Origin of the sequence: Blastopirellula marina, from assembly GCF_002967715.1 — a bacterium.
Taxonomy (GTDB): Bacteria; Planctomycetota; Planctomycetia; order Pirellulales; family Pirellulaceae; genus Bremerella; species Bremerella marina_B.
This window is the reverse complement of sequence record NZ_PUIA01000068.1, coordinates 1-57,671: the sequence shown is the minus strand read 5'-3', so window position 1 is coordinate 57,671 and position 57,671 is coordinate 1. Positions and strand designations below refer to the sequence as shown.

The 57,671-nt window shown below is 52.9% G+C and carries 39 protein-coding genes (1 of these 39 running past the window's edge); 19 read left to right on the top strand and 20 right to left on the bottom strand.

All coding sequences use genetic code 11. The annotated features are described in order from the left end of the window. Positions 1-679, top strand: the end of a protein-coding gene (locus C5Y96_RS20250; protein WP_105357144.1) for a sulfatase. 1,280 nt of this gene lie to the left of the window's left edge; only the last 679 of its 1,959 coding nucleotides appear in the window; its start codon lies beyond the left edge, outside the window; its stop codon occupies positions 677-679. A 200-nt stretch (positions 680-879) separates the two neighbouring features. Here C5Y96_RS20250 and C5Y96_RS20245 read toward each other — a convergent pair whose 3' ends face one another. The 4 genes from C5Y96_RS20245 to C5Y96_RS20230 form a co-directional block, all read right to left on the bottom strand. Continuing rightward, positions 880-2,157: a PQQ-binding-like beta-propeller repeat protein gene (locus C5Y96_RS20245; protein ID WP_105357142.1), complete on the bottom strand. Its 1,278-nt coding sequence runs from the start codon at positions 2,155-2,157 to the stop codon at positions 880-882. 89 nt (positions 2,158-2,246) lie between these two features. Beyond that, positions 2,247-5,288, bottom strand: a complete 3,042-nt coding sequence (locus C5Y96_RS20240; RefSeq protein WP_105357140.1) for a PVC-type heme-binding CxxCH protein — start codon at positions 5,286-5,288, stop codon at positions 2,247-2,249. Between the two features lie 51 nt (positions 5,289-5,339). After that, positions 5,340-6,686, bottom strand: a complete 1,347-nt coding sequence (locus C5Y96_RS20235) for an SGNH/GDSL hydrolase family protein (RefSeq protein ID WP_105357137.1) — start codon at positions 6,684-6,686, stop codon at positions 5,340-5,342. A 659-nt stretch (positions 6,687-7,345) separates the two neighbouring features. Continuing rightward, positions 7,346-8,401, bottom strand: a complete 1,056-nt coding sequence (locus tag C5Y96_RS20230; RefSeq protein WP_105357135.1) for a hypothetical protein — start codon at positions 8,399-8,401, stop codon at positions 7,346-7,348. 509 nt (positions 8,402-8,910) lie between these two features. On the opposite strand from C5Y96_RS20230, the gene C5Y96_RS20225 reads away from it, so the two are divergent. Both C5Y96_RS20225 and C5Y96_RS20220 read left to right on the top strand, forming a co-directional pair. Continuing rightward, positions 8,911-10,956 (top strand): S9 family peptidase, encoded by a 2,046-nt coding sequence (locus tag C5Y96_RS20225; protein WP_105357133.1) that lies wholly within the window; start codon positions 8,911-8,913, stop codon positions 10,954-10,956. A gap of 457 nt (positions 10,957-11,413) precedes the next feature. Next, positions 11,414-12,973, top strand: coding sequence for an arylsulfatase (locus C5Y96_RS20220; protein ID WP_199188751.1), 1,560 nt, complete (start codon positions 11,414-11,416; stop codon positions 12,971-12,973). A gap of 116 nt (positions 12,974-13,089) precedes the next feature. Here the strand turns inward: C5Y96_RS20220 and C5Y96_RS20215 are convergent, their stop codons facing one another. After that, positions 13,090-13,980, bottom strand: coding sequence for a DUF6666 family protein (locus tag C5Y96_RS20215; protein ID WP_315850662.1), 891 nt, complete (start codon positions 13,978-13,980; stop codon positions 13,090-13,092). A gap of 507 nt (positions 13,981-14,487) precedes the next feature. Between C5Y96_RS20215 and C5Y96_RS20210 the strand changes: the two genes are divergently transcribed. Further along, positions 14,488-17,367, top strand: coding sequence for a protein kinase domain-containing protein (locus tag C5Y96_RS20210; protein WP_105357130.1), 2,880 nt, complete (start codon positions 14,488-14,490; stop codon positions 17,365-17,367). Positions 17,368-17,403: 36 nt separating this feature from the next. Then, the gene (locus tag C5Y96_RS20205; RefSeq protein ID WP_105357128.1) at positions 17,404-18,585 is read left to right on the top strand and encodes an EAL domain-containing protein; all 1,182 of its coding nucleotides are present in this window, start codon (positions 17,404-17,406) and stop codon (positions 18,583-18,585) included. Between the two features lie 130 nt (positions 18,586-18,715). Here C5Y96_RS20205 and C5Y96_RS20200 read toward each other — a convergent pair whose 3' ends face one another. Beyond that, positions 18,716-19,879, bottom strand: coding sequence for a substrate-binding domain-containing protein (locus C5Y96_RS20200; RefSeq protein ID WP_105357126.1), 1,164 nt, complete (start codon positions 19,877-19,879; stop codon positions 18,716-18,718). Between the two features lie 779 nt (positions 19,880-20,658). On the opposite strand from C5Y96_RS20200, the gene C5Y96_RS20190 reads away from it, so the two are divergent. After that, positions 20,659-22,554, top strand: a complete 1,896-nt coding sequence (locus C5Y96_RS20190) for a hypothetical protein (protein ID WP_114322195.1) — start codon at positions 20,659-20,661, stop codon at positions 22,552-22,554. 62 nt (positions 22,555-22,616) lie between these two features. Then, positions 22,617-22,889 carry a c-type cytochrome domain-containing protein gene (locus C5Y96_RS28205; protein ID WP_409994433.1) on the top strand — a complete coding sequence of 91 codons (273 nt, stop codon included), beginning with the start codon at positions 22,617-22,619 and terminating at the stop codon, positions 22,887-22,889. Positions 22,890-23,104: 215 nt separating this feature from the next. Here the strand turns inward: C5Y96_RS28205 and C5Y96_RS27140 are convergent, their stop codons facing one another. Further along, positions 23,105-23,437 (bottom strand): hypothetical protein, encoded by a 333-nt coding sequence (locus C5Y96_RS27140; protein WP_146115747.1) that lies wholly within the window; start codon positions 23,435-23,437, stop codon positions 23,105-23,107. 98 nt (positions 23,438-23,535) lie between these two features. On the opposite strand from C5Y96_RS27140, the gene C5Y96_RS20180 reads away from it, so the two are divergent. From C5Y96_RS20180 to C5Y96_RS20170, 3 genes are read left to right on the top strand one after another with little or no spacing between them, the layout of a single operon-like run. Next, complete coding sequence (locus tag C5Y96_RS20180; RefSeq protein ID WP_105357119.1) at positions 23,536-25,188, top strand: DUF1549 domain-containing protein; 1,653 nt, start codon at positions 23,536-23,538, stop codon at positions 25,186-25,188. 59 nt (positions 25,189-25,247) lie between these two features. Then, positions 25,248-26,546, top strand: coding sequence for a DUF1501 domain-containing protein (locus tag C5Y96_RS20175; protein ID WP_105357117.1), 1,299 nt, complete (start codon positions 25,248-25,250; stop codon positions 26,544-26,546). Positions 26,547-26,593: 47 nt separating this feature from the next. Next, positions 26,594-27,586, top strand: a complete 993-nt coding sequence (locus C5Y96_RS20170) for a WD40 repeat domain-containing protein (protein WP_105357115.1) — start codon at positions 26,594-26,596, stop codon at positions 27,584-27,586. 16 nt (positions 27,587-27,602) lie between these two features. On the opposite strand, the gene C5Y96_RS20165 is transcribed toward C5Y96_RS20170, so the two are convergent. From C5Y96_RS20165 to C5Y96_RS27135, 8 genes are all read right to left on the bottom strand, one after another. Further along, on the bottom strand, positions 27,603-29,024 hold the full coding sequence (locus C5Y96_RS20165; protein WP_105357113.1) for a DUF1501 domain-containing protein: 1,422 nt from the start codon (positions 29,022-29,024) through the stop codon (positions 27,603-27,605). Positions 29,025-29,038: 14 nt separating this feature from the next. After that, the gene (locus tag C5Y96_RS20160) at positions 29,039-32,071 is read right to left on the bottom strand and encodes a DUF1553 domain-containing protein (RefSeq protein WP_105357111.1); all 3,033 of its coding nucleotides are present in this window, start codon (positions 32,069-32,071) and stop codon (positions 29,039-29,041) included. A gap of 144 nt (positions 32,072-32,215) precedes the next feature. Then, positions 32,216-33,595, bottom strand: coding sequence for a DUF1552 domain-containing protein (locus C5Y96_RS20155; RefSeq protein WP_105357108.1), 1,380 nt, complete (start codon positions 33,593-33,595; stop codon positions 32,216-32,218). An 89-nt stretch (positions 33,596-33,684) separates the two neighbouring features. Continuing rightward, a complete protein-coding gene (locus C5Y96_RS20150) occupies positions 33,685-35,127 on the bottom strand; it encodes a sulfatase (RefSeq protein ID WP_105357106.1) in 1,443 nt (480 codons plus the stop codon). A gap of 65 nt (positions 35,128-35,192) precedes the next feature. Further along, positions 35,193-36,167 carry an alpha/beta hydrolase gene (locus C5Y96_RS20145; RefSeq protein WP_105357104.1) on the bottom strand — a complete coding sequence of 325 codons (975 nt, stop codon included), beginning with the start codon at positions 36,165-36,167 and terminating at the stop codon, positions 35,193-35,195. 72 nt (positions 36,168-36,239) lie between these two features. Continuing rightward, the gene (locus C5Y96_RS20140) at positions 36,240-37,628 is read right to left on the bottom strand and encodes a sulfatase-like hydrolase/transferase (protein ID WP_105357101.1); all 1,389 of its coding nucleotides are present in this window, start codon (positions 37,626-37,628) and stop codon (positions 36,240-36,242) included. 72 nt (positions 37,629-37,700) lie between these two features. Next, positions 37,701-39,581 (bottom strand): DUF1592 domain-containing protein, encoded by a 1,881-nt coding sequence (locus C5Y96_RS20135; RefSeq protein WP_199188749.1) that lies wholly within the window; start codon positions 39,579-39,581, stop codon positions 37,701-37,703. Positions 39,582-39,885: 304 nt separating this feature from the next. After that, positions 39,886-40,092 (bottom strand): hypothetical protein, encoded by a 207-nt coding sequence (locus tag C5Y96_RS27135; protein WP_146115746.1) that lies wholly within the window; start codon positions 40,090-40,092, stop codon positions 39,886-39,888. A 636-nt stretch (positions 40,093-40,728) separates the two neighbouring features. On the opposite strand from C5Y96_RS27135, the gene C5Y96_RS20130 reads away from it, so the two are divergent. The 4 genes from C5Y96_RS20130 (at position 40,729) to C5Y96_RS20115 (ending at position 45,919) form a co-directional block, all read left to right on the top strand. Continuing rightward, on the top strand, positions 40,729-42,195 hold the full coding sequence (locus C5Y96_RS20130) for a sulfatase (RefSeq protein WP_105357099.1): 1,467 nt from the start codon (positions 40,729-40,731) through the stop codon (positions 42,193-42,195). 14 nt (positions 42,196-42,209) lie between these two features. Beyond that, positions 42,210-43,733 carry a sulfatase-like hydrolase/transferase gene (locus C5Y96_RS20125; protein WP_409994432.1) on the top strand — a complete coding sequence of 508 codons (1,524 nt, stop codon included), beginning with the start codon at positions 42,210-42,212 and terminating at the stop codon, positions 43,731-43,733. A 159-nt stretch (positions 43,734-43,892) separates the two neighbouring features. Further along, the gene (locus C5Y96_RS20120; protein ID WP_233199035.1) at positions 43,893-44,750 is read left to right on the top strand and encodes an alpha/beta hydrolase; all 858 of its coding nucleotides are present in this window, start codon (positions 43,893-43,895) and stop codon (positions 44,748-44,750) included. An 86-nt stretch (positions 44,751-44,836) separates the two neighbouring features. After that, entirely contained in the window at positions 44,837-45,919 is a 1,083-nt protein-coding gene (locus C5Y96_RS20115; RefSeq protein WP_105357097.1) for a serine hydrolase domain-containing protein, read from the top strand. Between the two features lie 21 nt (positions 45,920-45,940). Here C5Y96_RS20115 and C5Y96_RS20110 read toward each other — a convergent pair whose 3' ends face one another. Further along, complete coding sequence (locus C5Y96_RS20110; protein ID WP_158261335.1) at positions 45,941-47,260, bottom strand: Gfo/Idh/MocA family protein; 1,320 nt, start codon at positions 47,258-47,260, stop codon at positions 45,941-45,943. A gap of 160 nt (positions 47,261-47,420) precedes the next feature. Between C5Y96_RS20110 and C5Y96_RS20105 the strand changes: the two genes are divergently transcribed. The 5 genes from C5Y96_RS20105 (at position 47,421) to C5Y96_RS20085 (ending at position 53,022) form a co-directional block, all read left to right on the top strand. After that, the gene (locus C5Y96_RS20105; protein WP_105357094.1) at positions 47,421-48,596 is read left to right on the top strand and encodes an ROK family transcriptional regulator; all 1,176 of its coding nucleotides are present in this window, start codon (positions 47,421-47,423) and stop codon (positions 48,594-48,596) included. 68 nt (positions 48,597-48,664) lie between these two features. Beyond that, positions 48,665-49,675: a TauD/TfdA family dioxygenase gene (locus C5Y96_RS20100; RefSeq protein WP_105357091.1), complete on the top strand. Its 1,011-nt coding sequence runs from the start codon at positions 48,665-48,667 to the stop codon at positions 49,673-49,675. 68 nt (positions 49,676-49,743) lie between these two features. Then, complete coding sequence (locus tag C5Y96_RS20095; RefSeq protein ID WP_105357089.1) at positions 49,744-50,787, top strand: Gfo/Idh/MocA family protein; 1,044 nt, start codon at positions 49,744-49,746, stop codon at positions 50,785-50,787. An 86-nt stretch (positions 50,788-50,873) separates the two neighbouring features. Next, positions 50,874-52,160 (top strand): MFS transporter, encoded by a 1,287-nt coding sequence (locus C5Y96_RS20090; RefSeq protein ID WP_105357086.1) that lies wholly within the window; start codon positions 50,874-50,876, stop codon positions 52,158-52,160. Positions 52,161-52,185: 25 nt separating this feature from the next. Then, positions 52,186-53,022: a sulfite exporter TauE/SafE family protein gene (locus tag C5Y96_RS20085; RefSeq protein ID WP_158261334.1), complete on the top strand. Its 837-nt coding sequence runs from the start codon at positions 52,186-52,188 to the stop codon at positions 53,020-53,022. Between the two features lie 135 nt (positions 53,023-53,157). Here C5Y96_RS20085 and C5Y96_RS20080 read toward each other — a convergent pair whose 3' ends face one another. The 4 genes from C5Y96_RS20080 to C5Y96_RS20065 form a co-directional block, all read right to left on the bottom strand. Next, on the bottom strand, positions 53,158-53,823 hold the full coding sequence (locus C5Y96_RS20080; protein ID WP_105357081.1) for a response regulator transcription factor: 666 nt from the start codon (positions 53,821-53,823) through the stop codon (positions 53,158-53,160). Further along, entirely contained in the window at positions 53,816-56,131 is a 2,316-nt protein-coding gene (locus tag C5Y96_RS20075) for an ATP-binding protein (protein WP_105357078.1), read from the bottom strand. Before C5Y96_RS20075 ends, C5Y96_RS20080 begins: the two co-directional genes overlap by 8 nt. 251 nt (positions 56,132-56,382) lie before the next feature. Next, on the bottom strand, positions 56,383-56,595 hold the full coding sequence (locus tag C5Y96_RS28200) for a sensor histidine kinase (protein ID WP_105357075.1): 213 nt from the start codon (positions 56,593-56,595) through the stop codon (positions 56,383-56,385). A 24-nt stretch (positions 56,596-56,619) separates the two neighbouring features. Then, the gene (locus tag C5Y96_RS20065; protein ID WP_105357072.1) at positions 56,620-57,012 is read right to left on the bottom strand and encodes a hypothetical protein; all 393 of its coding nucleotides are present in this window, start codon (positions 57,010-57,012) and stop codon (positions 56,620-56,622) included. Positions 57,013-57,671 lie beyond the last annotated feature (659 nt).

Here is a 57,671-nt window from a genome sequence, read left to right as displayed (position 1 = left end):
CTTCACCTGGTTCCCACACTTGGTCCCTGCTGTGTCAGTACGACAAGGCGATTATAAGCTCATCCGCCGTTTCGAATCGCATCCGAGCTATCCCGATTTGCACGAGCTTTACAACCTCAGAAAGGATATCGGTGAAACTCAGAATCTTGCGAAGCAGATGCCTGAAAAAGTCAAACAACTCGATTCCCTCATCGACCAGTTTGTGAAAGAGACCGGCGCACGATACCCCAAACCGAACCCGGCTTACACAGCGACGACCAAGACGGTGGATGCCACCGATGGACTTGTTGCACGGAGTTGTAAGCTCGTCAAAGCTGGTGGCGCGATTCAAGTGGTGGGAGATGGTCGGCTGCCGTTCCTTGGCACGGCTCGTGTCAAGCTAAGCGGTCCGCTCAAGTTGACCCTGATCGCTCGAAGTGAGTCGGGCGGCAAGGGACGCATAGATTGGAAAACCAACGGTCAAGATGACTTCCCGGAAACAGGTCAGACCACCATCTACGAACTCCCCGCAGGAGAATCGTGGCAGGAGGTCACCGTCGATCTCCCGATCACTGGTCAAACGCAGGTATTGCGGCTGTACTTGCCAGCGGATAAGTCCCCTGTGCAACTTCGTTCGATACGTTTTCAGGATGCTCAAGGGGGGGAGAAGGCCTGGGATTTTTCGGAGGTATCGCCATGACCATCGTCAGGCTACTTTCCCGAGTTGTGAACTCTTATGAAAAGGTCATCTCTCTTTTATTGCGAACACCGTCAGCCTAAACCCACTTAATCCCTGGTTTAGCAAATAGTGTTGAACCAGGGTTTTTCGTGCGCCCGTTGAGGCTGGGATATAAGTGGGGCGTTAATTGCTAGTGATGAATTTCTCGCTACCGGATTCTGCTAATTTCCGATGCAGAAAAGGGTTTCCGTGCCGCGTAACAGAAGGCGACCCGGAGCAGGCACGGGCGAGGCGATCACCGACTCTCGCATGTCGTTTTCGTGCAGCAGTTTAAAGCCATAGCGAATGTCAGCTACCAAGATGATGCCGTCTTCCCGTGGGGCGTATAGTGTGCCTCCGGCGATCAGCGGTGAACCATAGTAGCGTGCCCGATGTTTGGGAAGGTCTCCTTCCCAAATGGTTTTGCCGGTCTCGGGATCGAAACAGGTGACTTTGCCTTTATCCCCAACAAGATAGATCTGATCTTGATAGACGGCCGGCGAAGGTACAAAGGTACCGATGTCGTCTCGGTCCCACAAACGATTGGTTGCCGTGACATCTCCGGCTCCTGCGAGACGAACTCCATGCAGCCGAGGAATACCTCGATCGTTACGCCCATAGGCGATCACGGCGACATCACCCACCACGACAGGTGTGGCGATCGTGGGCCAAAGCTTGTTGCCTTCGGGGTTGAAGCCGCCACAACTCCAGACCAGATTTCCCGTTTTGGCGTGGTGGATTGTGAGGTGTTCGCCTCCCCAGGTGAGAAGCGACTCTTCGCCTTGAAAATCGATGACGACCGGGGTGGAATACCCGTGATCGCATTCCACCGGAGTTTCGTAGTTGCGCGCAACCTTCCACGCCAATTCGCCCGTGACTTTGTCAAATGCTGCCAGCCACGATTCGCCTTGGTGCATTCGAGCCATGACGACAAAGTTTTTTGTCAGCACCGGCGATGTCCCGTGATCCCAAAACAGCGTGTCCGGTCCATAACGCTCGACCAAGTTGGTTTTCCAGGCGGTCTTTCCTTGGAAATCGACGGCTGCCAGCGTGGCGCTCTTGAAGTAAACGAAAACATGCTCGCCGTCTGTGGTGGGTGAAGCATTGCAACCCGAGCCATTGCGATGCTTGCCGGGGTTTTCGCTGCCGAACTGAACATTCCATAACGGCTTTCCGTTGGCGTCTAGAGCGATCAGCGCGTCTTTGCCGTCGACCGGGGTGGTCGCATAAATCGTGTTTTGCCACACGATCGGGGTCGAACATCCTTTCCCGGAAAGCTCCGTTTTCCACAGCACATTCTCGGCGTTCCATTCAATCGGCAAACCGGCCAGCGACGAACTTCCCGTATCGTCTGGGCCCCGCCATTTCGGCCAATCGGCGAGTTCCTCGGCTGAGGCTATGCTTGCAGCGGGGATAATGACAGCGAGGGCGAACAGGGTAAGCAGGCGAATTGGCGGCATAGGAAGGCTTCTGCGTGGAAAGGGAGAAAAAGGTCGCGACCAACTGTCTGCATTCTGCAGGATGGACGGGGGAAGGTCAAACCGTCGAGTTACTCCGATGGCAAGGGGGCCTGAACGCTTGACATGAGGTAAGCAATCAGGTCACGGGTCTCGTTGTCACTCAGTTTTAGCAATTGACCTTCCGGCATCAGTGAGACTTGGCTCGTTCTCATCTCTTCGATTTCTTGTCGGTCGATCGTGACTGTTTCTTGCGGCGATCGGAGTGTGATCGTCCGCTCGTTCATCTGACTGATGACCCCGTTGAGCACGCGACCATCTTCCATCGCTACCAGGACGGTCCGGAAATCGGCTCCAACGCTCGCACTTGGATCGATGACATTCTCCAGAAGGTAGTCAAGATTCTTGCGATTAGAACCGGTCAGGTCGGGTCCCAACAGGGTACCTTGCCCGAAAAGTACATGGCAACTAGCGCAGGTTTTTTGAAACAACACGCGTCCCGCCGATAGATCGGCTTGCGATAATACGTCGGGCGATAGCTTCTCGCGATAGGCGTCGATCAGAGCTCGTTTCTCGACGGCACTTACACGCAAGTCTCCCCAGAGTCGGGTCAAGTCGAGCGTCAACGTTTCGTCTTCAAGCGAGGCGATCTGCCTGGCTTGAAATGCGGAAATTTCGCTTGCTAAAATTCTCTTCGCCTCCACCGCGTCAAGTAAAGCACGAGCGGAGTTGGGACGTGATACTAATGTTTGAATCATTTCACTTCGGGCAACGGCATCGAACTTGTCTGCCCGCTGTAAGATCTTCGCGGGAATTGTCGGATCGTCGTACTGCGTCAATCCCTTCAGGGCGTCGACAGTCATGCCCGGTTCGTCCAGGAGAGCCACCAACGTTGGGCTATAGTCGGTCGGTGGGCTTACCAACAGAGAACGAAGTGCGGATCGGCGAGCATCGGTCGGCAGCTCTTTGTCGATCACGATCGCGCGGATCTCATCCATTGCGCGGCCATCCCCAAACACGACGCTCAGGTTTTGCACCAGGGTACGTATCTCTTCGCTTGGCGATTGCCCAAACTTCTTGGCCGCTTCTCCCCAATGCGCGGGCGATGCAACTTTCTGCCATCCGCTTAGCCCCAGCGCAATTCCGCGTATGACACTATCTCCGTGGCGGCATTTTCCAGTCGTAGCCAATTGCAGCATGCGATCCACTGCAGCCGGTTCCCGCTCGATCTCTTGTGTCACGCGCCGCGCGATCAGTTCTGATAAGAGCGGCATCTCGGACGTCTCCACAAGCGCGATCGCTTTCGTTGGATCTCGTGGCACGGCTGGCTCAATCCCATACCAGACCATCAGTGGCAATCGCCCATCGGTGGCAAACTCTGGTCGAACGGCCAATTGCTCGGTGATCTCCCATCGTAGATCGACCGGCAATCGTTGCAACGTTGACGCCAAATGTAGCTGCACGATCCCAGACGGATCTTCAGCAGCCAGTTTCTTGAGCGTTTGCAGTGCTTCCGTGGACGGCACTTTGCCAGCCTGCGTTGTCAGATCGACAAAGAATTTGAGCGCAGATGCCCGCTCGTACTCATCTGTGGTGGCCAAGGCCGAAATCCACCACGCTTCGTCCGCCGCACCGGTCGTCGCAATTGTTTCCAGCAAGCGAATTCGTGCTATTGGCTCGCTGGTCTCTCGCAAACGTTCCTGTAGCAGATGATGAATGGCCGGCGATTCTTCCTCTGCTACGGCCCGCTGCGATAACAGACGCCGCGATTGTCGGGCCCACCATGTGTTACGATGCGCCAGAAGCGATACCAACTCGGCACTCGTTTTCTTTTTCAAATCGAACGCGGCGAGTGGTCTCTGTTCTCCGTAGGATAACTTGTAGATACGCCCGCTACCGTAGTGAACGCCATCGTGATCGTGGCATTCGCCGGTATCGCTCCAGTCGGCGATGAAGACGCTGCCGTCTGGTCCGGTGATCAATTCCATCCCTCGGTACCAGGGATCTTCTACAAAGCAAAAGTCAGGGCCGTGCGTCGCGACGTACCCTGCGCCATCTCGCTTGAGCAGATCGGTGTTGATTCGCCGACCATGTAAATTGAGCGTATAGACCCGGTCGCGATACTCGGCTGGCCAATTGTCCCCCTGGTAGATCATCAGCCCGATATGGGCGTGCCCACCTCCCGCTTCGCTCGTGCTGTCGGTTACCCCTTTGCGCACGTCGGACCAGCCTTCCCCTTCGTCCCAGTGAACGTGATCAGCGACCTGCTTAATCAATTGGTACGAATGAGGATTGATGTCGATACCGAACATCCGTTGCGTGTGGGCACCGGGAATCACTTGCCACAAATGCCCAATCACCGTGTTGATGACGAACATTTCTCCATGCGAATCAAAGTCGAATCCCCACGAGTTCGTCATACCGTGCATGACCGGTTCGGCGATCTCTCGCGTCGGATGGTAGCGCCATATTCCGGTGTTGATCGCAAAACACTGAGAGTCACTCGCTCCCGGTTTGCCGACCAGACTTGTACCTAAGATGCCATGCCGTCCGTAAAGCCAACCATCGGGGCCCCACTTCAGTCCATTGGCAGGCGTGTGCGATATGCTGCTTCCGTCGACAAAGCCATCCAGCACAACGACCGGGTCGCTATCGGGTACGTCGTCCCCGTCCTTATCAGGTATGAATAGTAACTGGGGAAGACAGATCGCCCAGATCCCTCCGTCTCCTACTTCGATACTGGTTAATTTGCTCGCCTGATCCCAGAAAATGGTCCGCTTCTCGAACGTCCCATCTCCATCGGCGTCTTCGAAAATCAAGATCCGATCGCGCACACCAGATTTGAACCCGCCGAATCCGCCCCCGGCCCAACTGAAGTTCTCGGCGACCCACAGCCTGCCTCGCTCGTCGAACGTCATCGCGATCGGGTTGCGGACATCCGGTTCCGCCGCAACCAACGAAAGACGAAACCCGGGAGGCAACTTCGTCTTGGAGATCACTTCGCTGGGGTCCATGGGCGTTTCGGCCGCCCGTTCGGTATTGGGAGGAACGGGAAACTCTTCACCGACCGACCAATCACCGAGCATGCTAAGACCTATGACGGCGATCAACGCTTGCATCGCAAATTTTATCATTTCTCTTTTCCGTGCGTATACGAAGTTATCCAAACTGATGCAAGCGAGCCTTTACTTCTGCGGAAAAAGCTCCATGAGCGCATCGGCGAAGATGCTGAGCCCCTCCGGCCCTGGATGATTAATACAGTTCACCATAAGCGTGTTGTATGGGATCCCTTGTCGCCAAAGTCTTCCATAGCGAAGGGACGCATCGGCGAGTGCTACCGGATGTCTGGCCGCGAATTCACGCAGCCCCTTCACGTAGGGACGCGGGTCTTGATCGATGTCATTCTGACGATCCAATCCCATCCAGTCGGGCCTTACATAGTGGGGCGTTAGAATGATCCACTCAGCACCAATTTCTTGAAAGTCGGCCAATAATTTGCCATAGCGATCTTCTACCATCTCGGGGTTCAGACCGGCGTCGTTGACAAACTCGCTAATGATCAGGTCCGGCTTGGCATTTAAAACGGTTTCTTGATAGTTGTGAGGCTGACCCGGTGGAACTGCCAGGTAGGAACCGGTTGTCCGGCCGCCCCAAGCTTCGGTCACCAGTTCAATTTTGGCTTGGGGAAATCGCTGCCGCAGTCGTGCGACAAATTGCTGCTGCCAGTGCTCTCGCTCTGGGTGGGCCAGGTAGGCACCTTCGGTTACGCTGTCTCCCCAAGCCAATATTCGCAGCGGCTCGCCGGATCGCAATTTGGCTAGTGCGCGAGGAATCTTCTGCTCCGCCTGCGAAAGAGTGGTCATTGCCGGCTCGGGATAAGCGGTTTCCATAATGGGAAACAGATTATTCTTGGTCAGCTGTTTGATTTGGCCCGGTATCCACACGTTTGCCAAACGGCGTTCCGACGCAGTAACCTGCGGAGCCATCGGTGTCTCGGCGGCCGGTTTGCCGGCTCGATATTCGAGTGTTCCCGCGCTGGTCAACACAATCGAGTCGATTCGCGAGAGGTAATGTTGGTAACTGATAAATACCGGGCTTCCCTCGGCTATTCGCCCACCGGCGATGCGACCGATCCCTCCCCAACGATCTTCAAATTCATAATCGCGGCCACGGACATATGTCTCGTCTGTCTTATTAGGGCCGCTCCGAACGACTACGCTTGCCGGATCCAATAAGTCTGGTGCCGTTAGCGATTCGGAGATCAGCGCCGTTAAGCGAGCCCCGCGACGATACTGTGGCCCCGCCGGATCGTAGATTGGCAAACTTTCATGACGTTCGGCCGTTACCGTAAATAGTTCTGGCCGATCTACCGCCACCAACGCCGAGACTTTCGGAGCGTTCTCCCCGGCAGCGACGTTGACCTGTACTGCCCAGTCTCCGCTCAATTGAATGTGGGCCGCAGGCTCGGCGGCTGTAGCAACGGACGTCGCCAATCCACTGACTAATAGCGCCAACACATAGGTACGAAGCACGGCGATTCTCCTGAATGAAATGCAAGATTCTGAGCGAATCGGGGTAGGAGCCGGGATTTTCTCGGCTGTGGTGCGAAATGCTAATCTGGCGGGCGATGTCAAATATAGACTAAGTCTGACGAGGGTCTATTAGGTAATTTCGAGAGCCTATCTCCGACAACACGATCCTAGTTAATAGTGCGGACATGTTAAGATAATGCTTAACACACACACGCTTGGAAATCTAGTTGATTGCGTCGGCAAGTTTTTGGTAATAATGTTCCACCGCAGTCCTGCTTGTGCGAGCACTTCGGTATTTGGCGACGGATTCAATTTCTCAAGTCGAGTGCTATGCACTCTGATCGCCCAAGTCTTACGATCGTTGGCCGTAATGCACAAACTATTGGACGTTCGCCTGCGGTACTCGCAGACGCTGCAAGAGTCAGGTTTCGATCTTACGTTTCAGACGGCTAAGCAGGTCTTAGTCTATGAGTTGAAAGATGCATACGAAGTATCGAGACTCACAAGCCCGATTGCCACATAAAGGCCGGGGTTAGAGATGTTGACTCCAACGCCGGGAAGGGGCATGTCAGTCCGCTGCAAGCGTAACGATCGCTGAGTGTGCCCCATAAGGAGAGTGAAAATGAGCGAGAGTCAGGCAGTTTGCGAAAGCATTCTAGTTAGTCGTATGCAAAGCGAAGAACACGGTTGTTGTAGCTGTCGGCGATATAGAGCCAGCCATCTTTCACCCTAACACCGTGGGGCCGCGCCAATTTTGATGTCAATGGATCGTCCGTAAGGACAGTCCCTTGACTCTCAGGAGTTCCCGCCAGAAGTTCAATCAGTCTGGTCTCCGGATCGTAGCGGCGTATCACGTGATTCTCTGTATCCGCGATGATCACGCGAGTCTTCGGGTCAATCGTTAGATGTTTCGGGCCGTTCATCGTCGCCTCGATCGCCTGACCGCCGTCTCCGGAATAACCTTTCTTTCCGGACGCATTCACCACGGTACGGATGCGACCATTCGTATCCACCACTGCAAGTGAGTGCCCGCCGCGCGAGAGGATATAAACATTGCCTTTCTGATCTGCCAGCACTGCTCGTGGATCGTTGAGCGAGGCCTGCGCGGCCAAGGCACCATCCTCTGGTGCGGCGTTTTTACCATTCCCGGCAAAGGTGTCGATTCGGCCTGTTACCATGTCCACGACACGGATCCGACGGTTGGCCAGATCGACCAGATACAAGCGTTTGAAATCTGGACTGAAGGAGATCGAGAAGATGCCGCCCAATTTGGCCCCGACCGCCGGACCTCCGTCTCCGGAATAACCTTTCACGCCAGTTCCCGCGACTGTCGAGAGTTGGCCTGTCGCCATGTCTAGTTTTCGCACGCGGTAGTTGTGGGTATCGGCAATGTACAGGTTCCCTTTCGGTCCGAGCACAATGTCATGCATCTCGGTGAATGTGGCCTTCAGCGGATCGGGCTCTTCCCGCGCACGTTCGGGACCTTTTTTAATGTCTGTACCGGGATCGCCAGCAATGAAGCTTAGTTTCCCGTCCGGAGCAATCTGGAATACGCGGTGAGGAGCCATATACTCGACACCGTAGATCTGCCCGGCATCATCGACGGCCACACTGAAGGGAGCGAACAGGTTCCCTTTGTTCAGAGGTTCAACGGCCTGTAGTGATGCGCCGCAGAAGGGTGTTGCCAGTAAACAAAGCGTGAAGAGGGTTCGCATATATTTCCTTTAACTGATAATTCAAATGACCCTTGCTCAAATAAACTGACAGAAACACGGGAGCTAGGGTCAATCTCGATATAGTAAATCGTAACCGAATTCATTTTCCCAGTCGGCTATCGCAGGGGCGTATACAGAATACGTGAGGGTGGCATCGGTTATCCAACACGTCGCTCAGTCATTACATTGTTCTCTTGGGGCTCACGGATTTATTTTCCTCTGGACGCTTGACCGCAGATCGGTTTGAATCGTATTTGCATAAGCCTTATCCTTAAAACGAGTTAGAGAATGGCTTGTGAGGTAGGCATCGCCAATGGCAAAGTGTGCACATCCATGCCCATGTTGTTCAGCCACCCCGGATTCGCCATAAATACTCGTATGATCGGCTTGGTGATTCAAGCGGTTCAAAACGTCTCTAGTTTCCGCGATTCTCATCGATTGCAACACCGAATTGGTGCTGCTTACATCGAAGCTTTACCGTATCCCTGTTAATACCTTGGATCTCCCTAATGAAGAACACATTCATCGCCACGTTCGCGTTTATTCTGGTGGCCTTCAGCATGCAATCAAACTTTGTCAGCTCTGCGGCGGATGCGGCCGAAACGCCGTTATTGGATCGGGAACTCTTTTTTGGGAACCCGCAGATTTCTGGCGGTCAATTGAGTCCCGACGGTAAGTTCATCTCGTTTATGAAACCTTATCAGGGAATCATGAATGTGTGGGTCAAGGAGTTCGCGGAGCCATTCGAGAAGGCTCGCCCACTGACCGATAGCAAGCGCCCTTTGTACGGGTATACGTGGACCGAAGATGGCAAGTACATCCTGTTCGTGAAAGACTCTGGTGGCGACGAGAATATGAATCTGTTCGCCGTCGATCCTCGTGCGAAACCGGAGGAGGGCAAAGAGACCCCAAGCTCGCGCAATCTGACGCCGATGGAAGATGTCACCGCGCGAATCATGCACGCTAGTCAGAATAATCCCGACCTCCTGTGGGTGGGCTTGAATGACCGAGACAAGGCTTGGCACGATCTTTATCAACTTGAGATTTCAACCGGCAAGTTGACGTTGATCTATCAAAACAAGGAACGCATCACCGGTTACGATTTCGACTGGGACGACAACCTTCGCCTGCTCAGTCGAACTGACCCAGCAGGCAACACGACGTTGCTGCGAAAAGAGGGTGACGACCTGGTACCGATTTACGAGACTCTTGTCACGGAGAATGCAGGCGTAAGTGGTTGGGATGCCAAGAACGAGAACTTTTACCTGGTCACCAACAAAGGTGATCTCGACCTGATGACTTTGTTCAAGATGAATCCTGAAACGAAGGAACAGGAACTGTTGGAAAGCGATCCTGATAAGTCCGTTGACTTCGGCGGATTACAGTTGGACCGCAACACCCGCGAGATCATCTCCACTTCGTACACTGATGAGAAGACTCGCTATTACTGGCGAAACAAAACGTGGGAAGCCAACTACAAGTTTCTGCAGGAGCAATTTCCCGGGCGTGAAATTGCTTTCCAGAGTTCGACCAAAGACTACAGCAAATTCTTGATCGCGGTACATGGCGACAAATATGCTGCTGAAGCTTGGTACTTCGACGCGAAAACGCGTGAACTCATTTATCAATACACACCGCGTCCCGAACTCAAAGAGGTGGAAAAGTACCTCGCACCGATGACTTCGATTCGCTACACCAGCAGCGATGGATTGGAGATCCCGGCCTATCTGACACTTCCCACTGGCGTAGAACCGAAGAATTTACCACTTATTGTGCTGGTACACGGCGGGCCAAAAGGGCCTCGCGATTCCTGGGGATACAACGCGCAGGTTCAGTTTCTCGCCAACCGTGGTTACGCTGTATTGCAGCCGAACTTTCGTGCCAGCGGCGGTTACGGCAAGAAGTTTCTCAATGCGGGTGACATGCAATGGGGGAAACTGATGCAAGATGACATCACCTGGGGTGTGAAACACTTGATCAAGGAAGGCATCGCGGATAAGGACCGCGTGGCCATCATGGGTGGCAGCTACGGCGGGTACGCCACGTTAGCGGGTCTCGCGTTCACGCCTGAGCTTTATGCGTGTGGTGTCGACATCGTAGGACCGAGCAATATCTTCACGTTGCTCGATTCGATTCCTCCCTACTGGGAGGCCGGGCGTGCTTTCCTATATGGCATGGTCGGAGACCCTGCCACCGAAGAGGGAAAACAGCGAATCAGAGAAGCAAGTCCGCTCTTCAGTGCCGATAAGATTTCAAGGCCACTATTAATTGTCCAGGGTGCAAACGATCCGAGAGTGAAACAGGCTGAAGCTGATCAGATTGCCATTGCACTTCGCGATCGAGGCCATGAGGTCAGCTACTTGTTAGCGGATGATGAGGGGCATGGCTTCGCAAATCCTGTTAACCGCATGGCGATGTATGCTGCGATTGAGGCCTTCTTGGCCGATCAAATCGGCGGGCGATTTCAAGCCGAGATGCCGGCTGATGTTGCAAAACGACTCGAAGAACTTCGTGTCGACGTGACGAAGTTGACGTATGAAGCTGGCGAGAAATGACCTTGGTCTAGCCAAGTTGTATTGCCTGAGCTTGAATACTAGCGGCCTTGCGTGAATATAGTTGCGGCTGAAGAAGGCCTGTTCCCACGCAAGAGGGCAGGTCGTCTGTCCGGCAGGAACTCATTGGCGGTTCAGTGGGGGCCTTTCATGAACACCCACTCGACATGCATGTTAGTGTCGAGTGGATCTCGGTTTCCATGAGCCTAGAATTCGCGCAGCATGACTTCCGAGCTAAGAATAGCGGCATCCTTCGAGTCTTGAGATGAATCCTAAAAGCTCACTACGGGAATTCCGATTTATCCACCGTGGGCCATGGCAAGACGGTCAGGTCTGGACTAATACTCACGGATGAAGCTGACAACCTCATCCACAAGTGGAGATTTCAATGAAGCTAGGAATGACTTTCTTAGTGCCTTTGACCACTGTATGGGCACGAACTGCCGTTGTGCTGACGGTTATGTTTTGTGCTCATCAAGCGCTGGCAGGCGATCGCCCTAATTTTCTGGTCATCATTGCGGATGATATGGGATACTCAGATGCTGGTTGCTATGGCGGCGAGATCGAGACTCCGAATTTAGATCAACTTGCCGCGGGCGGGCTTCGCTTCACTCAGTTTTATAACACGGCTCGCTGTTGGCCAACGCGATCAGCATTGGTTACCGGCTACTATCCACAGCAAATCAGACGCGACGGGTTGCCAGGTGCCCCGAAGGATTTTGGCGGGCGAGGTAAGCGTCCGGAGTGGGCTAAGACGATTGCCGATTATCTGAAGTCGGCAGGCTACCGCACTTATCACTCGGGGAAATGGCATATCGACGGTGAACCTACGAAGCATGGGTTTGACCGCTCTGATCAGACAACACGAGGTCCTGGGTTCTTTGAAACGATTAAAAAGAAGACGCGTGACCCAGAGTACTACGAAACCATTCATACGGCAGACTTCGCTATTGATTGCTTAAAGGATCATGCGGCGAACTTCTCTGATAAGCCATTTTTCGCCTACGTGGCTTTTCGTGCTCCTCATTTTCCGCTTCACGCTTTGCCTGAAGACATTGCCCGCTATCGCGACCGATACACACAAGGTTGGGATGTCTTGCGTAAGCAGCGTCACCAGCGACAACAGGAGCTAGGGCTGAATGCCGCCGATTTGTCGGCAACAGAACCCAATGTGGGTCCACCTTATGCGTTTCCTGAACACATCAAGCAACTTGGTTCTGGGGAAGTCAATCGTCCTTTGCCATGGGATGAATTGACTCCTGATCAGCAGCAGTTCCAAGCTGCAAAGATGGCGATTCATGCCGCGATGATCGACCGCATGGACCGTTCCATCGGTCGCATTTGCGACCAATTGAACGCTATGGACGAAATGGACAATACTTTCATTTGCTTTCTCTCCGATAACGGGGCAAGCGCGGAGATTATGGTCCGAGGTGACGGCCATGATCCCGCTGCGGCGATGGGTTCGGCCGAGACATATCTGTGCTTGGGCCCAGGCTTCTCGAGTGCAGCTAACACTCCATTTCGCCGTCATAAGACTTGGGTTCACGAAGGAGGAATCTCGACACCATTCATTGTTCACTGGCCTAAGGGGATCAAGGCAAAGAGTGAATGGCGTTCGACTGTTGGACACGTGATTGACATCGCTCCTACCATCCTCGACCTCGCCGACATCAAGGTCGAACAATCACAAGGTCCCCCGATGAGTGGGAAGAGCCTGAAGCCAGCTTTCAGCTCGGACGGGGTTGTTGTTCATGATGAACTGTGGTTCTACCACGAAGGCAACCGGGCTTTACGGCAGGGGAACTGGAAGATTGTATTCGCCGACGATTCAAATGCGGGAAGGCGGGGAGTCGACAAGGAAGATGCCACCGATGTCACGTGGTGTTTGTATGACCTTTCGACGGATCGGGCCGAGCAACATGACCTGTCAGAAGCGGAGCCTGAGCGAGTCAAAGCGATGGCAACCCGTTGGGACAAGCTGAGAAGCCAGTTCTTAAGTCAGGCAACGCAGAACTAAATCTTGTGAACATCAGCCACGAAATGGGCAGGGTCGAGAGCTCGAACACGGACGAGTCCAACTGTTAGGATATGTCATTCGATACGACCATGCGATCGTTGGTAGCTACAAAGTGCTTACCTGAGGTCTACCGAGAACGAAGGGTTGCCTGCCACCGGCAATAGAGCCGTCGCCTGACGACGCTGCCAACGATAAGCGCCACCCCCTGGGTAGAATGCGATGCCAAGATAGGCATCGACGGTGCCGGTGTCGGCGGGGGTGATGAAGTTGGCCTCGCCATACAGGGCCAGGTAATTGTTTAAGGGGGCTTGAAAGTCAGCACCGTAAACGAAGACTTCTCCGGTAGCAGGACTGCTTCCAAGGGCTGCATTGTTTTGATGGTGCGGTTCCGAACCACCCAGCCAAAACGTTGTTTGAACGCCTGACTCCCACCAATGTCGCCAAAAAAGGCGACCTTGTCCCAACGGCCGCAAGTTAACAGACGTCATCCCCCAGGTCGCGTCAGAACCCATGACCGGCAACATTCCAACAAAGCCAAGCTCGTCATTTGTCCCTAGTTCATAGCTGAGTATCCCACGAACCTGTCCAAGCGTTACTACATCGTAGTCATCTTGGTAGAGATGATCGTAGACCACACCCATGTTCCAACCGGATGGACTTCTTTGAAAGATCCCAGCGGTGATGAAGCTTTGGGTGCGACTCGACGAACCTTCGAGTGCTTCAGTAACCGAAACGGCATGATCGGTCTGGGACACTGCTGTTCCGATTTGGAAGCCGACACCTGAGTCTTCCCATACTGGGATTCCCCAATTGGCATGAATTCGTCCGCCAAACTGCGCATTAACGCCGAAATCTTGTGGCTGCTTAGATCCGTCGAGCCCAGCGAAAATCTCCAATCCGTCATACCATGAAGAGCAATGTGACGATTGGTAAACTTCACAATTCCCGGCCACGAAGAGACAGTCGTCAGGCCATGCATCGGCAAGGTCTTGGCCGGCACTAACCATCGGAACCAATGCGACAAACAGGAGAGAAGTCAAGAGGTTGGAAAGAATGGTTGAAAACATTCGGCCATTAGTTCTATGGAAAGTACATTTTGCGAAAGTCTACTTTGAGCGACAAAGCCGATTTCGAGCATCGCTGAACTAGCAAAATCGTTCAGGAATTTCATCGGACAATGGTGCGATTGTCTCTGCTAACGATCCACTTTCCGCTATAGAGTGCGTGCCTGTTTCAAGCGGCACAATCGACCGAACTCGACCCCTCTTACGACAGGGCGAGGAGGGCTTTTTAAGGCCGTTGTGCCGCTTTGGTGGGGGATGATGATTGCAAGGCAGGGGGCTATAGGACTTTGATTATGCTCGAATCTTTAGGCACTAACGCCTTCATAGGGCTGACTGATCCGGGTTGCCGGCAGGCCGACAAGCGTAATAGGGCAGGTGACCTATAGTTCATGCGACTTACTACAACCCTAATGCCAACGTTTGTCGCTCACAACGGTTAAGAACTAACCCATGGCAGATGATTCGCTCGACAAGACTGGAGTGATTCCAGGTAACGCCATCATTCCCGATCCTTCTTGGGCTACCGGGTTAACAAGGCTGTGCGCTGGCAGCGAGGCTCAACCTACAACTCAGATCGAGCCGAGTCCGGAGGTTATGCCTGATTTGGGACCAAGATATCGCTTGGTTCGAAAATTAGGGCAAGGCGGAATGGGTTCCGTCTACCTCGGGATCAACGTTGAATCGGATGAACAGTTCGCCATTAAGACGCTTCCTGCCGACGCGACAATGGACGAGCAAACACAACAGAGATTCCAAAAGGAGATTCGCCTACTTTCGGAGGTGCACCATCCGAACGTTGCTAACCTGGTCGACATCGGCCAGCAAGGTCGAACGAGTTACTTGGTGATGGAACTCGTGGAAGGGGCAGATCTCAAATACGTTCTAGAAAATCATGGTTGTCTGCCGGAAAGAATGGCCCTGCAAATCATTCGCGAGGTTTGCATAGGCGTGGAAGCGGCACATCAGAATGGAATTATTCATAGAGATCTCAAGCCAGCGAATATCCTGCTTTCGGCTTTACGCATCGGTGACGAATCTCCAGCTCGAGCCGTGTTGGCTGCAATTGAAACTGGAAACCTGCCGTCGATCAAGGTAACGGATTTCGGCCTTGCCCGGCATGTCGATCAAGGGGCGTCGCTTCAGCTAACGCAGACAGCTACCATGCTCGGTACTCCGTATTACATTGCCCCGGAGCAATGTACTGAGCAAGGCAGATTGTCGCCAAGTGCCGACGTCTATTCACTCGGTATTACGCTGTTTGAATTGCTGACCGGAAAGCCACCCTTTGTGGCGGATGATCCGATAAAGCTTATTTCGATGCACTGCTTTGACGAAGCGCCTGAATTGGCCAGGCTGAATCCAGAAATTAGCGATCGTACATCTCGACTGGTTCACAAGACGCTTCAGAAGAGTCCGGATTTCCGCTTTGTCGACGCGACTCACCTGCGTGAAGAGATAGATCAGATTCTCAATGGAGGCGTCGATTCGAACTCGATTCACCCGGTATTGCCGAAGACCAAAGGTCGCCTATTTGAAGCGGAATGGCAATGGGATCTTGATGGCAGTTCGGAAGATCTCTGGCCGCTCGTTTCAAATACGGAACGTGTGAATGCTTCGGTAGGTCTACCGCCGGTCGAGTACGAAACTCGCCGTGATGAGCAAGGTCGAAAACACCGTTTCGGCTCCTTCAAACTTGGCTTCACAAGATTGACGTGGGAGGAGCACCCATTCGAATGGGTCGAAGGTCGGCGTCTTAGTGTTCTCAGGGAATTCGAAAATGGTCCATTCCTTTGGTTTGTCAGCCATGTCGAATTGATGGCAAATGCCCAGGGCGGAAGTCGCCTGACACATCGAGTTAAGATTGCTCCACGCGGTTGGCTGGGGTGGCTATTGGCCTACGTTGAGGTCAATATCAAAGGTCGCAAGCCACTCGACAAAGTTTATCGACGGATAAACGAAATGGTGATGGGGCGGTTGCAAGGAGGTAAGGCGATTGATCCCTATCTCCCTCCTCAACGCATCTCGACCAATTCTCGTAAGCGTTTGGATGCAGTGCGAGCCAAATTGATCTCGGAGCAAATTGATACGAATTGCCTGGAGGCTTTGCTGGATTATGTCATTCTTGCGCCTGCCCAGGAGTTGGCGCGGATTCGCCCCAGGCGACTAGCTGAGCAACTCGATATGGATGCCGATGCCTTTGCGGCGACTTGCCTGGCGGCATGCAGCGCTGGTTTGCTCGAGTTGCATTGGGATATTCTGTGCCCTGTGTGCCGTGTGGCCTCAGAGATTCGGGACACGCTTAAGGAGATAGAACGTCACGCACATTGCGAATCGTGTGAACACGATTTTGACGTCGATCTTGGGAAGACCGTCGAATTAGTGTTTCGCATCCATCCCGAGTTTCGAGTAGCGGATCTTAAGACCTATTGTGTTGGCGGTCCAGAACACGCACCGCACGTTGTGGCGCAGGTCCGAATGGACGCGGGAGAAGTGTTGGAGATCGACTGCCATTTGACGCCCGGCTCGTATATCGTGCGGAGCTCACAGTTAAGTTATACCATTAACATTGTGGCAGACCCGCAGACGGGTTCCAGTCGGACGCTCATCGACTTGAACCACTGTGAAGGGACTCGTCGTCCGATTCGAGTTCTTGCAGGCCGCCAGATCGTTCAGCTCAGCAACCAGCACGCAGAAAGCATCGTGGTTCGTTTGGAGCGATCCGCGTCTCGCCGCGATGCTATTACGGCGGCGGAAGCCCAGAAATTACCCCGTTTTCGCGAGCTGTTTCCAGGCGAGAAAATCAGCCGCGAGCGACTTTCAAACGTTTCCAATTGCGCCTTGATAGCCGTTAGGGTGAATAACATCGTTGAGATGTTTGAAACGCTGGGCGACTTGACGACGTGTGAAACAATCGAAAACGCATTCGACGCAATTCGCTCGACGCTATCAAGCTACGATGCCGAAGTCATCAAAGAGGCGGATGATCGGATCATTGCCCGCTTCCCCACGGTTTCATCTGCCATAAACGCCGCATACGAACTCCATAGTGCATTCGACGTAAATAGTTCCAATCAGCAGGCCAAGATTCAAATCGCGGTACATCGCGGTGTGGCGATGTCCACCAGCTTCAACGGCCGCGTAAGCTATGTTGGCAAATCGATTTCATACTTGAGCCAGCTATTGGACTGCGCATCGGGTAGTCGATGGGTCATCTCCGAAGAAATCGCTCAAGACGAAGACTGTGTTGATGTCTTGAACGGATCACAACTTCGATTGAGAAAGTTGCTTGGTGGCGAGGCAAACGCCGTGTATGAAGTGTCCGCAGAGTAAATCATCGAGTTAGAGACTTTAAGCTGAGAAATCAAAATGCATTCGTCGGCGATTGATCCCAATTCTATTGTTATCGACCCAGGTTACGAGACGCAGCAACTAGTTGCGCAAGGGAATCTCCGCAGCGCTGAACTAGATCGCTCGCTACATGGATGGGCGTTTGAAGGCTGTTTGCCGGGGCACAGCGTGATCGCGACAACTCCCCTTCGGAGTAGTCTTGTGTCTATCGGGCGTGACCCTCAAGCGGACATTTGTGTGGCTTCACCAAATGTTTCCAAACGACATGGACAAATTGAAATTAGGAATGACCAGGTTCGGCTATCCGATCTGGGAAGTACGAATGGGACATTCGTAAACGGCCACCGGATTCAGGGAACCATCGCACTCAAGGAACTGGACCTTGTCCAGTTCGCGGACGTTGAGTTGCGGCTAATCAAAACAAAAGCCGCCGTTGTGGACCGAACGGCCGTCGAGACGCGTCCTGAACATCGCTGGTCCTTGTCGAGCATGCACAAAGTCATTGCTGGAAACTGCATGGCTACCTGTTTTCAGCCAATCGTCGATGCCAACTCGCAGCATTCGATTGGCTACGAAGCTCTCGTGCGTGCAACGGTCGATGGCCTTGAATCCCCAATGGTATTGTTTGATCAGGCCGAGAAGCTAGGCGTGGAAAGGAAGCTTAGTGAAGTCTGTCGGTTAAGGGCATTAGAGACGATCGACGAGGCATCCGCCAAGGGAACCTTGTTTTTGAACACGCATCCGAACGAGACCTTAGAAGCAGATCTACTGAGTTCAATCAAGAATCTCCGCGAAAGATCACCTGGTCGGCAAATCGTCATTGAAATCCATGAAAAAGCGATCACTCACCTGAGCTTGTTGCGGGAGTTTGCCGCAGCGCTTCGTGATATGGAGGTTCAACTGGCTTTTGACGATTTCGGTGCGGGGCAATCCCGGTTGGTCGAACTCTGTGAGGTCTCGCCGGACATCCTTAAATTCGATCGCTCATTGATTCGCGGACTCGCTCAAGATGCTCGCAATTTCAAACTTGTCGCGAGTCTGCATGAGTCGGCACGACAGTTGAATATCCGAACGCTTGCCGAGGGAGTCGAGACTCCGGAAGAAGTTGCAGCGTGCATGGAGATTGGATTCGACCTGTATCAGGGCTATGCGTTTGGAAAACCCCAGTCGATCGTGGAAGTCGTGAACAAAGATGCGTAAGGAATGTCTTCCGGAGTACGGCCTCAATTGGCAGAAAGATTGTTTTGCTGGCAGATGTCAATCGTTTGAGACATCAGATGAGGTTTGGTCGCGTTGAGATTGGTCAAGACGGACTCATAGTTCGCAGTGTCTAGAGACGACGTTGCTTTCTAAATTGGGTTGGGGTCATTCCTAACTCCCGTTTGAAAAGATCATACATTCGCATGGCGGAACCGAACCCTGTGTCTCGGGCGATGTTTTTCAGCGAACGATTGCTCTGAACGAGTTCTCGCTTGGCACGCTCTAGGCGGACTCTGCGTATGGTAGCTGCGATGGGTTGATTCAAGATCTTTCGAAATCGATTTTGCAAGGTCCGTGTTTCCACGCTTAGTGCCCTGGCAACGTCGTCTTGTCCAATTCGACGATGGCTATTCGATGCAATAAAAGACAAAGCGGCAGCGATCAAATCATCTTCGGTAATATGGAAGTCCGTCGACTCTCGGACGACCAGTCCTTGAGGCGGTATATATACCGTGTTTCGAGGCAACTGCTCACCGTTCATCAAACGATGCAAATGCCTGGCTGCTTCATATCCCACGCGTTCGTATCCCATCTCCATGCTCGTGATGGAAGGACTGGGGCTTTCGCAGAGCGTCTCCTCATTGCGACCGGCAATCATCGCGACATCCTCAGGAACTCGCCAGCCTCGTTCCTTGCATTTCTGAACGACGATTCGCCCAACGCTATCAGCCCCGACAAAAGTACCGATTGGTAGTTCCCACTGATCCATCCAGGCCGTAATTATTTGATTGAAGGTCCGCCATTGGGGCAACGAGTCTGAGAATAGACGCGACATCCAGGCAACCTCGCAGGCATAGCCTTTGGCACGGATCGTTTCGGCGAACGAATGCAATTCAAGATAGTCCGCGGAGTCTCGGCGGGTACCGAGAACAGCAAAGTTGCGTAGTCCACGGGCAAGCAGATGCTCGGCTCGTAATCTTCCGGACGCTTGATAATCAGGGTAGACGCTGGGAAGCTCATCACGCAGCGGCGAACTACTCCACACGTTCACTAAGGGGACTTGCAGTTTCTCGCATCGCAGGGCAAGCGACTTAGTTGCCCTGGCAATTACGCCATCGTACGGACTCGCCGTCCTGCGACGTGGCGGCAGCGAAGCGAGTGCGTACTCATCAATGACAGACTCCCAGCCTTGTTCGTCGAAGTATTGCTGTGTTCCAGCATATACGCTGGCATGACGTTTATATGCCCAGTTGAGCTCTAGAACGAGGGCCACCCGACGAGTCGTGCCAGCCATAGGTATTCCTAAAAACGAGGATGTTTTTCCTGAAAACAAGGTTAAGAGCTATTAATATTAGCCTAGGGATGGTCTTCGGTGCCGCGGAATCCGTTGGTTTGTTCACGATCACTCCAAATTTGTCCATACGCTTCGATCTGACAACTTTCGATCCCTGCCGGCCGGTCTTCTCGATTCGATGCCCGGTGGAGGGGAATGCAGAGCTCGGTTGGTACGTTCTCTTATTCCACTTTATTGAATTGAGAAACGAATACGAAAGTGATTGAGGGGATAAGTACAAACGCTATGAGATTGTGAAATGGCTGGGTTCGCTATTGGTCCGAAAAAAGCCTGGTACAAGCGTTCACCCTTCCTGTATCGCAAGCACGATCAAGGATTCACACAACTTTGGCTTGAGCAACCCGAATACAAAACGTTGTGGTTCTAGAGGCTTTCAATTCAGTGGGCTCAATTCGTGTGTGTAAATACTTCGGTTCAAAATATTTGTGGACAGCATTTGCTACTGGACCTGTGGCAGACGCCTGGGGTCCTACCGAATGTTGGGAGATCGATAAGACGGTCGAGCGGCGGGAGAGTTTTGAGCGAGAAGAGAATGATCCTTGCTCAAAATATGCCGCTTAGGACTGCGTTGCATGATTGGCGAGGTTTGGGGCAGACCTCGCCGATCACTGCATCGCTCGTTTCATTTAATGGAAACAGCAGGTCTACCGTTTCTTCGCAGTGTTTTGTCGCCCTACAACATCCCTCCTAATTGCTTTGCCTACCAATAGACCGTTCCTATGAAGACAAAAATACGGCAATGGATGGTTTGTATCATCCTAGGGATCAGCATGATCTTCACGCAGCAGTTACTTGCCCAGAAGATGCCGCGCGAAGACGTCATCGATGTCCCTGCGATAGGCGATGGACTTTGCGTGAGTAATCTATTCCAGACCAATATGGTTCTGCAACGCGATAAGCCGATCCATATCTGGGGATGGGCGAAGCCTGGCGAAAAAGTCACTGTCAGCTTCGCAGGTCAGACGGCGACAGCATCAGCAGGCAAGGATCGTGCCTGGAAAGTATCCCTTACAGCAATGGCAGCCAACCATACGCCACAAGAGATGACGATCCGCGGTGAAAACGAGACACTAGTGCTCGACAATCTACTGATCGGTGATGTTTGGGTTCTCGGTGGCCAAAGCAATATGGAGTTTGAGTTGTCCAAGGTCGAAAATGGGCAACTGGAAATAGTGTCGGCCAACTTTCCCTCGATTCGGATTCTGTCGATTCCACACGACCAGGGCCCGGAAGAAAAGCAGAGTTTTGCCCGGTTGCATCAGTGGAGCGACTGGTCTAGTCGTCACTTTCGCAAGGGAGACTGGGATGTCTGCACGCCGGAGATTGTAAGGGAGCTATCAGCCATCGGATATGTGTTTGCCCGTCGCATTCATATGGCAAGCAACGTTCCAATCGGGGTGATTGATGCCAGTCGAGGTGGAACTACGGTCGAGACTTGGACTCCATTGAGTATTCTTCGCTCACTTGACAGCAAACCAACCCAGGCCAAGCTGCTGCAGTTCGATACCAAGGTTGCGGAATGGAATGCCCAAGATGACCTGAACAAACGCATCGAGCAGCACAATCAGTGGCTCAAGAAGCAGCGTGAAGAAGGGAAGCCAATCCCTGCCGATCGCCTGAAATCTCCTGATGATTTGCGGATTGGTCCGCTGGGCGATGCCAACTATCCTGGCAATTGTTACTCGGGAATGGTCGCTCCGTTAGCCGGCCTGTCTATCAAGGGAGCGATCTTCCATCAAGGTTTCAACAATGCTTTTGATGGCTCACCTGGTGCAGAAATGTACCGTGATGTTTTTCCCGAAATGATCATGGCATGGCGAAGAGCTTTCAGTACGCCTGACATGCCGTTTGGCATTCTTTCACTCTGCACGGCGGGCGATCCACAAACGCATGATAACTATTGCGAAATGATGTTTGACGCGGGAATCGAGATACGTGCCGCGCAGTACGAAACGTTTTTGGAACTCTACCGTGCGGATGATAGGCAAATCGGTTTTGTAAGCACGTATGACCTCCGCCGCCGATGGTACCATCCGCAGGTCAAGCTGCCGGCTGGCGAACGCATTGCACGTTGGGCCCTGGCAACCCAGTACGGATTCGATCAGCAGCTTCAATGGAAGCCACCCATGCTGGACGGTATCGAGACAGTTGGTAACGAGATGCGTCTTGCATTTAATACTGAGGTCGGAGACCCGGAAGAAGGAAGTATCGAGGGCTTTGCGATTGCGGGAGAAGACCGCAAGTTTCATCCCGCAAACGTTACCTACGCGGTAAAAGGCCAGGATGACCGAGGGCGAACGCAGTACGATCGACGTCAGCTTGTACTGACCAGCCCCATGGTCCCTGAGCCGACTCAATTTCGCTACGCCTGGGGTCGAAATCCATTGGCTAATCTGCAGGCAATCGGCAATTTGGATCTGCCATTCGCTACGCAGCGGAGTGACAATTGGGCGTTGGAGTTTGTTCCCAAGGGTGTGGTCAGTGAGGAAACCGAGCTACCGATTTCTCGCGCAGATCGGGGGAAGATCCTTCAAGCTCTCCGCAAGCAAGATGAGATGCGGCGAATTGAAGAGGCAAAAGCGGTCTTGGAAACGGCTCAAAGCACCTCGCGGTAATTCGCTCGAAACAGAAGATTAGGCAACCAGCGAAAACACTTTGGCTGACGGCGCTTATTGTTTTGCTGGCTGGGTCGCAACTGGTCGAAGCGGAACCCAAGGCGTCGATTCCTGTACCCCTGGAAGTTCAGGGTGCATTGAAAAAGTATTGCAATGATTGCCATGGCGAGGACGCTAGCGAAGGGGGAGTGCGCCTCGATAACCTTCATCAACTCGACGTCGAATCGGAACTCAGTTTAATGAACCGTGTCCAGGACCAGCTCTTTTTTGGGCTGATGCCCCCTGAGGATTCAGGTCAGCTGCCACAGAGAACGCCTAAACTACTGGCCGGTTGATTGCGTGACGATCTGTGGCGCAATAGCATCCCAGAAGGCAGCGGGGGCATGTTCGACAACACGATGGTGTTTTACTTTCCAGGCTCTGGCGAAACGCATAACACTCGCACGGGACCAAATACCCTTTCATCTTGATGGCCGGAGATAACTGCCGGCTCGACCTGGGGAGACGTTACATCCAACTGCCAAACTACGGGCAAGATGGGCATATGATACTAGGCAACTGGTACACAACGCTTCTCAACGCCTATGGCAGCGGGGTCGATCATTTTGGGTCGCTTGATGTTGGGCTCGCCAAATGAAGTCGGCTTGCTCAAGCACTGGCTGGCTCGGATCGGCAGACTGTGGAATCGATTCAACATCAAGCAGACTGTCAACAAACTGTAGAGCGGATTTAATAGTCGAGTTCGATGACAAGCGGCGAAGGCCTGCATCCTTTGTAAACGTTCTATCTTTCCATTGGCAACATTGAAGCGGATGGTTTCGCCGACATATTCTTGTGTCATATTTTTATGGAAACTTTTGACGGAATTCGCTATCATTGCCATCAGGCGTTCGCCTTTCTCCGCATCTACTCCCCTCCAACTTCCCTCGCACTACTCCGATCGGCGCACCGTCGATCTCCTCGTTTTCCGGGTATTGAATCATGGCACTGGCTCGTCAATGCGCGCTGCTGATGCGCTTAGGATGTTTCATCCTCGCGATTGCCTTCCTGGTATCGAATGTCCCGTCGGCCATTTTCGGAGATGAGCTTCTACCAGAGGATCGGTCGATCGCCGAAGTAGTCGACCATTACGTTTCTGCACGTTTGAAGCAGGAGAAGATACAACCGGCTCCGACTGCCGATGACGCGAATGTGCTCCGGCGTACGACGCTCGATCTGGCAGGACGCATTCCGACCAGCAGCGAGACGGCCAATTATCTTGCCGACACCGACGAATACAAGCGGCAGAATTTAATTAATCGGCTTATCGGGTCACCTGCATTCGTTCGCCATCAAGTAAACGAGTTCGACGCCTTGTTGATGCCAGATAGCAAGACCAGTCTGCGCGAGTACCTGTTGCCGGCATTTGCTGAGAATCGTCCCTGGGACCAAATGTACCGAGAGATCATGCTGGGGCAAGAGGATGATCCAGAGCAAAAAGGTGCTCTGCAATTTGTGAAAACAAGGGTCAGCGATCTCGATCGTTTGACGAATGATGTCAGCGTCACTTTCTTCGGCGTTAATGTTAGCTGTGCTCAGTGTCACGATCACCCGGATGTCTTCGAATGGAGCCAGGATCGCTTCTTCGGAATGAAATCGTTCTTCAACCGCACTTTTGATAACGGCGGTTTGCTTGGCGAACGTGAATACGGGTTGGTGTCCTATCAGACGACCAAGGGCGAAACTCGAGAAGCCAGATTGATGTTCTTGACCGGTACCGTACTGGAAGAGCCAGAGTTTTCCGAGCCAGATGATGAGGCTAAGAAGGAAGAGAAGAAGATGTTGGAGGAGTTGAAGAAGCAGAAGCAAGCTCCCCCTGCGCCCAGATTCAGTCGCCGTGAACAGTTAGTCGAAGTCGCCTTGAGATCGGGCGAGAACAATTATTTCGCCAAGGCAATTGTCAACAAGGTATGGAATCGTTTCTTTGGTTGTGGGCTGGTGATGCCTCTGGACCAGATGCATCCAGAGAATCCAGCGAGTCATCCAGAGCTACTGGAGTGGCTTGCCCGCGATCTTGTAAACCACAATTTCAACTTGACCCGGTTGGTCCGTGGCATTGTTTCCAGCGAGGCATATTGCCGCTCTAGTATTTGGACAGGGGATTCCAGACCGGACCCAGACATGTTCGCTGTTGGCAGCGTGCGCCCCTTGACCCCTTACCAATATGCCACGCTCTTGCGCGTGGCCACCGCGAATCCCGACCTGCTGGGTACCGATCAAAAGGCTGATGACGTGGAAACTCGCTTAGGCAACTTGGAGATCGCGGCGCGTGGGCTTGCGCAGAAGATAGAACATCCTGGGACCGACTTTCAGATTGGTGTCGCTGAGGCCCTATTATTTTCCAACAACGAACGAATCCGCAACGAGCTTCTTAGGGATTCCAATGACATGCTCATTGGCAAACTGAAGAAGATCGGTGACACGAGCGAATTGGTACGCATGGCCACGATGTCGATCTGGAATCGCTTGCCTGATCCCGACGAACAGGCGGCACTGGTTGGATACCTGGAAGGTCGTGCGGACCATCGGGACGAGGCCATTGGTCAGATGGTTTGGGCCATGTTGACTGGCAGCGAGTGTCGATTCAATTATTAGCCGCCCATAAACCGGACCCCGGATTGGGTTTCCAGCCCATTTGAGTCAGGAGAATAACAATGTCGAAACGACGCAATTGGTTCTGCGGTTCAGAAGAACATCGAATCAGCCGACGCGGCTTTCTTGGTACGGCTGCCGCAACCGCTGGATCTATGTCCGCGTTGAACCTGTTGCGCGAGCCGGCCTTAGCAGCCGAGTTGAAGAAACAAGATAAACGGGTCATCTTGCTCTGGTTGGCCGGTGGTGCCAGCCAACTCGAAACATGGGATCCCAAACCGAGACGTCCCACCGGCGGACCTTTTGCCGCGATCCCCACTTCCGTGCCAGGCATTCACATTTCGGAACTAATGCCTAAGATGGCCCGGTGTATGGATGACACGGCGATTATTCGTTCGTTGAACACCAAAGACGGATCGCATGGTGGTGCAGCCCGCATGATGCATCTGGGAAGACGCGATGAGGCAACAGTCCAGTTTCCTGACTTGGGTGCGGTATTGGCCCGCGAACTAGGAAGCAGGGATAGTAAAGTGCCCGACAATGTGTCGTTCTATACCGCGACCGAAGGGCGAGGGAATGCGGTCGGACAAGCAGGCTTCCTGGGCGCGCGTTACTTACCCATGTCGCTGACGACCAATTCCAGGCCTGAAGACCTGGCGCGTCTCGAATCGATCTCGGATCTGGAGCACAAGCAAAGACATGAATTGCGAGAATTACTGAGTAACCGATTCATCGAGTATCGGCATTCGAACAGTCTACGTAGCCACAACGAAGCATATTCCCGAGTGCGTGGCTTGATGTCCAGCGACAAGCTGTTCGACATCTCAGAGGAACCGCAATCGATACGGGAACGCTACGGTCCCTCGCTGTTTGCCGAGCAATGCTTGATCGCTCGACGGTTGGTCGAAGCGGGGACACCGTTTGTAAAGGTGTCACGTGCGTGGTGGGATAGCCATGGACAGAATTTCGAAACCCATCTGGAACTAGTTTCCGAGTTGGATCACGTTATGTCGGTGTTGCTGGACGACCTCAAGCAGCGGGGCCTGCTTGAGAATACGATGGTCGTCACACTGTCGGAATTCGGAAGGACTCCTCAAATTAATGCCAGCCTAGGACGTGATCACTTTGCGAGCGCTTGGAGTTGCACACTTTCGGGTTGCGGTATCAAGGGAGGCATGGTCTACGGAGCTACGGATGAAGATGGTCAAACGGTGAAAGATGGCGAGATCGATGCTGGTGATTTGTTTGCCACAATCTATATGGCGCTCGGAATCGATCCCCACAGCGAGTACTACGTCGGCTCTCGCCCGATTCCCCTGGTTCATGAAGAAGCTTCTGCCGTAACGGAAGTGCTCGCATGACGCAGGCATAGGACGATTTTCAAAGAAACCTCCTTTAGGCGATACGCATGACGGCCGATCCCAATAACCTGAAAGTGATCAAAGAAATTTCGCGACGCGATATTCTGTTTAGCGTTGCTACGTTGAATGAATCGGAAGTCCTTGTAGGAAGCTCGGATAGTAATGTCCATCGAATGAACGCCCAGGATGAAAAGGCCGAGGTTAGCGAACTGTCTGGGCATACAAGCTATGTCACGGGACTGGAACTAGTTGGGGATCAACTTGTGTCCGGAGCTTACGACGGCAAACTGAAATGGTGGGATCTGGAGAAAAAGGCCGAGATCCGAAGCATTGATGCTCATTCCAAGTGGATTCGCCGTATAGAGCTATCCCACAATGGCAAGTTTCTCGCCACCGTTTCCGATGATATGGTCTGCCGCGTGTGGGATGCTACCAATGGAAACGTTGTGCATGAACTCAAGGGGCATCAAACAACCACCCCCAACAACTTTCCATCGATGCTGTACTGCTGTGCGTTCAGCCAGGATGATCGCTTTTTGGCCACGTCTGACAGGGTTGGTCACGTTGTTATCTGGGATCTACATTCTGGCAAAGAAGTGAGAACGATTGAAACCCCTGATATGTATACGTGGGACCCCAAGGCCCGCATTCACTCGATCGGTGGAGTGCGAAGCCTGGCCTTTTCTCCGGACAGCAAGCAGTTGGTTGTTGGCGGCATGGGGCATGTCGGAAATATCGATCACCTCGGTGGGAAGTCGTTGGTTGAAATCTTTAACTGGGAAAAAGGTGAACGATTACACCAATTGGCTGACGATTCGTACAAAGGTCTTGTCGAGCGGTTAGTATTCCATCCCAGTGGAAAGTGGTTCATTGCCGCAGGTGGCGACCATGCGGGGTTCGTAAAGTGCATCAATGCAGACACGGGCGAGACGATCAGAGATAGCAAAACGTCGACACACATCCATGATATTCGACTGAAAGACCAGCAGGGGAAGTTGATCACAGTTGGCCATGGCAAGATCGTACTGTGGCAGCTTTAGAATACCAGCACAAGCATTAGGCAAGCGCTTCGGTCACTACCTTTCCGTGGACATTGGTCAAACGGCGTTGGATGCCATTATGATAGAAGGTGAGTGCTTCGTGGTCGATTCCAAACAGATGCAGGATCGTGGCATGAAAGTCGTGCCAAGGAATCGGGCGTTCGACCGCTTTCCAGCCGATGTCGTCGGTGCTGCCAACTGCTATGCCTGGCTTCAGGCCAGCGCCAGCCATCCAACAACTGAATCCATAGCGATTGTGATCACGGCCTGGTCCAACCTGATCTGCGGCTGACTGTGCAAATGGCGTGCGACCGAATTCGGTTGTAAATAGAACAAGCGTATCCTGAAGCATGCCCCGCTGCTTGAGATCCTTGAGAAGCGCTGCCACAGGTTGATCGATTCGACCTGCTTCGATTGTATGATTATCTTTGACGTTCTCGTGGGCATCCCAGCTTGCACGGGGACTTCCGGCGACAGGGCCGCCGGAAAACAACTGTACGAAACGCACGCCTTGTTCGAGTAGTCGGCGACCGAGCAGGCAGCGGCGGCCCATGTCTGCCGTTTCCTTCTGATGAATGCCGTATAGCTGTTGAGTTGCTGGCGATTCATCCGCAAAACTGCTGACTGTCGGAATGGAACTCTGCATCTGTGCGGCAAGTTCGTAACTTTTCAGGCGAGCAGCCAATGCCTCGTTGAGTCCACTACGGTGCAAATGTTGCTGGTTGACTGCTTGAATGAAATGCCGGGTGTCAGCATCGGCATCCCTAGTAATCGATGCAGGCGGAAACAAGTCCCGTACTGGTTTCTCGCCGCTACCCAATACGACTCCTTGATGACTTGACGGAAGGAAAGCGCTGCTCCAAGTTGAAGCCCCGGTATTGGGCGCTCCTCGTTCGTCGTTCAGTACGACGTAGGCAGGTAGCGATTCATTCTCGACCCCCATGCCGTAAGATATCCAGCTTCCCATGGAAGGAAAACCGTTGAACTCGAATCCGCTGTTTGCCAGGAACAACGCCGGCGTATGGTTCGCCGACTTCGACTCCATGCTGCGCAGCACGGTCAAATCGTCAGCCATCTCGGCGATGTGCGGAAACATCTCCGAGATCATTAAGCCGCTCTTTCCACGTGGTAGGAATTTCCAGTCCTCGCCACGCAGCAATCCGATCTGGCCGAAGAAAACGTCAGGCTGTTCATCCGTGTGAAGGGACTTCCCATGCATCTTCCTTAATTCTGGCTTGTAATCAAAGGAGTCGACGTGACTTAAGCCACCGACTAAGCAGATGTGAATCGCTCGTTTGGCTTTGGGGATGAATTTTGGTGAAGCGTCTGCAGCGGAGGCTGTGTCTTGGGACAGTAAAACGGCAAGGGCGGTCGCTCCGAGACCGTTGACACCCCAGTGTAAGAGATTGCGGCGATCAAGAGTTCGTGTGTTATCCATGGATCGTCCTGCCGTTACTCAATGACGACAAATTCGTTGATGTTGAATAGGCCACGACATAGTGCCGACAGTCCATGCTTGCGAACCAGTTGCTCGGAAAGTGTTCGTTCCGATACAGTTGGGTCACGGGCAATGGCCAGTTGCCAGGCACGCGTGATTTGCAACGCGGTATCTTCGCCGGCGTCTTCACGAACGCGATCTGCGAAGTAGTCTGACATTCGTGCTACCAGTGGATTATTCATTAAGCTCAGAGACTGTAGCGGCGTAGTGGTTACCGAGCGCCGCGGTGCCGTTGAAGCAGGATCGGGACAATCGAAAGTATCGAGCAGGGCGCTGCGGCCACCACGAGGGTTAAAGCGGTAGACGGTTCGTCGGAAGAAATCAGGACCATCAATGTCGAGTGGTTCGTAATAGGTGGTCCCACTATTGAGCGTGACTGAGACATCTTTGAAGCTGGGCCCACCTGCCTTTTCGTTCAGTTGGCCCGACACGTGGAGCATCGCATCGCGTAAAGATTCGGCTTCAATTCGCCGTATATTTGCTCGCCACAATAGGCGGTTGGTGGCGTCTGTATCAGCCGCTTTTGTCCCGTGTGTCTCTAAGGGGCCGGGTACTGCCTGCTGATACGTGCTTGAATTGACAATCAGGCGATGCAGCCATTTCAGTCGGGAACCATTTTGCTGAAACTGTTGCGCAAGATAGTCGAGTAGTTCCGGATGACTCGGCTGGCCGCCATTGAAGCCGAAGTCGTTGGGTGTGTCGACGATACCTGTTCCAAAGTGATAGTGCCAGATGCGATTGACGATTACCCGAGTGAATAGTGGGTTATTTTCATGCGTGATCCACTCTGCCAGCTTGCGGCGGCGCTGAGCCTCGGGAGCATCCGGAGCCAGCCCGAATTCTGGAGAAAGTCCGTGAATGGCCGCCGTTGTTGCGGGAGAAACAACCTCGCCTTCATTGTCGGGATCTCCTCGAAGCAGCACGTTGGTGATCTCACCTTTGCTGGCTGCAAGCGTGTAGATCTTAAAAGTGGCCTTCGATGCTTGCCTGTTTCGCTGGTTCACTAATTCACTAATGCTTACTTTCAAGGCTGCGCGGTGGTCGCGTTCTCCCTTAGTCAATGCGGCGACAAGTTGCTCTTCGGAAACATAGGCTGCGGAATTGCCAGCCGACACGGCGATCTCTTCCTGGGAAAGGGCTCGATCGTACAGCGCTGCTCGGTGTATCCTGCCGGTCAGGTATCGATTTCCCCCGCCGGGCTTGTGGCGTAGCCCGAATAGTATCTCGGTGTCTTCCCCCTTAAACGGTTGAAACGGTGACTTGCGAACCGAATGACCGTATGGAAGCCCGTCTCGATAGCCGATGATCGTTCCATCGTGTTGGTAAACCAGTGCAATGTGAACTGGACGTTGGGTGGCGTCTTTCTCCTGAGGTGCTTCGAACGAATCGGTGCGAACGAATCCATTGCTTCCGGCCATCCAACGCCCGGGTTCGCGTTCGCCGAAGACGATCGCATCAAAAAACTCACCATTTCGACTCTCTATTGAAATGGCCGCTCCACCCCGCTGTTCGAGATCATCCAGTTGCACCCACGCCTCAAGCGTCTTTTCTGCAAGGTTCGTTACGAGTGGTTGAGTTTCGACGAAGCTCTTGCCATCGAGGAGCAAAGCACCATCTTCGATGCGTGCTCCACCGTGCGCTATGCCGTGCAGCCCTCCGATCGAGTCGTTCAGGTCGTTGTCGAATTCCCAGCGAGCCAGTGCTGCTGGTGGCGTTGCAGGGACAGCCTCTTGATTTCGCGCTGCAATTACTTTAACGCGAGCGGATCTGTCAATTTCAGCAAGTTCGCGGCGGAGTTCTGCGAGGCGTAGACCGAGCTGTGCCAACTTGGCCTGTTCTTCGGGAACGGGTATGTCGCGGTCACCGAATCCTAGTCCAGAAATGGCGGAGGCGAGTTGGTAATACTCTGTCTGGCTGATCGGATCGAACTTATGGTCATGGCATCGTGCGCAATTGAAGGTCAATCCTACGAACGTTTGCCCGACTGTGCCAAGTACTTCTTCAATCTCATCCTGTCTGGCTAACTGCTTCATGCGTTTGCTACCACCGACAGTCGTGTTGTGTACGCCAGCAACCCAAAATCCCGTAGCTGCCGCGCCTTGAACTCCGCCAACTTCCTGATCGCCGATCAGTTGCATGCGAACGAACTGATCGTAAGGCATGTCACTATTAAGCGAGTCGATAACCCAGTCGCGGTAATGCCACGCGTTCTCTCGCTGAAAGTTGCGTTCAAAGCCATCGCTTTCACCGAAGCGAACGACATCAAGCCAATGGCGTCCCCATCGCTCGCCGTAGTGCTTCGATTGGAGTAGTTCGTCCACTATTTTCTGGTAAGCGGCATTCGACGGATTGCTCACATACGCGGCTACCTGATCTGGTGTGGGAGGCAAGCCGACTAGATCGAAATAGACTCGCCGAATGAGTGTGCGTGGATCGGCTTGAGATGATGGTTGTAAGCCTTCTATCTGTAAACGGCGCAGCACGAACGCGTCAATCTCGTTACGAACCCAGGGTGACTTGATTGCCGGTGGCGAAACATCACTCAGCGGCAATAGCGACCACCAGTCGCGACCAGCCCGGCGGTCAGTTGTGAAGGAGAACAGATCTAGCGGACCAGTGCCCCAGTTCGCTCCTTCTTCGATCCACCGTTTCAGAGCCGATTTGTCTTGCGTGCTAAGCGGATGTTTGGGAGGCATTTCGTCGGCACTAACGCGTTCCCATAGCAGACTATCTGTCGCTTTTCCCGGGACGACCGCCGCTCCGCTGTCGCCCCCCTTAGTGACCAACGCCATTTCGGTCAGATTCAGGCCCCCTTCAGATTCTGTGCCCTGATGGCATTCCAGACAACGCGATACAAGAATCGGAGCGATCTGTTTGTCGAAGTCGATCGATTGGGCCTGAAGGGGCACTAGCCTCGAGCTTGCGATGACGAACACAACAACATAGAGCAAAGCAGGCTGCACCATGTTCAGGGAGTGATTCGTCATCTTAAAAGCTCCATGCGGACAGGTGCCGCTGCCTGATCACGACCATCGCGTCATTCACTGATCGCGCGGGTAAGTCTCGGCTCAGTTCCCTTGCCGACTGACGAACGGGAAGGGACATCATGAACTGCTTGACTCGAACGTGTTTCAGGCCTTTATATCGTCTATCTGTTTGGTCGCGATGCCAACTGGGCGGTCAAGCGGCACTCCAGCGCACGAGAGCAGCGTCGTAAGGAGATCGCCTTGGTTGCCCTGCACGTCGGGTAGGAAGCGGCCGGTATTGATGGAACCGCCACCCTTGCCAGCGATAATGAAAGGAAGGTTTGCGCGAGTGTGTCTGTCACCGTCTTCCAGGCCTGAACCCCACATCATGATGCAGTTGTCCAACAGCGTTCCGTCACCCTCCTTGAGGCTGTGCATCTTTGTCACCATGTAAGCAAACTGCTGGATGTTGAACGCCGTGATAGCGGCCACCTTGCTAACCTTTTCTGCCTGATTGTTGTGATGCGTTGTCGAATGGTGTTTATCGGTGAAGCCCAGTTCAGGGTAGGAGACACCATTCGGTGTTGAACCGATGTATGTGCAGACTCGGGTCGTGTCGGTCTGAAATGCCAGTACGTTCAGGTCACACATCACCTGCATGTACTCGCTCCGTTTGTCCCCCTCGGGAATCTTGACTTCGATCGGTGGCGAGTCCGCGTCGTTGCGTCGGCTTGATCGGACGCCAGCTTTTTCCAGAGCGGCTTCTTTCTGGCGGATCTCGATCGCGGCGATGCGGCGTTCTACTGAGCGCACGCTATCCAGGTATTCGTCGAGTTTTCGTTGGTCGTTGGTTGGCAACGTGCGTCGGAAATCGCGAGCCCCACCGATGACCAGATCCAACATGCTACGGTCGAGTGGGCTGGCACCGGTCGACGCTTGCCCGTTTTGTTCTTTCTTGTTGAACAGACGATTGAGCACGTTTCGTGGATTGATCTCGGCAGGGACTGCCTGGGTGGGGGAACTAAAGCTGCAGTGCGAGTAGTAGGCTTCGTTCAGACCGGCTTGATTCTCTTTCCAGGTCTGCGGCATCGTAGCGAGTTCTAGCGACGGTAGCGTGGTAAATGCCCCCAGGGCATTAGCGGCGATCTGATCAGCAGAGATCGAGATACTGATCTCCCCCCGGCGGTTCGGGTCTGGCAATGCCGCTGTAAGCCAGGTCGATAATTCTAGTGCGTGAGGTGCCCCTTTGAATGGCCCGTTGGCGACTCCAGCGATTCCCTTCATCATCAGGCACTGATCAAGCACGGGACGCAGCGACTCAAGTGCAGGTGGCGGCGATGTCAGGAAACTCTCCGCGTCGGCAGGCCAGAACTGATCCATGATCACACCATGCGGCATGTACATGAAACCCATGCGAACTGGTGGTTTAAACGCTTGCTTCTCGCTCGCTTCCGCCCACCCCATGGCATCCAATAGCGGCAGGCCGAGAGCCATTCCCATGCCTTTCAGGCAGGTGCGACGGTTGATGAATCGATAGTTGCTCATGAGCAGGCCTTCTTGGGTGGGCTGGATCCGTTAACAGACAGTTATCGGATGGAGGGAAAGTCCTTTGGACTGTTGGGCATTATCACTAATTAAGGGGAGGAGGTCGAATACTTCTTTTCAATCTTCTTGCGGAACACTGGATCGGAGAACGGGTCCTCGGTTTGCTCCTGCCAAGCGGATAGCGCCTGTTTCAGACGTTTCTTTTGATCGGAAAACACGGGATCGTTTGACAGATTGACAAACTCGATGGGGTCCTCATTAAGGTCGTATAGTTCCCATTCGGGCGGATTCTCGAGACGCTCCATGGCTTGCCTGGCTGGATGATCGGCACCGAGTCGCTTGGCAAAAGCGGGTGCCTGGTCTCCATCAACAGATGCGGATGCGGACAACTTACCCGCATGTAGGTTGTGAATCAACTTGAATCGCCCATCGGTGATGGCCCGCCGCGGGAAAAACGGGGATGCTCCGTGATAGTGAAACTCTGCGGCCAGAGTGTCGCGCCAATCCGCCGAGTCCGAGGGAGTCAGAACTGTTCGCAACGAGCAACCATGGAGTTGTTCTGGTAAGTTAACGCCAGCGGCGTCGAGAATTGTTGGATAGATATCGATGCTTCCCACAAGCCTCTGTGAGGCGTGGGGCTGAGAGACTCCCGGCCAGCGAGCCAGAAACGGCACACGCAGGCCAGCTTCATAGCAACTGGTCTTGCCACGCGCGAATGGAGGTCCGTGGTCACCCAGGAAGATAATCAGCGTGTTGTCCCAGTGATTCGTTTCGTGCAGCATTGTCGTCAGCATTCCAACAGCTTCGTCGATACGATGCACGCAGTTGTAATAGCCTGCGATCTTGGTGCGCTGCTCTGGAGTATCGATCTGCTGCCAGGGCCAGGCAGGAACGTCTTCCGTTTTCAGGACCGACTTGGGCAATCCTTCGACTAGATCAGGAAAGTACTGCGGCCCTTGGCCACCGCCCGGCTTGCGATCACGGGCAACGTGCGGATCAAACATGTTGAACATCAGGAACCAAGGCTGTTCCTGCGATTGGCTGATGAACTCCCGCGCGTATTGAACTTGCCTTTTTACCTGTCTGCTTCCGAATCCATTGCCTTGCCGCATGTCGAATTGGAATTGCTTTTCCGGGTTCACGTGTAGCTTGCCGATGATGCCGGTGCGATAGCCGGCCTGCTTCAGCATATTGGGTAGTAAGTATTCGTAAAGTTCCGGATGGACCTGAAATCCAACATTCGCATTTGCCAGCCCATAGTGGCCATTTCCGTGCGGGTACAGACCGGTGAACAGCGTGGAACGTGACGGACTGCACGATGCCTGACTCACGTATGCCGTTTGAAACTGAACCGATTGCTGAGCCAGTTGGTCCATGTTTGGCGTTTGCGCAACGGGATCACCATAGCACGAGAGTTGAAGCCCCAGGTCATCGGCAGTGATCAACAAAATGTTAAGTTGGTCTGCGGCAATGCTGACGCTGGGGAACAGCAGTAGGGTGACAATCGCAAGTCGAGCAAACAAGTGAGACATAGGGAAAGCCTTGTTGATAAGCGATGAGAAAAGATTTCAGCCGGGGTGGGGCACTTTCACGGGACCTATTGGGTGTTTCGTTTCAACTTTGGTGCGTTCTCGGGTAGGGAAACAGTCGGCTCACCACTCAGGTATCCGAGTTGGGTTAAATATTGGTCAACGCTTTGGGTCGTGACTTCGAGCCAAGGAGAGTCATTGAAGAAGCCATGTCCCTTGCCAGCAGCCCACCACAGATCGACATCGAGTCCAAGGTCTTTGGCCTTAGCTACGTACTCGACTCCGTGCTTGGAGAGGGGATCGTCTGTGCCAAAGAAGATGATCGTAGGGGGAGCTTTCTTATGGAGGAATCGTGTCGCAGAGATGGCTTCGTTGATGGAGTGACCTTCGCCGTCGACAATCTCTCGATCGACCAATGTAAGATCGAGCGCTGGATTGAAGAGGACCAAGGCATCGGGGATCGCCGAAATGGAAAGATTGTCACTCTTGGCGTTGAAGCCGTGCACCAGCGCGGTAGCTGCCGCGAGATGACCACCCGCGGAACCGCCTCCAGCAATCACCCTCTCAGGATCAATGCCTAGCTGATCGGCATGTTCACGAACCCAACGGATCGCGCTTTTGGCATCCTCGACGCAAACATCGGGAGTTGTCTTGTGAGTTCCACTTACGCGGTATTCTGCACTGACCGCAACCATACCCCGGCTGGCAAGGTATTCGGATTGCCGAGCAAACTGCTGAGGGCTTCCGCTTTTCCAGCCACCGCCAAAGAAGAAGACGATGCAGGGGCTGTCTTTACTGTGCTTCTCCGGCAACCAGATATGGAGTTTCAGATCTCCCTGAGGGGTCGATTTAAAAACCCGTTGTTCAGAGCGAACGGCTGCGTCGGTAAGTTGAGGTTGTCGGTCCCATCGACTAAGTCGTTTCTGCCCTTGTGGGGGGCTTTGCTCCTGGGAGAAGGCAGAGCTCAAGAGCAGGAGGTAAAACAACCCAAAGGTCAGCAAGGCAGACGTCGCTCTGTGAAGTAACCGTACTTGATAAGGCATGGGTTGTTACTCCTTCTAGTGTGCTCTTGTGTTACTGCTTTGCGTGTGTGATTGATACATCGGTGCTGACTATTACTGCCAGCCTCCGAGTTGCTCTGTTGCGTTACGCTGCGTATCGGCGTACCAGGTCTTAAGCCGCTTCAGTAAAGCGGCAGCCTGCGCCGGTTCCTCAATCGCGAGATCGGTCGTCTCGGCTGGGTCTTGGTCGAGACGATAGAGTTCTACCTTCTCGTTTTCAAAGCTTCCCGGTCGCGCTTTGGGATGATGAACAACCAGCTTCCATGGTCCGTCGCGCATGGCTTCAGCTCGATTACCGCTATTGCTAAGCGAAGCCCAAAACAACGGACGTTCGTCGATAGGTTGCTTCTGAAGAAGTAAGTTCGAGAGGTCGACCCCGTCGAACGGATGATCAACCGGAGGTTTTACCCCCGCGAGCGTTAGCAGCGTGGGCATGATATCCAGTGTGATGGCAGGAGCATTGCTTTGGCTACCTGCTTCGATCTTATCGGGCCACCATGCGATAAATGGGACCTTGTGCCCCCCCTCATAGACGCTCCCCTTATTTCCGCGTAACTGCTTGCTACCACTAGGAAAGTCGTTCGCTGCTCCGTTATCGGAGAAGAAGAGCACCAGCGTTTTGCGATCCAGTCCGAGGCGGACGAGTTTCTCGCGAATCAGTCCTACTCCTTCGTCAATGGGCAGCGTCATGCCTTGGTATTTCTCAATGCGTTCTTCGAGGTTCGCGGGTTTCCAACGTTTCCAGCCTTCTTCTTCGGTCCTGCGTATCGGGTCGCCTCTTACCTGGATCGGGTTATGGATGGCCAGATGTGGTATGTAGAGACAGAACGGGTGGTCTTGATTTCGCTCGATGAAATCGAGTGCATACCGATTGATTAGGTCCGTGACATATCCTTCGTCGCTCGTCTCTTTACGCCCGTGCCACCAATCGTGCTCGTTGTTGTCGCCAACGTGACTAACGAAATCAATATTTCCGCTGTGGTAGCCGATGAATTCGTCAAATCCGTGATTCTGAGGATGGTAATCTTCGGAGTTATGTACGTAGCCCTGATGCCATTTGCCAATCAAGGCTGTTTTATAGCCGGCAGACTGCAACATCTCAGCAAAGGTCACTTCAGACTTCTGTAACCCTTTCCGGTGTTCGGGGTGCTCTCGCACGGGATGGATCACCGCCTCAATCCCTGCACGCTGTTGATAACGCCCAGTTAGCAGACCGGCCCGCGTTGGCGAACAGACCGTACCGGAAGAATGGAAATCGGTGAGGCTCATGCCTTCGGCCGCGAGTCGATCGATTTCCGGCGTCTTGAAATATGGATTTCCAAAACAACCCACGCCGGCATAGCCCATATCGTCCACCATGATGATGACAAAGTTCGGGCGTTCCTCGGCCGTCGTCAGCGATACTGGCAGCAAGGTGAGAAGAAAGCAGAGTAGTTGTTTCATGCCTGGATTATGATTGAAAAGTGTGGTTCATGCCTGTTAAACCATACTCGCGATTGACAACAGAAGAGGCAATCATGGCGCTGATTCATGAACTCGGCGGTGTGTAAACAGGTAGCTGGTAATGACTTCCTTGATGATCGTCCGCATTCTGTAGTCGTCCTGGGCAATCTTGACCATCAGTTGATCGATCACAACTTCGTCATAGCCTTCCAACGTTCGTCCAAGGGAGTATGCCATGAACCTTTCGGTGAGATTGCGAGCCAGGTCTTCCTTTCGATTGGCCACCAGGCTCTTCAGCTCTGCTGGATTGGAGAAGCTTTCGCCACTGGGAAGTGTGCCCGCCGAGTCAATCGCAAGGTCACCGTTGTCCTTTTCGCGCCACCGTCCGATCGCATCGAAGTTCTCTAGACCGAAGCCAATCGGATCGAGAACTTTGTGACAGTTGGCGCACGTGGCTTCGGATTGGTGCAGCTCTGTCCTTTGGCGGAGGGTTAGCCCCTCGAAGCTTTTGGGCGATTGCTCTTCGAGTTCAGGAACGTTGGGCGGTGGTGGTGGAACACGTTCTCCCAGAACCTGCTCGAGTACCCAAACACCTCTCCGAACAGGGCTGGTGCGGTTAGGGAAGGATGTGCTTGCCAGCGTGGCTGGCATGCCGAGGATACCACCTCGGTTGGGGTTTTCCAACTTGACGCGTCGCATCTTCGGACCTGTTATGGATTGCTCAAGACCGTACAACTCGGCGAGTGGCTCGTTTACGAATGTATAGTCGCTATCGACGAACCGTAACACGCTTTGATTTTCATGAAGGATGCTTTGAAAGAATAGACGTGCTTCGTCTAGCATGGCTTCTCGTAGCACGGGGGTCATTTGCGGGTACAGAGCTGGATCAAATGTCTGGGTTTTCAAATCTCCTATTCTCAGCCATTGGGCACCGAAGCCGTCGAACAGAGCCCGCGAACGTTCGTGCTGTAGCAATCGTTCGACCTGAGCGCGTAGCACTTCCGGTTTGTGTAGTTCGCCCTTGTCTGCAATTGCAGAGAGCTCGGCGTCGGGTGGCGAAGACCACAGCAAATAAGACAGACGGGAAGCCAACTGGAAGTCATCCAGAGGCACGATCTTGGCATTCGAGTCGACTTCCACAGCAGGGGTAATAAAGAGGAACTGCGGCGAGACGAGGATCGCCTTCCACATGAGGCAGAGCGACTCCACGTATCCCAATTGGTTCTCGCGACCGAGGTCGAAGATACTTACCAGGACATCCAGTTCCATCTCGGTAGGTGGCCGACGGTAGGCATCGCGAGCTAGCGACCGCGCTACATCACGAGCCGCTGCGCGGAGATCAGTACCTTCCGAGGGCACCTCGCCGAAAAGGCGTTTCTGCACCTCGGTCGGCGGATCACCCTCAGGTACCACGATCTGAGTTACAACCTTGTTCGCAATATCAAGAAACATTTCTGATTGCAGTGGTGAGATCGAGTTGAGATAACCCTCACCCACCACTTCTTCCGGCAGGCTGTCTGCAATCAATGGCGAAACGCCATAGAGATCGTGTAAAGTGTTGCTGTATTCGACTTTGCTCAGGCGACGAAGTACAAATTGGCCTGGGTCGCGTGGGGCCAGGTACTTAAGCTTGCCGATCCATTCAATGAATTGACGGCGTTCTTCATCGGAGGGGATCTCATCCGCATACTCGGGCGGCATGTCATTCACTTTGACGTTGGCGACCGATTTCTTCCAATGCAGGAATGATGACGTAGCACCCGGGGTTCTGAGGGCAGATTCAAGATTAATGCCTGCCTCGGGACGAGTATTGTGGCAACTGATGCAGTATTTTTTGACAAAGGGGCCAACCTGTTCCTTGAAGGTCTTTTGGGCATCGGCCCGTAACGCCTCCTCGCTCTCGGGTTCTGCTCGGCAGAGCGAAACCAGAGACAAGATGAGTGCAACGCTCAATACCGTAGGTCTCGTCTTGCGAGGCACTGAAATTCTTGTGCTGTGCGATGGAGAAAGAAGTGTGCCGTGAGAGTCGTTTGTTCTCACGCCTTGTATGCTTCGGCATCTCGTAACGTCAGATTCTCTATGTGCCACAGGCGTCCTGCTTATTATTCGTACTAGCTTAGGTGGGAAGTGTTAGCTAATGTCCCTGGTCAGATCGCCCAGGGTTTAAGGTGGGGGAGCTCGTCATAAACGCAGCACCAAGCTTCTATCTTCCTCTTTGACCTGGGTTGTGGCAAGAACAAATACCTGCTAATCGCAGTTATGCGATCATGACCGTGTTGTTGAATGAAGAAACTGGCCAAGGCCAGCGCACGAAAATAGCGGCATCGCTCGAGCATATGCCTCTTATTGGTTGGGGATTATTGAATTCTAGATTCGACTGACGTAAACGCGTCCTGACTTGAACATTGGTGCCAAGTGAGGCGAACGTGACGGCGGCGATCAGTAGCAAGGTGATATTGCTCATGGTCAGGGTCTCCAAAGGACGGGAGTTCAATTTGGTATTGTCCGATTGATTCTGATGGCCAGTATGTGTCTCGTTACCAAGCTCAGCGGTTGCCAGCAGAAATATCAGCCAACAAACTCCCTACTTTTTTAAGCTCGTATGTGCTTAGGGAGGAGAGAGAGTCCAAGTTCGCTTCCCAAACGGGATATCGCCCATGGCTTGGGAGAATGGATGCCCGCAAAGAATCTTCGTGGAATGCTCAGGGCCAGCACTCATGGGTGGGGGGCGGGGCCGTTGAATGTTATCAGTAGGGCAGGAGGAATGCCGACCTCGAAGTGTATCCGGTTATCCCAGGTACACGCAAACGTGCTCAGATATGTGTGTTTTCATGGTTGCGGTAGTAGCACTACCGCCGGACTAATTTAAGGTTAGGCTCGGAGCTGATCTAGCCTCACGAATGAAGCCAGCCTTGTCCAGATGTAATTGAAGGACGACCGGTTTCGCATCTTCTGCACCTGCGTCGGTGGCCGCTAGGATTCGTAATTCAAAGTTGCCGTAGCATCGCTGGGGCTCGATTCGGAGAGTGAGATTGAGTTACTATGGAAGTCGTTCTCCTGGGGATTTACTTTTCGCCGCAACGTTTCAATAAGCACTATCATGAAACCCGTCCGCTTTGCTTTGTTGCTTCTCTTCGCGCTGGGTGTGCTGCAATTGCATGGCCCGCAGGCCCAGGCCGGTAAGCCAAATGTGTTGTTCATAGCCGTGGACGACTTGGCTTGCACGCTGGGATGTTACGGGGACGTTGTCGCGAAAACGCCGAACATCGATCGCCTGGCAGCTGTGGGAACTTGCTTTCGGCGGGCCTATAATCAATTGCCGCTGTGCAATCCGACGAGGGCATCGGTAATGACAGGGCTAAGACCTGATCAAATAAAAGTATACGATCTCGACCGTCATTTTCGCGACGAAGTGCCCGATGTGGTGACGTTGTCACAGGCCTTCCAAAAGGCAGGCTATTTTACCGCGCGTGTTGGGAAAATCTACCACTACAACGTGCCGGCCGCGATTGGAACCGATGGCTTCGATGATCCTCCTTCGTGGGACCGGACCGTCAATCCGAAGGGACGAGACAAGGCAGACGAGGCATTGATTTTCAATGCCGAACCGCATCGGAAGATTAGCGCATCCCTTAGTTGGTTAGCCGCCGATGGTACTGCTGAACAACAGACCGACGGCATGATCGCCACCGAAGCGATCAAGATCATGCGCGAAAAGAAGGATGAGCCATTCTTCTTAGGCGTAGGTTTCTTTCGACCTCACACCCCCTATGTTGCACCCAAAGAGTTCTTCGAGATGTACCCACTCGAATCGTTTCGGTTGCCGTACGCTCCAGAGAACGACCGCGACGATATCCCGGCGGCCGCCTTCGCTCACAATTGCCCCGTGCCGAATTATGGCCTTGATGAACCTACTTTATTGAAAGCGACGCAGGCCTACTATGCCTGCGTCTCGATGGTAGATGCCCAAATAGGGCGTCTGCTTTCGGCATTGGATGAGATCGGAATCGCAGAGAACACAATCGTCGTTTTCTGGAGCGATCATGGTTACCACCTGGGCGAACACGATGGCATCTGGCAGAAGCGAACATTGTTCGAGCAAGCGTCTCGCGCTCCATTGGTCATTTATGCCCCAGGCATGAAAGGACAGGGGGCCTGCGATCGGATCGTGGAATTCGTCGATATTTATCCGACGGTAACCGATCTTGCGGGTGTGGATACGCCAGACCATTTGGCTGGTCGTAGTTTGCGTAGGTTGATCGAGAATCCTCATGCCCCGTGGGAAGGCCAGGCTATCACGCAAGTGCTTAGACCGGCCGACGACCGTTTGGCAGAGATGGTCATGGGGTGCAGCATTCGTACCGATCGATACCGGTATACCGAATGGGGCGACGGCAAGTATGGCGTCGAGCTATATGACCATCACTCTGATCCGAACGAGTTCAATAACCTGGCTCAAGACCCTGATGAGCGAGCTCAAGCGGTCATGGCAACTCTTCGTAGTCAACTGAAAATGAAGGTGTCTGGCAAAACGCCCACGGTACCAGTGAATCCCGATCGATTGTAAGAATGGAATGCGAAATGCTTGACTCCGTGAAATGGTTCCTCATGCTGATACGTTCCTGCGCTGCGTGTGGAATGGTCATTGGTTTACTTGCTGGAAGTGTTGTTACTGACATGCCGGCCACTTCTACTTCATTGCCAAACATCGTAGTGATCCTTGCCGATGATCTCGGTTGGAATTCTGTTGGATACCACAACAGGGAATTTCAAACCCCACATATCGATTCTCTTGTTGCTAGTGGCCTTAACCTGAATCGGTTTTACGTTGCTCCGATGTGTTCTCCGACGCGAGCAGGGATGATGACCGGACGCTACCCGATTCGATTTGGCTGTGCACGATCTGTGATTCCCCCTTACCGAGACTTCGGGTTGCCAACCTCGGAAGTCACGCTTCCCGAGATGTTGGCTACGCTTGGCTATGAGAATCGGGGTGTCTTCGGCAAGCGGCATCTGGGGCATCGTCGCGCAAAATGGCATCCGCTAGCCCGAGGATTTACGCACTTCCATGGGCACTATAACGGTGCCATCGATTACTTCGATCTCACAAGAGATGGCGAGCGCGACTGGCATGTTGGATATGACTCGTCCAACGAAACGGGTTACGCGACAGATCTGATCGCGAACGCAGCGGCGGATTGGATCAAGCAGTCTGCAGCATCAGACGCACCTTTTTTCTGCTACGTGCCGTTCAACGCACCACACTCTCCATTTCAGGCACCCTCTGATGCCGTCGAGCGGTATGGCAATTTGCCGGAAGTAAGAGGACGAGATGGTAAGAATCGAGAGATCTATAAGGCGATGATCGGTCGAATGGATGAAGGTATTGGGCGGATCTTACAGGCCATCGATTCCACTGGAGAAGCAGACAACACCATCGTTTGGTTCTTCAGCGACAACGGCGGTGTGGGAAACTTGCGAGACATTAACAAACCGCTGAAAGGAGCAAAGCTGACGGTATTTGAAGGGGGGATACGAGTGCCAGCGTGTGTTCGTTGGCCTGCGAAGATTACAGCAGGTCAATCAACGGATACCGTCTGCGGCTATATCGATCTCTTGCCGACATTGGTATCAACAGCCGGTGGAGAAGCTGCCAGGCTCAGCGACATGTCCATCGATGGTGTCGATCTGACATCGGTGTTTGCCGAGCCAGAATCGTTGATCGAGAGTAGGCCGTGGTTTTCGTACCACGGACAATCGGGACCAGCGAACGAGCATATGGCAGTCATCGACGGTGGATGGAAGTTAGTGGTAAATGGACCACGGCTCACGGATGTGAAGCAGTTGAATGACGACACGTATCAGGTTCGACTATTTCATCTCAAGCGAGATTTGAATGAAACGAATGACCTCTCCAAGCACAATCTAGAGATTGTCAAACAGCTTGCCGGAAAACTTGTTGACCACCGTTCGCTGCAGCCCGAAGATGCGGTCCCGCCGTACGGGGTCGGTCAGGCAGGTTTCATTCCGCCGCCACAGTGGAGACTAGATCCGTCCGCTCCGGACAAGCTGGTAGGTAGATACGAAGCGGTTGATTCAAAATAGCAGTAGGACAGCCTTCAGCTTGCAAACGCGGGTGCCTTCAAGTTACCGTTAAACAAACAGAAGTTATCTAGATCCGTATTGGGAAAGATGAAAATGCTGCGTCGAATCATAGTACTCTGTATCGCAACCCTGTTGCTCACTTTTCCTGGCACAGATCTTGTGGCACAGAATACCCAGAAGAAGACGCCACCACTATTTAAGTGGGTCAATCTTCCCCGCATGATGCCGACAGGCGTTCAGCATGGTGTGTTCCAGAGCCCGTCTATGAAGCAGGAAGTGGGGTACTGCATCTACCTGCCACCATCGTATGAGATGGATATCGATCGACGTTATCCGGCCGTTTACTACTTGCATGGTGGCCGGCCTGGAAGTGAAGCGAAGAGTATCGGATTGGCGAACTATATTCACCGCTACATGACTGAATCTAAATCACCGGACATGATTTATGTTTTTGTTAACGGTGGCCCGGTCAGCCATTACAATCTTGCCGATCGTGAGAATGCGATGGGCGAAGATGTCTTCGTGAACGAGTTGATCCCATTTATCGACAAGACATATCGGACCATCGCCAATCGTAAGGGGCGGGGCCTGGAAGGGTTTTCGCAGGGAGGCCGCGGAACAACGCGTATTATGTTCAAGCACCCCGATCTGTTTTGTTCGGCGGCACCTGGCGGCTCTGGATATGCGACGGAGAAGCGAATTTCTGAGGAAAATGGGCGCGAGAGTGAAAACCTAGTCTTTGCTGCAGGCGACAATACTTGGGATCTGGCACGTAAATATGCCGAGAGCAAGGAGCCACCTTTACGCATTATGCTGCATGTTGGTACCGAAGGCTTCAACTACGAGAACAACTTAGAGTATATGAAGTTCCTCGAATCGTTGAAGATTCCGTTCGAGCGAATTATTGTCGAAGGGGCACCCCATAGTGCGCAAAAGATTTACGACAAACGTGGATTGGAACTTGTGAATTTTCATGCCGAGAACTTCCGACGTTCCGGTGCCATGGCTTCCGAATAGGCATTTTTCAGTCGCATAAGCTCTTACCGTTCGCGGAAGTCTTCTCTTTCCCAGTGGAAAACCTGACCTGAACCTGAAAAACAACTATGAAGCCAATAATCCGTGTCGTCATCGCCGTCTTGGTTCTGGGTATCGGTACACTTCGTGCGGAAGAGAGCCATTTGCCTCGAGCCACGCCAGAATCTCAGGGAGTGTCATCGAAAGCAATCCTGGATTACATCGAGACCGCTAATCGCGAAGTCAACTCGATGCATAGTTTTATGCTCGTGCGTCATGGCAAAGTCGTGGCTGAAGCCTGGTGGGAACCCGAGTCGGCCGACAAGCCACATATTCTCTGGTCACTTAGCAAAAGCTTTACCTCCACTGCCGTTGGGTTTGCCGTTACCGAAGGGAAGCTCAGCATCGACGATCCGGTGCTTAAATTCTTTCCGATGGATGCTCCCGAGAAGCCATCGGACAACCTTCGAGCGATGCGAGTCCGTGATTTGTTAACGATGAATGCCGGACATCAGGACGAACTGAACTGGCGTGAACAGTCCGATTGGGCCAAGGCATTCTTGGCCCATCCAGTTCCCCATAAGCCGGGAACTCACTTTCGATACAATACGCCTGCAACGTACATGCTTTCAGCGATCGTGCAGAAAGTAACCGGGCAAACCGTTCTTGACTATCTGACTCCACGACTCTTTGACCCACTGGGCATTGAAACGCCCGTCTGGGAGACCAGCCCCCAAGGGATTTCAATTGGCGGTTATGGACTCTACCTGCGAACCGAGGATATTGCTAATTTTGGCCAGCTTTATCTGCAAAAGGGAAAGTGGAACGGCAAACAATTGATTCCCCTGTCGTGGATTGAGATGGCCACTTCCAAACAAGTTTCTAACGGAAGTAATCCCGATAGTGACTGGGATCAGGGTTACGGTTTCCAGTTTTGGCGTTGCCGGCATGGGGCCTTTCGTGGAGATGGAAAGGATGGCCAGTTCTGTATCGTTCTGCCGGAACAGGACGCTGTGGTTGCTATCACCGCCCATACTGGGAACATGCAAGCGGAGTTGAACGTGGTGTGGGATAAGCTACTTCCAGCGTTTCAGGATAGTCCTTTGCCGGAAGATCCCACGGCAGGAGAGGCTTTAGAGGCGACGATTGCCAAACTGAAATCGTCGCGCTAATTTTTCCTGTTGTGAACCCTACTAGCCCCACGGCTGACGGTAGTGCTGCCGTTGTAGCAGATCATTGGCCGATTGATCGCCGACAACCGTCTCAGTCTTCGGATCCCATCGCAGAGCCCGCCCAAGGGACTGTGAAACATAGGCTAGATGTCCCGGGGTAATCGAGCGATGCCCGGTCTCGGCTGGGCAAATGCATGGACGGCGGGAACGAACGCCATTCAGGAAATTCTGCATATGGTTGTCTGAGGCGTAAACCTTTTCGTGACCTGGATTGAATTTGGCATCGGTCCAGGCGGGCTGGGAAGCCACTATGCTGCCGCGGGTAACGAAAACCCACCCACTGTCGCCGACCAATCGCGCACCTAGTTTGTTACGACTCGAGATGGAACTCTTCGTACCCCCTTCGTATTCGCATTGAATTTCATAATGGTAGGGCGTGTTATAGATATTGGTTTCTGGAAAAGTCCAGCCGACGGCCTCGACTTTCACGGGGCCAGAGCGATCCAAATCAAGTGCCCAGTGAGCAATGTCGTTGTGATGGCCAATCCAATCCATGAGCACGCCACCACCATAAGCCCGATGTCCGCGCCACCAGCGATGGTGCCGGGCACGCATGTATGGAAGCATGGGAGCTGGTCCGCACCAGAAGTCGTAGTCGACGTGTTCTGGCGGCATGGTTACCGTTGGGTCCCCTTGTGGCTTGTCATACCCAGGAGGTAAGCCAACTTCGATCGTGTGAATCTTGCCCAGATGCCCGTTGCGCACCAATTCAACCGCGCGACGAAATTGCCAATCACTTCGCTGTTGGCTTCCGGTCTGAAAAATCGCGTTTTGCTTAGCAACTTCACGATAAACGGTTTGTCCTTCACGAAATGTATGGGTGATGGGCTTCTCGCAGTAGACGTCCTTGCCAGAACGTAGGGCCTCTAATGTACATAACGCATGCCAATGATCAGGAGTAGCAACAACTACGGCATCGATGTCATCGCGTGTGCAGATATCGTGGAAATCGCGCGTGGTGGAAACGCCAGGCTTAGAACCCGACTTCTGATCGATGTATTCCTGACCGGCTTGTAGTCCAAACCTTCTTCCTTTTCCCCATTCCTGATCACGGTAGTGAAGGGTGTCGACATCGCAAACGGCGACAATCTGGGCGTCAGGCGAAGTCAATAAGTCATCCAGCAAGTTAAAGCCCCGTGATCCTAAGCCTATCACTCCGACAGTAATCCTTTCGCTAGGTGCAGCCTTTGCCGTAGAGGTAAAGATCGAAGGCGCTGCCGCCACGGCGGCGCTGGTCGATATAAACTTGCGACGGGTTAGTTCGATGGATGACTTAGGCATGAGCTTTTCCTTGAGTTGGGCGACAAGGGAGGTGGGCGAGAAGGAGCATGGGAGGCGTTTGTCGGGATCATTTGGAGAATTCATCCGACGAACGATTGACTTTTTTTGAAATCGAAATAACATCTTAGGCAATCCACTTGGTGCCCGCAAGGAAATTTGGATGCAGGCCGTCAAAACAAAACAACGCGCGATCGCGGAAACCGAATCCAAGCTGATTCGTTTAGTGCGGCAGATCGAATCGGTCTCACGCGTTGAGCTAGCAAGGCAATTGAGCCTGGCCCCATCGACGGTAGGTCTCTACGTGGATCGCCTCGTGAGTGAGGGAGTTCTACAGGAAGGGCGTAAGGACACCAGCGGGGCTGGGCGTCCCGGGACAATACTCGAACTCAACCCCGAGGCGGGACACTTCATTGGTGTCGACTTCGAAGCCTCGCAAATCGCTATCACGTCGGTCGATTTCTCGCAGCAAGTCCTGCAGCAAGAGGTCGTCCGAATTCTTGCATCGGACTCGGCTGCCCAGGTGGTCAAGAAGATCGAAACTGGTATCGATTCGATCGACCATTCGAGTCAGTTGCTCGGAATCGGTATTGGTGTGCCGGGCGTGGTCGACCACCAGCGAGGTGAGGCCGTTCACTACGAGCATATCACGGGTTGGCAGAATATTCCCCTGGTCGAGCACTTCACACAAAGGTTCGACGTGCCAGTTTATATCGAAAATAACATCCGCGCGATGGCCTTAGCCGAACAGTGGTTTGGTGCCGCTCGTGGTGTGAGTGACTTTGTGTGCCTGGGAATTCGTAGCGGCATTGGCGCGGGAGTCGTGATCGACGGACACCTACATACTGGTCTGAATGGGTTGGCCGGTGAAATTGGCAATTGGCCATGCGAATGGTCTGTTGATGGCTCGCCTGCGTTTGTTCCGCTGGAACGCATCGCGTCCGTGCGGGCAATTCTCGATCGATTAGCACGACAGATAACATCGGGCGCGAAGTGTGCTGTGCCCCTTAAGCGGAATCGTGTTGCCCTGGAAGACATGGTAACCGCGGCAGAGAACGAGGAAGCATTGGTGCTTGATGTATTGCAGTTAGCTGCCAGTGTCGTGGGCCGCGTGATCGCGCAGATCAGCCTCTTGTTGAATCCCGAAATGGTCATAGTCGCTGGTCCATTGGCTAGATTAACGGCCGCGTTTCTCGAACCAATTCGCCAGGTTGTGTATCCCTTGTCCAATACGAAACATGCCAGGGCACCCCGGATCGTGGCTTCCGAATTCGATATGCACGGGGGCGCGCTTGGAGCTGCCGCGCTCGCGGTTCATCAGTGGAAACCATTGCGTTAACACATTGCCAACACTTTCATTCATCTATTCCCGCAAGACAAGCGGAACCTATTTTCAGGAATTTCCCCATGACCGATCAACGGTTGAACGTCTCGCCCGTCAGTGTGCCAAGTCAACAGTCGTATGATGGAGAGGTATTTCCATTAATTCTGAAATGTGAATCTGAATTGGCAACACTGGACGAGGCCGTGGCTTGGGCCAAGGAGAACCGTGAGGATCTTCTGCGACAATGTCAGACGCATGGAGCCATCCTGTTTCGAGGCTTTCCCCTGGGCGAACCGTCAGAGTTTGACCAGTTTATTGCTGCGTTCGAGATTGAGAATTTTCCGTACGAAGTGTCCCTTTCCAATGCTGTTCGCACGAACTTTACCCCACGAGTGTTCTCGGCCAACGAGGCCCCTTCGACGGTGACCATCTATCTGCATCACGAGATGGCTCAAACTCCGATTTTTCCGAGTAAGTTGTTCTTCTGCTGTTGGCAAGCAGCCGATGAAGGGGGAGCAACGCCGCTGTGCCGTTCGGATATTCTGTTCGAGCAAATGCAAGAGCGTTTTCCCCAGTTCGCTTTCGACTGTGAAACAAAAGGGTTGAAATACACCAACGTTATGCCTGCCGCTAACGATGCTTCCTCTGGGATGGGCCGCAGTTGGCAAAGCACATTTAGAGTGGAGACGCAGGAACAGGCCCAGGCTCGCATGGCGGAATACGGATATACCTGGGGGTGGCAGGAAGACGGCAGCCTTCGCGCAACAACGCCGGTTCTGCCAGCGGTACGAGAAGTATCACCTGGCCGCAAAGTCTTTTTTAATCAGTTGATCGCGGCCTTCTGTGGTTGGAAGGACAGTCGAAATGATCCTTCCAAGTCTATCACGTTCGGCGACGGACAGCCGCTTGACCGGGATACCGTCATGGAAGTTGCTAAAATGGCGGAGCAGTTGACATTCGACCTTCCTTGGCAGAACGGTGATATTGCTTTGGTCGATAACTTCCTCGTCATGCACGGTCGACGAACATTCCAAGGCCCACGCAAGATTCTGGCATCGCTGCTAGAGATGGGACAACACGCTCACGCGACCTAATCCATATTCCGTCAAAGTTTAACTAATTGCATTGCGGCCGCTGGTCGATTGAAAAGACAGGATAACTCATGACAACATCCCCCGTACGTTTTGGCGTGATTGGATTCGGTGCCTGGGGCAAATGCCACGCTGGGGCGATCAATAAGACCGAAGGTGCTGAAGTAGCCGCCATTGCTGCGAAATCGGAAGGCACCTGCAGCGAAGCTCGCGAACTATATCCGAGTGCTTCGGTATATAGCGACTATCACCAACTTCTGGCACAGGACGATATCGAAGTCGTCCATGTGGTGATACCCAGCTATTTGCACTTCGAGGTTGCCAAGGCGGTATTGGAGTCGGGCAAGCACCTGCTGTTGGAAAAGCCAATGTGTCTGACAATTGCCGACTGTCAGGCCCTCAATCAACTGGCCCAGGAGAAAAATCTTCTTTTGGCTGTTGGTCACGAACTGCGGCTTTCTTCACTCTGGTCGCGAGTCAAGCAAGAGATCGACGCAGGTGCGATTGGCGAACCACAATACGCATTAGTGGAACTCTCCCGTAAACCATATCGCCTAGGTGCCGACGGCTGGCGATACGATATCGACCGCGTGGGGAACTGGATATTGGAAGAGCCAATTCACTTCTTCGACCTGGCCCGTTGGTACCTGAGCTCAGCTGGAAAGCCGACTTCACTGTTTGCCACAGCCAATTCTCGCCAGGTGGGGCATCCAGAACTGCAGGATAACTTCAGCGCGATCGTTAACTTCGAAGATGGGAAGTACGCTGTCGTATCGCAGTCGCTTTCTATGTTCGAGCATCATCAGACCGCGAAAGTTGCTGGAACGGAAGGCTCGCTATGGGCAAGTTGGAGTGGTGCCATGGATCGCACACGTCACCCCAGCTTCTTTCTCAAGGCTTCCAATGGTGAAACTGTCCGTGAGATTCCGATCGAGAAGATCACCGGCGAGATCTTTGAGCTTGAGGACCAGGTAGCTATGTTGCTGGAAGCCATTCGTGGTGGTAAACCATTAGCAACGTCGGCTGAAGACGGAATGTGGTCTGTCGCAATGTGTCTGGCCGCGCAAAAGTCGGTTGAATCGGGCCAGCCGGTTGCTATGAGCGATATCCTGTAAATGCCCCAAAGTTAGTTTGTTTCTCTTCCTGCCAACCTGCCTGTCCTTCCTGTTTCTCATCTCTTCTTGACAAGTGAAATGAAGCCATGGACACTCCCTCACAATCGTCGCGACCATGGTATCACGATGTAACGCGTTACCAATGGTTGGTACTGATTATTGCCTCCGCTGGTTGGGTTTTTGATGTATATGAAGGACAGATCTTCAACATCACCCGCAATCAGATGTTGAATGATATCGTCCCTCAGGCCGAGGCAAACGTGAAGTGGTACGGTGACTTCTTCCTGGCAATCTTCCTATTCGGAGGAACCGTTGGAGGGCTGCTCGCCGGTACGCTGGCCGATCGTTACGGTCGGCGTCCTATCATGATTGCGACCATTCTAGCGTACTCGGTGTTTTCTGGTTTGACGTTTTTTGCCACAGAACTGTGGCACGTTGCCGTACTGCGATTCCTGGTTGCAGTTGGCGTGGGGGGGGAATGGGCCGTTGCAGCCAGCCTGGTCGCGGAAGTCTTTCCTCCCAAGGCCAGAGCCCAGGCCTCGGGTATCTTCCATGCGACAAGTATCCTGGGGACGTGGCTGGCGGCTCTTGCTGGTTTGGCCGTTGGGGCGAACTGGCAATACGCTTACCTGGTGGGCATTTTGCCTGCTGTACTGATCGTGTGGGTGCGGTCATCGGTGAAGGAACCCGAACGTTGGCAAGAGAAAAAGGATGCCGCCAAGACATCTACTCGGCCTGAGAAACTGGGCAGCTTCCGACAATTGCTGTTGGCCAGTCCTTGGAGCTTTCGAGCGTTTATGGGAATGGGCCTTGCTGCAGTCGGACTGGGGACGTTCTGGGCGGTGACTGTATCTGGGCAAGACCTTATGCGCGAGCTATTGCTTCGTAACGACGTCTCGCCCGAGGGGGCGGCGCAACAGGCAAAGTTCGCTTACGGCATTGTTCAAGCAGCGGGAGGAGGTATCGGACTGCTTTCCTTCGGGCCACTCGCTGCGCGATTCGGTCGCAAACCGACTTTTATCGTCTTTCAACTTATGGCCGTGGCTATTGTGCCGGTGGTTTGTTTTTTGCCGCAGACCTATTGGCAATTATTGTTCCTCTTGCCGCTGTTTGGATTCTTTACGCTGGGGATTCATGCGGGCTACGCAATTTACTTTCCAGAACTATTCCCGACTCATCTTCGCGCAACGGGAACTAGCTTTTGTTTTAACGGTGGGAGAGTCGTAGCCGTTCCGGTCCTTCTCGCCGCCGGTGCCCTTAAATCGGAAATCGATTTGCGACTCGCGGTTAGTTTACTTGCCCTGCTTTTTCTGGTGGGGGTGGTGATCATGCTATTTTTGCCAGAAACTAAGGGGCAAGAGTTGCCTGAGTAGATTCGCTTCCAGGAAAGAATTCAAGTTGATACTGCTGCTGATCTCTCTGGTAATCTTTCTGGCTGCTACAGTTCAGGGAACGATCGGCTTTGGCTACGCTATCGTTTGTTTGGCAATCTTCTCCTACTTTCTTGACTTTCGTGAAGCGAACGTGATCGTCGCCGTCAGTGTTTTGGCACCTTTGATTGCGGCAGTATGGATGTACCGAGGTGAAATCAAGCGTCGGACCCTATTGATCTGTTTGGCTGGAGCTATCGCAGGCCTGCCAGTCGGGCTCTATTTCTTTAGCGTAGTGAACGAGACTCTGCTGATTCGAGTCACTGGTGTTTTGATCTTTTTACTCTCAGCCGAAGGACTGTGGTCAATGCGGCGGGAAATCAAGATTGAAACAGAACGAGAAACTTCATGGCTGTGGGCCTCGATTACCGGGGTTGCCAGTGGGCTTCTCACTGGGGCTGTCGGAATGGGTGGGCCGCCGGTAGCAGCGTTCGCGTCGCGTCAGCCTTGGTCTCCAACACAGATCAAAGTGTTTCTATTAGCCTTCAGTTTTCTTACGGCGATTCTCCGAATTGGTGGTTTGACTGCTGCTGGTTGGATGAATCTCTCAGTACTCAGTTATTGTGTTCTAGCCATTCCGTTTGCGCTTCTGGGGATCTATGTCGGGCTCAAGGTGTCGCATAATATCGATGCCCGTGTATTCCGCGGCCTGACCATGGGGACACTTCTCCTGTTGTCGCTGGGGATGATCTTCCGTTCGCCAACGAATGGATCGAATGAGGCTTCAGAGCCAACCGTTGGCGAGTCGTCGATCGCCACGAGAATGGAGATTGTAGGTAAGAAGCCCAAGCTCTTGACGGATTGAAGTGAAAGCCTCTGGATTCATATGCTCGACTTGGAGACGCACCCCGTTACTGCTTATCTTTTTGATTGATGACAAACAATCGTGTCATTCTGCAAAGTAAATTTCGCGGTCTAATTATCCAGTGAGGCTTTGTAGTCAGTTGGCTGGAAACGGGAGATTATTCCGTAGCTTTCGATCTCGTTGCCGTTTATGGATAGAAATAAAGTGCGCCATTTGCGTAGGGGAATCTAACTCCAGCTTTTGGGTGATTTTCGATCGGTGAACATCAACGGTTCTCGGGCTGATTGTGAGGACAGTAGCAATCTGTTTGGTCACCATCCCGTCGGCCATGCAGTCGAAAACCTCTCGCTCGCGAGGAGAAAGTGTTGCTAAACCATCTGCAATTCTCGCTTCTTCCTGTGATTCGCGATATTGGCGTCTGGCGCGAGTTGAGGCGTCATGGACCGAGTTTAACAATTGTTCTCGGCCAAATGGCTTCTCCAGGAAGTCGACGACACCTTGTTTCATTGCTTCGACTGCAGATTTGATGTCGCCGTGGCCACTGATCATGACAACCGCGCTACTGACGACGCGTTTATTGAGTTCTTGACAAAGTGACAGTCCTGTCATGCCTGGCAACAGAAGATCGACCACGACACAGCACGGAGCGGTTGCGTCGAGTCGGTCGAGAAATGATCTTGCTTCAGCAAAGACCTCGACGGAATACCCGACCGATGCGAGCGTCCATTCAATGGATCGACGCGTGTCATCGTTGTCTTCCACGATGTAGACGGTGCCTAGTGAGGAATCGTCGTCATTCATTTGTTACGTTGCTTGCCATGGGTAATTGAATGGTGAAGGTCGTTCCAATTTGTGGCTCCGAGTTGCAGTGAATCGTGCCACCGTGGGCTCGCACAATCGTCTGGCTGATTTTTAACCCCATGCCTAGGCCCGAGGGTTTGGTTGTGAAGAAAGGATCAAATAAGTGAGACATGGTTTCCGAGGACATGCCGGGGCCGTTATCGTAAACAGAGATGGTGATATTTCTGTCATCTTCTGTTGATTGGGAACAAATCTCGATTCGTCCTAACCGAGTATGATCAGCTAAGGCCTCGATCGCGTTTCGGATAAGATTGACGAGAACTTGTTGCAGTTGAATTGGATTTGCGCTGACCAATTGCGTGTTGCTACCGAGATCTAAGCTGTAATTGACTCCGGAGCACTTACATTCATGCCCCATGAATTGCAAAACTTCGTGGATCATGTCACGTACATCAATGATGACGTGTCTTGGCTCTTCACGCATCGCAAACTCGCGTAGTCCGCGGATGACTTGGCCACAGCGGGTGGCCAGTCCCGCGATTTTGTCAAGCATTGCCGATAACTCTGGGCCGTTTAGCGTACCTTTGGATATCCCTTCAACACCACCTTCAGAATAGAGCCTAATGGCAGCAAGGGGCTGATTGAGTTCATGAGCGATGCCGGCGGCCATTTCCCCCATCGTGGCAACTCGCGACGCGTGTACCAATTGGTTGCGGAGTTCCTCCATTTGCAATTCTGCCAGTTTAACACTGGTTATGTCCGCATGGACGATAACGACGCGCCGCCCGCCTGGGTATCGCGTTCCTCGACTGAGAAACCACTGTTGGCCGTTTGCCGTCTGGCAGCAGTGTTCGACCGAAAACTCGGTACAGCGCCCTTCCAGGATGTCATCGATTCCTTGGGCCAGCCGAGATGCAGCTTTGATGCCGATAGCACCTGCTTTCCGGCATAGTTCGAGGTAATTGGCACCTTTCGGGGCCGTATGCCAATAAGTGCAACAGGCAATCGTGAACTCCGTCCAGGCACGATTGGCGTGAGAAATGATTCCCGTTTCGTCTAGTACTGCGATTTCTGCAGAAAGGGCATCCAGAGTTGAACGCGTGAAGCACTCGCTTTCTCGGAGCAGTACTTCCGCTTGTTTACGTTGAGAGATATCAACCGCATATGTGGCGATATTGATGATATTCCCTTCGATATCCAACAACGGTTCAAAGGAAATATCGTGCGTTACTAGTTCATTAGCTTGATTGCAGATGGTTGTCTCGAATCGCAGCGAACGACCTCCCAAAACTTGTTGGATAGCAGATTTGATCTTCCGCTGATTGGAATCGTGATGGGAAAACCACTGCGTTTCCCATAATGCTCTGCCCAGCACTTCGCTTCGATTCGCAATATTCGATTTGAATGGAGAAGCATTAATTTCGATCAATCGACCTTCGAGGTCCAATAGCCCCACGAATCCATTGTGTGAATCAATAATGGACCGCAGTTGTGAGTTGGCAATCTGGAGTGCCCTCTGAGTTTCAACCTGTGCGGTTACATCTCGAACCGTCCCGAGGCAGCGAATTGGTTGTCCGTCACAGTCGATAAAGACTTTGCATCGTTCGTTGACCCACTTAAGCTTCCCGGTGGGAGTGTGAATTCGATGTGTGACCTCGTAATACCTGGTCTTGTCGAGAGAATCGAGAAAACTGCTGTTAACCAGATCTCGATCCTCGGGAAATACAAGATCGAGAAAGTATTCGTAGGTCCCGCCGAATTGGACAGGTGTGACTTCGAAGATATCGAAGACCCTATCTGACCATGTCAGAATGTTTTGTTGTAGGTCGAGTTCCCAGTTGCCTATCTTGGCGATCTCCTGTGATTCCTCCAGGCGACGTTTGCTTTCGCTTAATTCCTGTTGGAGTTGGGAAATCTCGGGCGTAACACAGGTCACAAAGAACGCTATTTGGACGGAGCCGTTTTGCCAACTCTTAAGTCGGCGGGCGATAATTTCGACTGGAAAGGTCGTACCTAAGCTATGGCAAGCATCGAGCACATTTGTTGCTAAACCAGACGTCATCGCCGATTCCAGCAAGCGATCGACGGTGTCGGTTTGCTTCCATAATCTGTGGACATCGCCTCCTACGAGGTGGGAGGCGTCGTGAAGCCCCCACGTCCTGATCAGCGCAGTGTTTGCGTACTCGATATTCCCGCGGCCATCCACAATTAGCATGGGGTGAGGAGAGCAATCAAGAACAGGTGACCTAATGTCCTCTGGCAAGAGCCTGGAAGTCCGAGTTCCTGCTGGAATCGTCTCGCGTGACATAGGCAATATGGAGGTCGTTAATGAGGTCCAACTAAAGGAACTTACGCTGGAATTGAAAAGAAGGAGGGCAAGAGGAGGGGGAATGTGTAGCAGTTATGTGTAACAATTATAGGGTCTGGGGAAAGCGATGAAACTCCGTAGTTTCTTTAGGAGGGAAAATCGTTGGTCTAAATTCATCGTATAGATGAGCCGGAATTAGTATCGCGCGATAGTTATAATAGTTGCGCTCTTTGTGTAATTGACTAGCTGGTTTAAGTCGCCGGAGGAAACGTCAACATAAAAGTCGTTCCTTCGCCAAGCTCACTCGTGACATTAATGGTTCCGTTCAGGTCCCTCACGATTCCATGGATCACGGCTAATCCGAGACCTGTTCCTTTACCAATTCCCTTTGTTGTAAAGAAAGGATCGAAGATTTTGCCTTTCGATTCTTGCGAGATTCCACACCCTGAATCCCCCACAGCAATGGTTACCGCTTGGCAGGGTGCCTTCTATGAAGTTTCGTTTTCCTTGGGGGCCGATACGAGGTGCCTACTGGATGTGATATCGATTTGTCCAGCCCCTTGAATCGCATCCTGGGCGTTCAAGCATAAGTTGAAAAGAACTTGCTGTAACTCGCCAATGTCTTCCAAGAGGGGAGGAATTGCCGCATCACAGCTTATGATGAGTTCTATGTTGGCTTTGACGAGGGGAGGCAGTTTGGAAACGACGTCGAGAGTAACCTGGTTCAAGTCAACAAGCGCCTTTTCTAGTTTTTGCCGACGACCAAAGGTTAATAATTGCCCAGTCAAACGGCCAGCATCTTCGGTGGCTATCACAACTTTGGCAGAGGTACACTCAGTGGTCAGAGGGGCACGATTTACCTGGGGATTCTCCGTCGTCATCGCTTGCACCGTCGAACAGCATAGACACGAAACACTTGAAAGGTCTGATACCTGCATCAGCGGCAAGTCACAGAAGGATTTCAACGAATGGGTTGCGAGTAAGCACAATAAAGGAAGTGCGTACCCCCAACAGGTGCATTATCAATTGACGAACAGCAAACCGTACGGCATCTATCACAAGCCACATTTTTCAGTCGATTGTCTCTACTGATCTCCCTTTAAGAAAGTGACTTGAAATTATGAAGTCGTGTTGTTCAAACAAGGAAACGCCTCCCGCGAAGATCTTAGTAGTGGATGACCACGAGCATATTCGCCGAATTGGGATCTTGAGTGCCATTTTTGCAGAGACGTGTGGATGATCCTTTACCGACGTCGATTTGTTACGTCTTGCATCGCCGATGCATGGCATCGCAAAGGTTGGAATCTTCGATGCGATACTGCGGAAGCCTGGCCCGCTTTCTGAAGAGGATCGCGAGGTCATGAAGACGCATACGACAATATGCGAAACATCGTTGTTCCGTCTCAGCCGGAATTGGCATGCTCCCCAAAAACTGGTCCATGTGTTATGAGAGTCTAGAGGCCAATTTCGGCCAAGGAGACTCCCATGACCAAGAAGCGTAAACGACGTAGTCCCGAACAGATCGTTAAAGCCCTGCAAG

Excerpts from the sequence above, each read along its gene's own strand:
- C5Y96_RS20215 (WP_315850662.1), bottom strand. The coding sequence starts at position 13,980 with ATGGTTAGTGCCGGCCAAGACCTTGCCGATGCATGGCCTGACGACTGT.
- C5Y96_RS27135 (WP_146115746.1), bottom strand. The coding sequence starts at position 40,092 with ATGAGCAATATCACCTTGCTACTGATCGCCGCCGTCACGTTCGCCTCA.
- C5Y96_RS20245 (WP_105357142.1), bottom strand. The coding sequence starts at position 2,157 with ATGCCGCCAATTCGCCTGCTTACCCTGTTCGCCCTCGCTGTCATTATC.
- C5Y96_RS20210 (WP_105357130.1), top strand. The coding sequence starts at position 14,488 with ATGGCAGATGATTCGCTCGACAAGACTGGAGTGATTCCAGGTAACGCC.
- C5Y96_RS27140 (WP_146115747.1), bottom strand. The coding sequence starts at position 23,437 with ATGGCAATGATAGCGAATTCCGTCAAAAGTTTCCATAAAAATATGACA.
- C5Y96_RS20100 (WP_105357091.1), top strand. The coding sequence starts at position 48,665 with ATGACCGATCAACGGTTGAACGTCTCGCCCGTCAGTGTGCCAAGTCAA.
- C5Y96_RS20165 (WP_105357113.1), bottom strand. The coding sequence starts at position 29,024 with ATGGATAACACACGAACTCTTGATCGCCGCAATCTCTTACACTGGGGT.
- C5Y96_RS20160 (WP_105357111.1), bottom strand. The coding sequence starts at position 32,071 with ATGACGAATCACTCCCTGAACATGGTGCAGCCTGCTTTGCTCTATGTT.
- C5Y96_RS20110 (WP_158261335.1), bottom strand. The coding sequence starts at position 47,260 with ATGCCTAAGTCATCCATCGAACTAACCCGTCGCAAGTTTATATCGACC.
- C5Y96_RS20115 (WP_105357097.1), top strand. The coding sequence starts at position 44,837 with ATGAAGCCAATAATCCGTGTCGTCATCGCCGTCTTGGTTCTGGGTATC.
- C5Y96_RS20225 (WP_105357133.1), top strand. The coding sequence starts at position 8,911 with ATGAAGAACACATTCATCGCCACGTTCGCGTTTATTCTGGTGGCCTTC.
- C5Y96_RS20150 (WP_105357106.1), bottom strand. The coding sequence starts at position 35,127 with ATGTCTCACTTGTTTGCTCGACTTGCGATTGTCACCCTACTGCTGTTC.
- C5Y96_RS20180 (WP_105357119.1), top strand. The coding sequence starts at position 23,536 with ATGGCACTGGCTCGTCAATGCGCGCTGCTGATGCGCTTAGGATGTTTC.
- C5Y96_RS20125 (WP_409994432.1), top strand. The coding sequence starts at position 42,210 with ATGCTTGACTCCGTGAAATGGTTCCTCATGCTGATACGTTCCTGCGCT.
- C5Y96_RS20065 (WP_105357072.1), bottom strand. The coding sequence starts at position 57,012 with ATGACGACGGAGAATCCCCAGGTAAATCGTGCCCCTCTGACCACTGAG.
- C5Y96_RS20200 (WP_105357126.1), bottom strand. The coding sequence starts at position 19,879 with ATGGCTGGCACGACTCGTCGGGTGGCCCTCGTTCTAGAGCTCAACTGG.
- C5Y96_RS20140 (WP_105357101.1), bottom strand. The coding sequence starts at position 37,628 with ATGAAACAACTACTCTGCTTTCTTCTCACCTTGCTGCCAGTATCGCTG.
- C5Y96_RS20170 (WP_105357115.1), top strand. The coding sequence starts at position 26,594 with ATGACGGCCGATCCCAATAACCTGAAAGTGATCAAAGAAATTTCGCGA.
- C5Y96_RS20190 (WP_114322195.1), top strand. The coding sequence starts at position 20,659 with ATGAAGACAAAAATACGGCAATGGATGGTTTGTATCATCCTAGGGATC.
- C5Y96_RS20105 (WP_105357094.1), top strand. The coding sequence starts at position 47,421 with ATGCAGGCCGTCAAAACAAAACAACGCGCGATCGCGGAAACCGAATCC.
- C5Y96_RS20130 (WP_105357099.1), top strand. The coding sequence starts at position 40,729 with ATGAAACCCGTCCGCTTTGCTTTGTTGCTTCTCTTCGCGCTGGGTGTG.
- C5Y96_RS20205 (WP_105357128.1), top strand. The coding sequence starts at position 17,404 with ATGCATTCGTCGGCGATTGATCCCAATTCTATTGTTATCGACCCAGGT.
- C5Y96_RS20090 (WP_105357086.1), top strand. The coding sequence starts at position 50,874 with ATGGACACTCCCTCACAATCGTCGCGACCATGGTATCACGATGTAACG.
- C5Y96_RS20175 (WP_105357117.1), top strand. The coding sequence starts at position 25,248 with ATGTCGAAACGACGCAATTGGTTCTGCGGTTCAGAAGAACATCGAATC.
- C5Y96_RS20145 (WP_105357104.1), bottom strand. The coding sequence starts at position 36,167 with ATGCCTTATCAAGTACGGTTACTTCACAGAGCGACGTCTGCCTTGCTG.
- C5Y96_RS20240 (WP_105357140.1), bottom strand. The coding sequence starts at position 5,288 with ATGATAAAATTTGCGATGCAAGCGTTGATCGCCGTCATAGGTCTTAGC.
- C5Y96_RS20220 (WP_199188751.1), top strand. The coding sequence starts at position 11,414 with ATGTTTTGTGCTCATCAAGCGCTGGCAGGCGATCGCCCTAATTTTCTG.
- C5Y96_RS20230 (WP_105357135.1), bottom strand. The coding sequence starts at position 8,401 with ATGCGAACCCTCTTCACGCTTTGTTTACTGGCAACACCCTTCTGCGGC.
- C5Y96_RS20095 (WP_105357089.1), top strand. The coding sequence starts at position 49,744 with ATGACAACATCCCCCGTACGTTTTGGCGTGATTGGATTCGGTGCCTGG.
- C5Y96_RS20075 (WP_105357078.1), bottom strand. The coding sequence starts at position 56,131 with ATGTCACGCGAGACGATTCCAGCAGGAACTCGGACTTCCAGGCTCTTG.
- C5Y96_RS20155 (WP_105357108.1), bottom strand. The coding sequence starts at position 33,595 with ATGAGCAACTATCGATTCATCAACCGTCGCACCTGCCTGAAAGGCATG.
- C5Y96_RS20080 (WP_105357081.1), bottom strand. The coding sequence starts at position 53,823 with ATGAATGACGACGATTCCTCACTAGGCACCGTCTACATCGTGGAAGAC.